Raw genomic sequence first — 57671 nt, forward strand, 5'->3', positions numbered from 1 at the left:
AATTGTTTACAACACCCGGGAGCTTGTAAGACCTAATCGGAAAAACATTCGAAAACATCGGCAAAAGAAACCTTATTCTATGAATTACAAAAGGTTATGACAGATTATTAACTAAACGACATTGATAAATAAATACTTAAATTTTGAAATTGTTGTTCTCATAATTTTAATTTTGAATGTTTAAATAAATTTTTTACAAAAATATTTCATATTTAGTCGTTCATATATATTTTTACATGAAAGGGCATTAATAATTGATAAAATGCAGTATTTTAATGATTAAGCACCAAGTTAAAGCGTTGTGCATCAATAACTAAACATGCCGAACAACATAAAACTTTTATAACAATCAAGAACCAAAAGGCTTACAGAAAACTTATCTTAATTATATTTCAATGAAGTCAAATTGAAGTTTAATCTTAATATCAGAAAAATCTTGTTTTCTTTACAAAAAATTAGTTTAACGATGAAAGAATTTGACATTGTAATAATCGGAAGCGGACCTGCCGGTTTCTCGGCAGCAATGAGAGCACTTGATTATAAAAAAAATATTTGTATAATTGAAGCAAAAGAAATAGGAGGAGCAGGAATAATGAACGGAGCATTAGTTTCTAAAACCATGTGGGAATTATCAGCAGACTATGCAATTGCCGGAAAAACAAACAGAGGTTACAGAGCATCCGGTTTAAATGTTGATTTCTCCGAAGTAAGAAAAACAGTTATTCAAGCCGCCAAAGAACGTCAATATCAAATACTTTCACAAATTGAAACATTTTCTTCCGAAAAATCAGAAACAGGGTCAATAACCTTAATAAACGGATATGCAAAATTCTGCGACAGATATACAGTTGATGTAACACATCAAAATAAAACAGAAAAAATAAAAGGAAAATATTTTATTATCGCAACAGGTTCAAAACCGAGAGAATATCCGGATTTGCCTGTTGACGGAAAACATATATTTGATTCTGACACTATCTTAAAACTGCAGGAATTCCCTGAAAGAATGGTAATAATAGGCTCAGGTATAATAGGTTGTGAGTTTGCAACAATCTTCTCAAATTACAAACAAACAGAAGTTCATTTGCTCGACAGAACAAACCGGGTTATTCCTTATGAAGATGATGATTTAAGTGATTTTGTATCGAAACATCTTGAAGAAAACGGAGTAAATATCCATTATCAAGCTCATTTAAGAACAATTCGTAAAAAAAACAATTATTTAGAAGTTGTTTTAGATTATGACGACGGACACAGCAAAGTTATTGAAGTTGATATTGCATTAGTTGCAATCGGAAGAATTCCGAACACGGAAAATCTCGGACTTGAAAATATAGGTTTTGAAAAAAATAAAAAAGGAACTTTAAAAACTGATGAATTTTGTGAAATAATCGAAATAGGGAAATGTAATATTTTTGCAGCAGGCGATATAACGGGGCACGGACAACTTTATAATATTGCACAAGTTCAGGGAAGATACATTATCGATTCAATTTTCGGAAAACAATCTGATGCAGTATCATATAAAAATATGTCAACATTAATGTTTTTTAAACCCGAAGTTGCCGCAGTAGGGTTAAATGAAAAACAACTGCAACAAAAAGGAATTCCGTATAAAGTTGCATCATATTCTAATGCACTTGTAAGCAGAACAATAGCAATGCGAAACACCGAGGGTTTTGTGAAAATAATCGTAAGCAACGACGGAGAAAATAAAATACTCGGAATGAGAGCGGCAAGTCCGCAAGCATCTGCATTTATTGTTTCGGTTGCACATTTAATTGATGAAAAAAACGGCTTAAACGAAGTTAATAAAACTGTTCATCCGCACCCCGGAGTTACGGAAGGAATTGAAGAATGTTTAAGATTGTTTAATAATTCATCAATTTTCAAACCCGAAGCATTTCCCGAGCATATTAAATACAAAGAATGGTATCCCTAAAATTAAGTTTCGGAAATATCCGGGGTAAATTTCTTTAGATTTCGTTTTTCAACACGTTTTGATATTCCGATACCTATTTCATACAATATTATTAAAGGTAAAGTTACCAATATTTGAGAAAAAATATCAGGAGGTGTAATAATTGCAGATAAAGCTAAAATCACAATTATAGAATGTTTTCTGTATTTTTTTAGGAATTTAGGCGTAACTAAGCCTATTTTGCTTAAAAAGAATATTAAAACAGGTAACTCAAACACAACTGCCGATGCTAAAACAACCGAAGTAAAAGTTTGAATATAAGAACTTAAATTTATCTTATTTGCAACATCGCCTACTTCATAATTTCCTAAAAAGTTTAAAGAAAGAGGAACAATTAAATAATATCCGAATAAAGCACCGATAGAAAACAACATTGATGCCGAAAAAACTGCACCTCTGCTGTGTTTTATTTCTTTTTTATTTAATGCCGGTTTTAAAAAACGCCAAAATTCATTAAATACAATCGGAAATGCAACAACTAACCCTACAATTAATGAAACCATTATATGAGTCATAAATTGTCCTGTCATTTTAATGTTGATGATATCAAAAGGTTTTTGATTTATGCAAATTGAATCTGTATTAAAATATCTTCCGATTTTACACATTAAATCATTTGTGAAAAACTCAGGTGTTTTAGGGGCAAATAATACTTGATTAAATATAAAATCTTTAAAAAAGAAAGCCGTAATTGCAAAAACAACAACTGCCAAAATTGCTCTTATCAAATGTTTTCTCAGAGCTTCTACATGTTCTAAAAAAGACATATTATCTGCTTTTTTTTTCTTTCCCATTCTTTTTCGTTTTAACTCTTTCTATACAAATCCTTCTTTTAACATATCATGAATATGTATCAGACCTAAATACCTATTGCCCTCACTTACTATTAATGAAGTAATATTATTTTTTCTCATAATTTCAAATGCGTTAATTGCAAATGTATCCGGATTTATTGTTTTCGGATTAACAGACATAATATCTTTTGCTTTTATTCCGGTTAAGGAATTTGTCTTAATAAGCATTCGTCTTAAGTCTCCGTCTGTAATAATACCTGCTATTTTATCTGCTTTATCAATAACTGCAGTTGCTCCCAGTCTTTTTTCCGAAATTTCAATAATAACATCTTTCAGTTCTGCATTAATATCAACTTTCGGAGCTTCATTATTTTTATATAAATCTTCAACCCTTAAGTAAAGTATCTTTCCTAATATTCCTCCGGGATGGTATTTTGCAAAATCATCATTCGAAAAATTTCGTGCATTTAACAGGCTGACTGCAAGTGCATCTCCCATAACTAACTGAGCAGTTGTGCTTGAAGTAGGAGCTAAATTATTTGGGCAAGCTTCTTTTTCTACAGTTGTTCGAATAACCAAATCTGCTTGTTTTGCTAAAAATGAACCGGAATTTGATACAAATGCAATTAATTTATTCCCGAATTTTTTTATAAACGGTACAAGAACTTTTATTTCAGGCGTATTTCCGCTTTTTGATAAACAAATTACCACGTCATTTTTTCGTATTATTCCTAAATCACCGTGAATAGCATCTGCCGCATGCATAAAAATTGAAGGTGTTCCTGTTGAATTTAAAGTTGCAACTATTTTTTGGGCAATAATTGCACTTTTTCCTATTCCGGTAATTATAACCCTTCCTTTTGATTTCTGAATTAAAAAAACAGCATCAGCAAAATTATCATCTATGAAATTAATTAAATTTTTAACTGAATTTGCTTCATTAACAATAACTTCTTTCGCAATTTTTATAATATCTTCGGATTTTTTCACAGTTTTTTTATATTTATTTTCCTTTTTTCCCTTTTACAATAAATTTATTATTAATTTAGCTACAAATATATTTATATATTGTAAAAACAAAGATATTTTAGTTGAAAACAATAAACAATGGATTTAAAAAAAATAAACCTGCTTGATGAGTTACATAAGAATTTCGGGTTTGACACATATAAAGGAGAACAAAAAAAGATTATTCAAAACGTATTAGACGGTAATGACACTTTTGTATTAATGCCTACCGGAGGCGGAAAATCTTTGACATATCAACTTACATCATTATTATTAGAAGGCACAGCAATAGTAATTTCGCCTTTAATTGCATTAATGAAAAACCAAGTTGATGCAATGAGAGGGTATAACGAAGATGATTCAATTGCCCATTTTATGAATTCATCACTTAACAAAACTCAACTGAAACAAGTAAGAGAAGATGTAAAAAACGGTAAAACAAAACTTTTATATGTAGCTCCCGAATCATTAACAAAAGAAGAAAATGCAGAATTCTTGAAATCAGTTAAAATATCTTTTTATGCAATTGATGAAGCACATTGTATTTCTGAATGGGGGCATGACTTTAGACCCGAATACAGAAAAATAAGACCCATAATAGAAGAAATAGGAAGGGCTCCGATAATTGCACTTACAGCAACAGCAACTCCTAAAGTACAACATGATATTCTTAAAAATCTTGATATTCTTGATGCCGACATTTTTAAGGCATCTTTCTATCGTTCAAATCTTTATTACGAGATAAGACAAAAAGTTAAACCGGAAAAACAAATAATAAGATTTATTAAAGAAAATAAAGGAAAATCCGGTATAATATATTGTTTAAGCAGAAAAAAAGTTGAAGAATTAGCAGAAGTTTTGCAAATTAATGATATTAAAACACTTCCGTATCATGCAGGTATGGATTCAAAAACCCGTTCAAAACATCAAGATATGTTCTTGATGGAAGATGTAGATGTTATAGTTGCAACAATAGCATTCGGAATGGGAATTGATAAGCCCGATGTTCGCTTTGTAATTCATTACGATATTCCTAAAAGTCTTGAAGGATATTATCAAGAAACAGGAAGAGCCGGCAGAGACGGAGGCGAAGGAAAATGCTTGACATTTTACAGCTATAAAGATATACAAAAGCTGGAAAAATTTATGCAGGGAAAACCGGTTGCTGAACAAGAAATTGGCAAACAATTATTATTAGAAACTATTGCTTATGCAGAAACTTCTGTTTGCAGACCAAAAATTTTATTAAACTATTTCGGAGAGAAGTTAGAAGAAGATTGCAATAATTGTGATAATTGTTTAAACCCTAAAACAAAATTTGAAGGGAAAGAATACATGGTTAAAGCTCTTAAAGCAATAGTTACTTTAAAACAAAGATATAAAGGAGAGCACGTTGCAAATGTTTTGGCAGGTGTCGCTACATCAGCAATAAAATCATTTAAACACGATGAAAGTGATATTTTTGGTGCCGGGAATGAGAAAGACACTAAGTTTTGGGAATCTATTATAAGACAGGCTCTTATACATTATTTTTTGGATAAAGACATTGATAACTACGGTATTCTGAAAATAAGTAAAGACGGAGAAAATTTCATTAAAAATCCGTACCCTCTTGAAATAACAGAATCTCACAGATATGAAACAGATGATGATGACAGTGAAGTTAATTTAAAGCAAGGCTCGGGAAGCGGTGCAGGTGATGAGATTTTATTTAAAATGCTCAAAGGCTTAAGAAAAGATATTTCGAAAAAAATTGACGTACCGCCTTTCGTAATTTTTCAAGACCCGTCTTTAGAGGATATGGCGACAAGATACCCGATAAGTCTTGAAGAATTGCAAACTATACAAGGTGTCGGTTCAGGAAAGGCCAATAAATACGGAAAGGAATTTATTAAATTAATTGAAGAATATGTTAAAGAAAACGAAATTGACCGACCTCAGGACCTTGTCGTAAAATCCGTCGTAAAAAAATCAGGGGTAAAAGTATTTATTATCCAAAGTATTGACAGGAAAGTAAACTTAGCAGATATCGCAAGTTCAAAAGGACTTAGTATGAGTGAGCTGCTTAAAGAAATAGAAGCTATTATCAATTCAGGTACTAAATTGGATATTAACTACTATATCAACCAAACTATAGATGACGAAAATGTTGAAGAAATATATGACTATTTTTATGAATCAGAAACCGGCTCATTAGAAGAGGCAATTGAAGAACTTGAAGAAGATAATTTCTCTGAAGAAGAAGTCAGGTTGGTAAGGATTAAATTTATGTCTGAAATGGCAAATTAAAAACTATAAAATTAAATTGAAGGCTTTGCTTTTTGTAAATAATTGCAAAGTCTTTTTTTTAGAATGAAAAATATTATACTGAAATATTACTTAACTGTTTTAATTCTCTGCTTTTTTTCTTTGCTTACTTTTTCCCAAACAAAAATAAGAGGTGTAATTTTAAATGATGTAACTTCAAAACCTGTCCCTTTCTCAAGTGTTTCATTTGTCGGCTCTGCAATAGGTTGTATATCAGATGAAAACGGCGTTTTTTTTATCGAAGCAAATACCGACATTACCCAAATTGCTATCAATAATATCGGCTTTATTAATGATACTTTAGATGTTGTAAGTAACAAATATCAAGACTTTATTATATATTTAAAACCTGATAATTACAACATTAAAGAAGTTATTATTACACCGGGCGAAAATCCTGCCGATATAATTATCAAGAAAGTAATAAAAAATAAAAAATACAATAATATCAATCGTTTAGGTGCATACAGCTATGAACAATATACAAAAATGCAAGTTGATATTAACAACATAAATCCGAGCTCCGAAAATGACCCTATTCTGAAAGATTTCAAATCGGTATTTGCAGGTATAGATACATCAGCAGCAACAGGAAAAATTTATATGCCTTTAATTATTTCCGAAACATTATCCGATTTTTATTATAAAAAATTCCCGAAACACAGAAAAGAAATTATTAAAGCAGTAAACTTTGCAGGAATCGATAACCTTAGTGCAAGTAAATTTACCGGACAAATGTATTTGGAATTTAACTTTTATAAAAATTATATTAAAATTCTTGAAAAAGATTTTATAAGTCCTGTTGCTTTGTCTGGTTTATTAGTTTATGATTATAGTTTGCTCGACAGTACTTTTATAGATAATTCGTGGTGCTACCATTTAAGTTTTTTACCAAAACGAAAATACCAATTTACTTTTAAAGGTGATATGTGGATTACCGATACAACTTTTGCACTTAAAAAAATAAATGCAAATATGTCAAAAACTGCAAATCTCGGTTTTGTGTCTGATTTTTATGTTAAAAAAGAATATAAAAAAACTGGAAATAACTTTTTCTTTCCTGCCGAAGAAGAATTTTTTATAGATTTCAATATTTCAAAAGTAACAGCAGGCTTCTTCGGGAAAAAATATACATCACGAAAAAACATTAAACTTAATCCTGAATTTCCACCTTTATTTTTCTCGGCAACCGAATTCAGAGATATAGAAATTGAAGATAATGCTGCAGATTATGATTCTGTTTTTTGGAACAATAACAGACATACACAACTTTCTGCAAAAGAAAGAAACATATACAGAATGGTTGACTCCGTAACTAATCAACCTACGTTTAAGAAAGTTGAGAATTTTATATATCTATTAGCAACAGGCTATGTGAGAAGAAGTTACTTGGAATTCGGACCTTACTATAAAGTGTACAGTAAAAATGCAATCGAAGGACACCGGTTGAGGCTTGGTGTAAGAACAAGTAATGATTTCAGTAAGAAAATAGAGTTAAACAGCTATCTTGCATTCGGTTTAGATGACCAAAAAACAAAATACGGTTTCGGCACAAAATATAAGTTGGCAAGAGAACCTTGGACACTGGCACAAATTAATTACAGCAAAGATCTCATTCAACTCGGAGCAAACTTAGGCGAATTCGGTTCTGATAATATCTTTTCAATTTCAGGAAAAAATGATAAATTATTATGGATTGAAAATTTTGAAGCAAGTATTGAAAGAGACCTTATTAAAAGTATTACAGGAACTGTTTTTATCTCCCATAAAATAATAAACCCTACCGACAGTATACGTTTTTTTGACTCTTTCGGTAATGAACAAACAAATATAACAACAACAGAACTGACATTCAGTGCACATTTCGGTATAAACGAAGAGTATGTTGAAATAGTTTTTAACAGGCAATCTTTAGGTTCGCTTTACCCGATATTAGAGTTAGAATATACAATAGGAATTCCCGACTTTATGAATAGCAATTACAAATACTCTAAATTAAAGCTTGGTCTCAGGCATCATATTTCTTATGCATTTATAGGAAAAACAAATTATTATATCGAAGCAGGAAAAATTTGGGGTACGGTTCCTTTTCCGCTGTTAAAATTACATGAAGGAAGCACCGGAATTACTTATGATATGTATGCTTTTAATATGATGAATTATTATGAATTTGCAAGTGATAAATACATCAGTTTTTTTGCAGAGCATCATTTTAACGGTTTGTTTTTAAACAAAATTCCTGTTCTCAGAAAACTTAAATTTCGTGAAGTAATTTATGCAAAAGGTGTTTTGGGAAGTTTAAATGATGAAAACAGAAATTTACTTCAATTTCCTTCTGAACTTTCTGATGTTGAGAAACCGTATATCGAGCTCGGTGCCGGAATTGAAAATATAGTTAATATTTTAAGTGTTAATTATTTCAGAAGAATAAGTCACTTGCAAAAACCGGATGTCAGAAAAAACGGTATTATTATAGGTTTGCAGTTAAGTTTTTAAAAAAGACATTCCAAGTATTCAAGACTCGGAATGTCTGATTATTTACGAAATCTTCTTTTCAACCATATCAACAATTTCTTTTTCAAGAGCTGTTGCTTTTGAAAGAATTTCGTTTCCTGCTTTTAACTTTTCTTTGGCAAATTCTTTATCTTCCAAATCGCCCATATTAATTTTAACATTCATAAAAGCACCGTAAACAGCAGCTTTTGCGGCAAGTGCACCTACTCCGGCATCGCTTACCGATGCTTGCAGTCCGATTTCTGCCATAGTTTTCATAACTTCCATAGAGCCGTATGAGAGTTCCATAATTTTGAAAGGAACATTAATGGCATTTTTTGTTGCTTCTTGTATTGCATTATGCCTTGCAGCTTTTTCTTCGTCGGTTTTTTTCGGCAGGCGAGATGCTTCCATAATTTTGTTAAAAGCATTTGTGTCTTCGTCAACCATATTTACGAGTGCTTTGTAGTAGTATGCACCTTTTTCCGCCCAATCGGAAAATTCTTCCCAACGCTCGTCCCAACCTCTTTTATGTGCCGAAAGATTTGCAACCATTGTTCCGAGTGCGGCACCCAAAGCACCCATATATGCCGAAATTGAACCGCCGCCCGGTGCCGGAAATTCGGAACCCGTAAGGTCGGCAAAATCGTTGAGTTTCATATTAACAAGCGGTTTGGAATTTTTATCTTCCATAACGTATTCAATGATGCGTTCTTCCGGAATAAAGGGTTTAAGCTCGTCAAGTCCGAGAGATTTTACGGCAATTTTTATAATTTCGGAATCGGCAATTCCTGCGGAACGTTGTTGCATTTTTAGGTAAAATTTTCCGGCATCGAGCATAGCTTGTAAAGGAATTAAGCCGACAAGTTCCGAACCGCTTACGCGAACACCTCTTTTTTCGGCGTGTTTTTTAACTTCTTCATAAGCTTTGTGAACGGAAGTTACGGTAATGTCGGTTAAGTTCATTGAGATTTGTGCAATTCCGTATTCCTCTATATACCAGCCGATTGCTTTGACTTTTTTAAGGGTTCCGGGAATTCTTACCGTATTTCCGTTTTCGTCTTTTACGATTTTTCCGTTTACTTTTTTTGCTCTTCCGTTTTCTCGAACATCAAAAGCAACGGCATTAGCACGTCGGGTGGAAGTTGTATTTAAGTTTACGTTGTACGCAACGAGAAAATTTCTTGCACTTATTGCAGTTGCACCTGTTTTTTTAACATTTTCGTTAAATTCGGCAGGTCCGTAATCGGGTTTCATTTTCGGGTCGGTAAGTTTTTGCGGTAGACCTTCGTATTCTCCGGCACGGCAATATGCCAAATTTTTTCTTTTTTCTTCTTTTGCGGCAAATTCGTAGCAATAAACCGGAATTTCGAGTTCTTTTCCTACTCGTTCCGCCAATTTGTGAGCATATTTTACGGTTTCTTCCATAGAAATTCCCGAAATCGGCACAAGCGGGCATACGTCGGTAGCTCCGAAACGCGGATGTTCGCCGTGATGTTTGCTCATATCAATAAGTTCCGATGCTTTTTTTATTGCCAGAAAAGCTGCATCAATAACTTCATCTGGTGTGCCTACGAAAGTTACTACGGTTCTGTTAGTTGCCGCTCCGGGGTCAACATCGAGTAGTTTAACGCCTTCAACGGTTTCTATAACATCGGTAATTTGTTTTATTACGCTCATATCACGTCCTTCGCTGAAATTAGGAACGCATTCTATAAGTTGTTTCATATTTTGTTTAAATTAGATTTTTAAAAATGAAGTTTCAAAAATAATCTATTTGTTTTAAAGAAAAAATGATTTTTAGCTGATAATCTTCCCTCCCAAAATAACCGTATCAATTAAATTACTTCCGTAGGCGTAAGTAAAATATTCGAGAGTGGGCATTTCTTTTGTTATAAAAACATTTGCCTTTTTACCTTTTGCAATACTTCCGGTTAACTTGCTTATTCCCATCGCATAAGCAGTGTTGATGGTGCTTGCGTTAACAACTTCTTCTATGGTCATTTTATAATTTACGCTTGCAAAAGACATCATAAGTTTCATATTTCCCGAAGGCGATGAACCCGGATTAAAATCGGAAGCAAGGGCAAGCGGAAGCCCGGCATCAATCATTTTGCGAGCGGGAGAGTAGGGCATATTAAGAAAAAAAGCAGCACCGGGTAAAATCGTGGGCATAGTTTCGGAGTTTTTCAGGGCTTTTATTTCGTCATCGCCCACATATTCAAGATGGTCAACCGAAAGAGCATTGTGTTTTACGCCGATTTGCACTCCGCCGGAAAAATCTAATTCGTTGGCGTGAATTTTAGGACGCAAACCGTATTTTGCTCCGGCTTTTAAAATTTTGTCGGTATCTTCAACGGTAAAAAATCCTTTATCGCAAAAAACATCAATAAAATCGGCAAGTTTTTCTTCGGCAACGGCGGGAAGCATTTGATTTACAACCAAATTAACGTAATCTTTTTGTTTGCCTTTATATTCGGCGGGAACGGAATGTGCTCCGAGAAAAGTAGATTTAATTATCAGCGGTGTTGTTTCTTTCAGGCGTTTTATAACGCGAAGCATTTTCAGTTCGCCCCCGACCGTAAGACCGTATCCGCTTTTAATTTCAACGGCTCCGGTTCCTTGCGAAATTATTTCGTTTATTCTCGGAATTGCTTGTTCGTAAAGTTCTTCTTCGGACGTTTTATTCAGCAATTTTGCCGAATTGAGAATTCCGCCGCCGCGTTTTGCAATTTCTTCGTAAGAAAGCCCTTTAATTTTATCGTTGTATTCAATTTCGCGACTTCCGGCATATACCAAATGCGTGTGCGAATCGCAAAAAGACGGAAACACAAACTTTCCGCCGGCATCAATACTTTTGTAATTGCCTTCAATATCAGGCATATCCTTCATTTTGCCGAAATCTTCGATTTTATCGTTGTGCAGAATAAGATAAGCATTGTCGATATTTTTGAGCTTTGCCATATCCTTGCCGGAAACTTTTGTTTTGGGCTTTGTTTCGGTTTGAACGAGTTTTTTTATGTTTTTTATAAGTATTCGCATATATTTTTATTATCAAATAATTTAGCTTTTTTTGTAAGTTCAAAATTAAATAAATTCATACATTTTAAAACTATGCTCAAAAATAAAAAAATACCGCATACTTATGTCATTATTTTTTACATTGTTTTAATTGCCGCTGTTGCAACCTGGTTTGTTCCCGGAGGACAATACGTTAAGGAAACCGTGATTGTTGACGGCAAAGAAAAAGAACAAGTTGTTTATGAAACCGTAAAAATTAACGGTGAAGATGTTTTGCAACCTAAATTTGAATATGTTGATAATGAGTTTCAAACATGGCAAGTTTTTGCGGCAATGTTTAAAGGTTTTGAAAAACAAGCCGGAATAATTGTATTTATTTTAATGGTCGGCGGTGCTTTTTGGATTATGAATCAAAGTAAGGCAATTGATGTGGGGATTTTTGCATTTCTTAACTATACAAAAAAACTTGAAAAAGTTAAATTTTTAAGATTTCTCGGAGTAAACAATATTGTACTTACAATGATTATGATAATGTTCAGTATATTCGGTGCAGTATTCGGCATGAGCGAAGAAACCATTGCTTTTATTGTAATTTTAGTTCCTCTGGCAATTTCTATGGGTTATGATTCAATAACCGGCGTTGCAATTGTTTTTGTAGCTGCAGGTTTGGGTTTTGCAGGTGCAATTTTAAATCCGTTTACGATAGGTATTGCACAAGGCATTGCAGAACTTCCGCTTTTTTCAGGAATTGAATACAGAATTGTTACTTGGTTTATTATTAATTTTATAGGAATCACTTTTATTTTAAGGTATGCAAATAAAGTTAAAAAGAATCCGAAAAAATCATTGGTTTATGAAACAGATCAATATTGGCGTGATAAATCAGGCGATAAAACTGAACAAATTAAATATTATACTCCTAAACGTGCTTGGGTTGTCTATATTTTTATTTTGGTGTCTTTGATATTATTCTCAGTAGAATTTTATTCAACCGAGATGAAAATAGGAAATAGTGTTTTTGTTGCTCCTATGCTTCCTATAGCAACCGGATTGTTTGCATTAACCGGTATTCTTTCTTTAAGAAAATCGGTACATTTTTTTATTCTTAATTTGTTGGCTTTTACCATTGTTTTTTTAATAATAGGCGTAATGGGTTATGGTTGGTATATTATGAAAATAGCAACTTTGTTTCTTGCAATGGGGCTTCTGACAGGTGTTGCCATGAAATATAACCCGAATGAAATAACTAAACATTTTTTGGACGGAGCAAAAGATATTATGTCGGCAGCATTAGTTGTAGGACTTGCAGGAGGAATTGTTATCATTTTACAAGAAGGAAAAATCATTGATACAATTTTGCACAGTATGGCAGAAGGAATGAAAGGTTTCGGAAAAATTGTATCTGTCGGAATTATGTATGTAATTCAAACGTTTATTAATATTGTAATTCCGTCGGGTTCGGCAAAAGCAGCGATTACAATGCCTATTATGGCACCTTTTTCTGATTATATCGGAATTTCACGTCAGGCAACGGTTGTTGCGTTTCAATTCGGCGACGGATTTACGAATATGATAACTCCTACTTCGGGTGTGTTAATCGGAGTTTTGGGCGTTGCAAAAATACCCTATGATAAATGGGTAAAATGGATTACTCCTTTTATGATAATTTTAATTATTTTAGGTTTCTTATTGCTTATACCTACGGTAACCATGGATTTGAACGGATTTTAACTTTAATGAATTTCTTTCAGTAAAAACTTTTTTTCAAGATTATAAACAATTTTTTTAACTTCCTGTGCCCATTCAATATGAGTTTTTGAATCGTTAAATGTTGTATAAGGAATAGGCGTGCCGTAAACAATCGGTATCGTAGCATTTTTTTGCTTAAACACCTCTCCCGGCAATAAGAATAATTCTAAATTTGCTTTTATTCTGAAAAATTTTCTTATTTTAGCAAGACGATAGAACTTCTTTGAATTTTCTCCGCCTATAAAAATCGGGATTATATCTCTTTTGTGTTCTATCGCATTTCTTATAAAACTTCTGTGCCAAGGTCCGTCATCCATTTTTCCTTTAATTTTTCTGGCAACTTTGCCGGCAGGAAAGATTAATAAATGACCGTCATCTTTTGCTAAATGTTCTTCAATAGCATCTTTTTTGTGTTTTTCATTGCTTTTTAAAATGCTTACAGGCAAAAACAGTTCTTTTGTATTTTCAACAAATAAAAACATTTCATTAGCCAGAATTTTTATATCCTTGAACTTTTCATATATTTTATCAATCAAAACAGCAAAATCAACACCTCCGAGAGAATGATTTCCGGCAAAAATAAATTTCCCTTCAGAAGGAATTGCTTCCTCATTGTAAGTTTTTGTTTTTAAATTCAGGTGTTTTACCACTCCTCTTACGAAATCAATTCCGAAATTATGTTCATTTTTTCTCAGAACAACATTAATTTCTTTTTGATGAAATGACTTTTTTAAAAAATTAATAATAAAATTAGGTAATTTCCTTACAATCTTATTTTCTTGTCCTCTGATTATCTTTTTGATATCTAATTTTTGCATTGTTTTATTCAGCCTTTCTGTTATTTTGTAAAGCAACAAACATAATAATTTTTTAAAAGAGAAAAAATAATTGAAAAAAATCTTATTTTTACTTTTTAATTTGAATCACTTTTTTAATATCAACAGGTTTTCAATTTACCTGTAAAAATCGAAAAATTTATTAATTTAATGAAAATAATTAATATGAGATTTACGAGCATTTTTTTTGTTGTTATGTTTTTATTTGTCCTAAAAATATCTTCACAAACAGATAAAGAAGATTATAATAAGGCTGTCAATTTTTTTAATCAAGCAAATGAAGCAAAACAAAAATTCGACTTAACAAATTCCGAACAATTTTTTGAAAAAGCGGCTGAACTTTTTAAAAAATATGGGCATTATACAGGTAATTACATTCAATGTAAATATTCTGTTGCCGATATATTTATAATGAGAAATAAATTTAAAGATGCCGAGGAAATATTAGACGAAATCCAAAAATTATCTGTTGAAAAATATGGTCAGAACAACCAGTTTCTTGTTAATATTTTAAACGGTCAAGGAAAAGTTGAAGCATCAAAAGGAAAACATAAAGATGCCGTTTTATTATATCTAAAATCATTAGAGTTAAATGAGGAGCTTGAAAAACCCAATCTTTTTTTAAAGTCTAATTTATACGGGAATATAGGTAATTCATATTCAGAGCTTGGGAAGTTAGATTCTGCCTTATTAAACTATAAAAAAGATTTAACTATAAAAAAAGAACTTGTAGGAGACAATCATCCCATTTTGGAAGTTGCATACAGCAATATTGCAAATATATATAAGGCGAAAGGACAGTATGATTTAGCAATACAATTTTTTGATAAGGCATTAGAACTTATATTAAAAGCGTACGGAAAAAATGATGTTAGAATTGCAAAAATATACAGCGGAAAAGGAAATGTATATTTAGAAAAAGGACAAAATAACTTAGCACTTGACTTTTTTAATGAATCAATAAAAATTAATAAATCTAATTTCGGGCAGAAACATATTTCGGTTGCAAAAGATTTAATAGGTATGGGTAATGTTTATAACAAAAAACAAGAATATGAAAAGGCTTTAATTTATTTTAAAGATGCGTATGATATTCAAATTGATGTTCTCGGAGAAAACCATCCCGATATTGCGGGAGTTTGTAATAACATAGGTTTTATTCTTGAATTTCAGAATAAGCATGAATCATCTTTAAAATTTTATCAAAAAGCAGTAAAAATAAAAACTGCAAATTTCGGGAATAATCATCCTGAACTTGCGACATATTACAACAACATAGGTGTTAATTATTATAACAGAAAAGAGTATAATAAAGCATTAGAAAATTATTTGAAAGCAATTGCAATCTTAGAAAATAATTACGGAAATAAATTTGCGGGTCTTGTAAGGATGTATCTTAATGTTGCCGATTTATATCGAAAAAAAGAAAAATTTGACAAATCTCTTTTATTTTATCAAAAAAGTTTAACTGCAAATGTTCCCGGCTTTAACCCCAATCATGATAACTTGTTTGAAAATCCCCGAATTGATTATTATTTGGATATAAATAAACTGTTAAACTCATTAGAAGGAAAAGCCGGTGTTTTAGAAGCATTATATTTGAAAGATTCTTTAATAAGCGATTTAGAGTTTTCTAAAGAAACATATATACTGTGCGATTCGGTAATCTCTGTTGCAAGGAAACAAGCGTTTAAAGAATCAGATAAAATATTTTTAGGTAATCAAACAAGAAAAATATATGAAGATGTGATTGTTGTTTTTAAACAGTTGGCAGATGAGACTGAAAAAGAAAAAGATAAGCAGAAAATATATGAGAGTATGTTCAGTTTTGCTGAAAAAAATAAATCTATAATACTTTCACAAGCTATATCTTCTTCTGATGTGAAAAATTTTGCCGGAATTTCAAAAGATATAATTTCAAAAGAAAAGGAATTAAAGAGAGAAATTTCAACTGCTGAGAGAAGTTTGGCAGAATCTGCAGATGTTATAACAGCAGATAAATTCAGGGACATATTATTTGAGTTAAACAAAGATTTAAGAGAGCTAAACGCAAGAATAGAGCGAGATTATCCGAAGTACTTTCGAACTAAATATAAAAGTGTTGATATAAATGTAAAAGAAATTAAGTCAAACTTAAAGAAAGATCAAATTGTAAGATCATATTTTTTAGGCGAAGACTTTATATTAATTTTCACGATTACCGATGAGAAAATAAGTTTAAGTTCCGTTGACAAACCGGAAGACTTTGAACAAAAGGTTAAAGATTTTAACAAATATATAACATCAGGCTATCAAGCAGATTTTAGTAACTATCTGGAATCAGCAAATTATTTTTATAATCTGTTTTTTCCGGATAAATTTCCGGAAGATTTAACAAAAATAACTGTAATACCAGACGGTTTAATAAGTATGATTCCTTTTGAAGCACTCATTACGGAAGAGTACAAAGGAGATATTACAAACTACAAAGAATATCCGTTTTTAATCAAAAAATATCAAATAAACTATGCCTATTCAGCCGGCTTACTTATAAAGTCCCTTACAAATAAGAAAAAAAGAGGAAACAAAAAAGCTTGGATCGGAATTGCACCCGTGTTTGATAATGTATCAGCAATGAGTATTAACAATATAAAAGTTACACCTTTACCGGGAAGTAAAAACGAAATTACAGAAATTGCCGGAATATTTAAAAAAAATAAAAAACAAGCACTTTCTGTAATTGAAAAACAAGCAACAGAAACATTCTTAAAAAATGCAAACTTAAAAGATTACAAATATATTCATATAGCAACTCACGGAATTGTTAACACTTATGAACCCAAATTATCAGGATTGATTTTTTATCCGGAAGATGCTGATAATGACGGTGTCCTGTATTCCGGAGAAATTTATAATTTGGAGTTGGATGCTGATTTAACGGTGCTTTCAGCATGCGAAACCGGTTTGGGTAAAATCTCAAAAAGCGAAGGAATTATAGGTTTGTCAAGAGCCTTATTGTATGCAGGTTCAGACAATACAATTGTTTCGCTTTGGAAAGTTTCCGATAATTCAACAAGTACATTAATGATCGATTTTTACAAGAACTTGCTTGAAAATGAAGATGATAAAACCGGAGCTTTACATGCGGCAAAAATAGATATGATAAATAACGGAGGAGATTTTGCACATCCTTTTTTCTGGTCACCTTTTGTATTAATAGGAAAATAGTTTTTAATGACAATAAATTGTAAAGGAAAGTTAACAGATTTTTCAAAACCGAAAATTGCAGGAATATTAAATATTACCCCTGATTCATTTTATGACGGAGGGAAATACAATAAATCCGGCGAAATACACAGAAGAATAGATGAAATGATTTCGGAAGGTGCAGATTTTATTGATGTGGGAGCATATTCATCTCGGCCCGGAGCAAAACATATTTCAAAAGATGAAGAATTAAAAAGATTATTACCTGCATTAAACTATCTACAAAAAGAATATCCTGAGCAAATTGTATCTTTAGATACTTTCAGAGCCGAAATCGCAAAAATTGCAATAGAAGATTACGGCGTTGCAATGATTAATGACATTTCAGCCGGAAATTCAGACGAAAAAATGTTTTCCCTTATTGCCGAAAAAAATGTTCCGTACATTATTATGCACATGCAAGGAACTCCTCAAACTATGCAAAAAAACACTCAATATGATGATTTATTAAACGATATTATAAAATTCTTTGCCGAAAAAATATTTAAAGCAAACAAAATAGGTATAAACGATATTATTGTTGACCCCGGTTTCGGTTTCGGAAAAACTTTAAATCAAAACTATCAGATATTAAACGAACTTGATAAATTTAAAATTCTTGATTGTCCGGTTATGGCAGGAATTTCAAGAAAATCTATGATTTATAAATTATTAGAGTTAAGCCCGGAAGACGTTTTGCCCGGAACTATTGCGTTAAATATGACTGCATTGCTGAAAGGAGCAAATATTTTAAGAGTTCATGATGTAAAAGAAACAAAGCAACTTATTGAAGTATATTATAAATTACATTTAGGCGACTTTTAAACTGAGTTTTTAATAAATCGGATTAATTTAATAATTTAGCCGTAAATATAAATATTAAAACTGAACACTATCGAATTTCTTGATATTGGCATAACGGATATAATTGATATACTTTTAGTTGCATTTTTGCTCTATCAAATTTATTTCTTGATAAAAGGAACGGCAGCAATAAAAATATTTATAGGAATAGCCGTTTTATATCTTATTTGGCTTGTTGTACAAGCTTTAGATATGAAGTTAATAAGTACAATTCTCGGTCATGTAATGGGCGTAGGGGTTATTGCACTGCTAATTGTGTTCCAGCAAGAAGTCAGGAAGTTTTTTATGATGTTTACCAACAAATATTTCTCAAAACTTGAGTTTTCATTTAATAAATTATTGCCTTTTATTAAATATGATGAAATTGAAGTTAAAGTTTGGTCAATAGTAAAAGCCTGCTCTAATCTTTCTAAGCAAAAAACAGGAGCTTTAATTACAATAGCCGTACAATCTGAACTTTTATCAATTATTGAATCCGGAATAAAAATTAATGCAGATACAAGCTCGCAATTAATTGAAAATCTGTTTTTTAAAAACAGCCCGTTACATGACGGTTCAATTGTTATAAAAAAAGATAAAATAATTGCAGCCGGTTGTATTTTGCCGGTTTCCGAGCAAAATTTTAATATTAAAGATTTTGGTTTAAGGCACAGAGCCGCAATGGGAATTACAGAGCAAACAGATGCTGTAGTAATTGTTGTGTCGGAAGAAAACGGAAGTATTTCGCTTTTTCAAGATTCAAAATTTAAAAAAGACGTTTCTGTTACCGAACTTCGCAATTCGCTTGAAGAAATATTTTTAGAAAGAAAAAAAGATGCAAAAAAATAAGTTGAACAGAGCTGTTTGGGCAGAAAAAAATAAAGTATTTTTAATAGATCAAACAAAACTTCCGTTTAAAGAAGATGTTTTTATATCAGATTCATACAGAGCAACTTGCGTTGCAATTGTTAAGATGATTACCCGAGGTGCAGGGTCAATAGGAGCAACTGCCGGTTTTGCAATGATGCAGGCTGCTTACGAAGCTCCGAAAGAGAATTTTAATGAATTCTTATTAAAAGCAAAAAAAGAAATTGAAGAAACAAGACCCACGGCACAAGATTTATTTGCAGCAGTTAACAGGGTTTATAATAAAGCATTAATCTCAACAGAAGAAGCAGAAAATGAAGCACACTTAATTGCAGATGAAACCTCGGAAGCAGGATACCTGATAGGAATAAACGGAAACGAATTAATAAGTGACGGTTCAAGAATATTAACACATTGCAATGCCGGACCGCTGGCACTTGTTGAGTACGGTTCTGCATTAGCTCCTATTATTTTTGCTCATAAATCCGGAAAAAAAGTATTTGTTTATGTTGACGAAACACGTCCCAGAAATCAAGGAGCAAAATTAACCGCATGGGAACTTCAAAAAGCCGGAGTTCCGCATGTAATTATTGCAGATAATGCTGCGGCAATGTTAATGCAGAAAGGAAAAATTGATATTGTTATTACCGGTGCAGACAGAATTGCAAAAAACGGAGATACGGCAAATAAAATAGGAACTCTTGAAAAAGCAATTTTAGCAAAAGAATTTAATATTCCTTTTTATATAGCAGCACCGAATTCAACATTTGATAAAGAAATATTAACAGGAAATGAAATTCCTATTGAAGAACGAGACGAAGATGAGCTTTTGTACATTTCCGGAGAAGATGAAAACGGAAAAATTCATACCGTAAGAATTGCATCTCCGAATTCAAAAGCCTATAATCCTGCGTTTGATGTTACCCCGGTAAAATATATTACGGCATTTATTACTTCCGGAGGAATAAAGTACAACAGATTAAAAAAAGACGACAGCAAATAATTGTTGTCGTCTTTAATGTCTTGTAAATTAGTGTGCTATTCCATTCCGAATGCATAATATGCAATTTCACCGTTAGGGTAAATACCTTGAATGTAAACTCCTCCGTGAATATTTTTTAAAATATCTTCTATTTCTTTAGGCGAATCAACCGGGTCTCTGTTAATATGTGTAATAATAAAACCTTCTTTTACACCTGCTCTCATTAATTTTCCTGCTTGAAGGTCTGTAACAACCACACCCGATTCAATATTTAAATCTTTTTTTTGTGAGTCAGAAATTTCTGTAAAACTGGCACCCAAAACATCAATAATGTTTTTATTTACAACATCTGTTGTTCCTAAACTGTTTTTAAGTTCAACTAAGAATTTTTTCAACTTATTATTTCTTAACACCCAAACATCAATTTTATCTCCGGGGCTGAACCTGCTTATTTGTTCTTGTAATTCAGAAACTTTCTCAACTTTTGTTTCATTTATTTTAATAATAACATCTTTAATTTTGATACCTGCATCTTCGGCGGCACTTCCGGTATTAACATTTACAACATAAATACCCTCTGGTTTTTCTAAATCTAATTCTTCTGCAATTTTTGAATCAACATCTTTAATATTTATTCCGAGCAAAGCTCTTTGAACGGTTCCGTATTCCATTAAATCAGAAACTACTTTTTTGACTATAGTTACCGGAACAGCAAAAGAGTAGCCTGTGTATGAGCCTGTTTGTGAGGCTATTGCAGTGTTAATGCCTACAAGTTCTCCGTTTGTGTTAACTAATGCACCGCCGCTGTTACCGGGATTAACAGCAGCATCAGTCTGAATAAATGATTCAATTGCATATTGCTGTTTTTGCCTCAGTAAATTAATATTTCTTTCTTTTGCACTTACAATACCTGCCGTAACCGTTGAGGTTAAATTAAAAGGATTTCCTACCGCCAAAACCCATTCCCCCACTTTTAAAGCATCTGAATTTCCGTAAGGAATTGTCGGTAAATTTTCAGCTTCAATTTTTACTAATGCAATATCAGTTGCGGGGTCTCTTCCTATAAGTTTTGCACTGAATGTTCTGTTGTCATTTAAAACAATTTCAATATTATTTGCATTTTCAATAACATGATTATTTGTAACGATATAACCGTCTGCCGACATAATTACACCTGAACCTGATGCCATTTGCGGCATTCTGTGTCCGTATGGGCTTCCTCCGAAAGGATCTCCGAAAAAGAAATCTGATATTGAAGGCTGTCTGTTATTTTGGGCGTATGTAGTTTTAACATGAACAACAGCATTAACTGTTTTTTCCGCTGCAACGGTAAAATCGGGCAGGGTAGTAACAATACTGCTTTGAATATTATTTACGGGAACGACATTACTGACTTCTGCCTGCCGAATAAATTGTTTTTCGCTGAAAAACCAACTTATACCGTATGCCGTAAATCCTCCGATTAAAGCAACTAAAAAAACACTTAAAACTTTTTTTGCTTTCATTTTCTTGAATTTTAATGATTAATAACCTTTTTAAAACGAAAAAATATAAATAATAATATATGTTTTATTTGTAAAATGTCAGTTTTAAATTGTTGTTTGTTTGCGGAATTTAAAATATCAAAATATTTACCGGAATAAATATAGCTGACAATATTTCATGTTTTTAAAAAAATAAAACGAAAAAGAAGCCGAAAAGTTACATTTTATTCTTTAATTTTACTTTTGTAATTTATTTTTTTAAGATGTTTAAGTTTTATAAGTATCACGGTGCAGGAAATGATTTTGTGTTAATTGATAATTTCAATGATACGATTTTCAACTTTACAAAAAGTGACATTCAAAAAATATGTGACAGAAATTTCGGGATAGGTGCTGACGGATTAATGATATTAAAAAAACATCATGAATACGATTTTGAAATGGATTATTATAATTCTGACGGAAGCGGAGGCACAATGTGCGGAAACGGAGGAAGGTGTATTGTTGCATTTGCCGAAAAACTTGGGCTAATTAATAATTATGCGAAATTTTTGGCTTCTGACGGCGTTCATGAGGCATATATTTATGACGGAAATTCGGTTAAGTTAAAAATGACAGATGTTGAAAATATCAGTAAAGCAGGAGAAGATTATATATGCTACACCGGTTCACCCCATTACATAAAGTTTGAAAATGATATTGCTAAAAAGGATGTGTTTAGGGAAGGCAGAGAAATAAGATATTCAGACACATATAAAAAGGAAGGAATTAATGTTAATTTTATAAAAGTTAATAATGATAACACGCTAAATATCAGGACTTACGAGCGAGGTGTAGAAGCTGAAACTTTTGCTTGCGGAACCGGTGCGGTTGCATCGGCACTTTCTTTTGCAAATTTAAACGGTAATACTTCCGGAGAATATTTACTGCATGCAAAAGGCGGCAAATTAAAAGTAAGTTTTAATAAAAAAGATAACAAATATGTTGATATTTGGTTAACCGGACCTGTTCAATTTGTATTTGAAGGCAGGTTTACTTTAGATATTCTGAAATAATCTTTCTGAATGATTTTCCGCTTACGGGTTTTGTAATATATTCATCAAAGACGTGACTGTACATGTCAATTTCTTCTTTTATTGCATTTGCGGTAATTGCAATAATGGGGGTTTTATCAAATTTATTATTTTGTCTTATTATTTTTGCTGTTTCATAGCCGTTTAATCCCGGTAATTGAATATCCATAAGAATTATATCGGGAATAAATGTTTCAAGTTTTTCAAGAGCTTCGTTTCCGGTTGAGGCTTCAATTATTTTTATATTGTCGTCTTCAATAAACAATGAAATAAGTTCTTTGTTAAAGTCAATGTCTTCTACATGAAGAATTGAAGATTGTTTTAAAGGTTTATTTCGTAAATTATTGCGTTCAGTTTTTTTTGGATTATTTTCAATAATTTCAATATTTTTTAACTCTAAGGTAAAAACAGAACCTATGCCGACAGAACTTTTTACGGTGAGATTTCCGTTCATCAATTCGGCAAATCTTTTTGAAATTGCAAGTCCTAATCCTGTTCCTCCGTATTTTCTTGTGCTTTGACCTTCAACTTGCCTGAAACTTTCAAAAATAGCAGATATTTGATCTGCCGGTATTCCTATTCCTGTGTCTCTTACTTCAATAATCAGATTAAATTTGTTTTTTTTGTTTAAATCAGAACTTTGTTTGCCTTTTAGTATTATTGATACTGAGCCCTTTTCCGTAAATTTAAGAGCATTATTTACCAAGTTAATAAGAATTTGTTCTAAACGCAGAGCATCAAGTTTTATTATTCGGGGTATGTTATCAGCAATATCTATATTTATCGGTATTTTCTTCTTTTCAGCAAGTTCGGAGAAAATTACGGGTATTTTATTTATAATGTCTTCGATGTTACAAGCTGCATTTTCAATTTTTAATTGGTCTGCCTCTATTTTAGATAAATCAAGGATGTCATTAATAAGTTTTAATAAATTGTTCCCGCTTAAAGCAATATTTTCAGTAAATGAGATATGTTTTTTATCTGTAAGTTTATTAATTAGTATTTCAGAAAACCCGATTATTGCATTCAAGGGTGTTCTTATTTCATGACTCATATTTGCTAAAAACTCACTTTTTAAACGATTTGATTCTTCTGCTTGTTGTTTTGCAATTTTAAGGGCTTGTTCTGCTTTTTTTCTTTCGGTTATGTCTGTAAATGTAATTTGAATTGCTTTTTCGCCTTCATACATAATCATTTTTCCGTAAACATCAACGTCTATAATTTCTCCGTCAATTCTTATGAATTTTTGTTCGGAATGGTGATCTGTATTTTTTTGCATAATACTGTTTAATGCATTCTTTGCATGTTCTGAGTAATCGGGATGAACAAATTGCAGAACATTTGTATTTTTAATAATTTTAGCATCTTTAATTTTGAATGTCTTAAGTGTTTTTGAATTAACATATTTAATGTTTCCGTTAAAATCATGAATAACAACTGACATAATTGCATTTTCAGCTAATGTTTTGTATTTTTTTTCGCTGTCTGTTAATGCTTTTTCGTTTTTTTTACGATTTGTGACATTTCTTACAATTCCCATTATAAGCTGTTTTTCTCCTACATTTATTGTGTCGCCTGTTATTTCTGCAGTATAGCTTGAGCCGTTCTTGCGTTTTAGTTCTATTTCAAATGAGTATCCGCTTTCGCCTATTTTTTCAGCGAAATTTGAGTTTTCTTTATTTTTTTTCATATCAAAAACAGACATGCTCAAAAGCTCTTTTTCAGAATATCCTGTTATTTTACAAAATGTAGAATTAACGAAGACATAATTCCCTTTTGTATCTGCAATAGTAATTCCTTCTGATGATTGCTCGGTTATTGCTCTGAATTTTTCTTCACTGTCAATTAATGCTTGTTTAACTTTTTTCTGCTCGGTAATATCTTCTTTTATTGCTATGTAATTTGTAATTTCATTCGCATCGTTAATTATAGGTGATATAATTGCTTTCTCAATAAAATGAGTTCCGTCTTTTTTCTTATTTATTAGTTCTCCTTTCCATATTTTTCCTTTTGTAATAGCTTGCCATAAGTCTGTATAAGTTTCTTTTTTTGTTTTGTCTGTTTTTAATATTCTGGGATTTTTCCCTAATACTTCTTCTTTGCCGTAACCTGTAAGTTTTGTGAAGTTCGGATTTACGTATTCAAGGTTTCCTGCTGTATCAGTAATTGCAATTGTTAACGGATTTTGTTCTATTGCGGTTGATAATTTTAAAATTTCTTGTTCTGTTTTTTTTCGTTCTGTAATATCTTTTACAATTCCTATGGCATTCCATAAGTCTTTTATTTTAATTGCTGATAAAGATAATTCTATAGGAAAAGTTTCGCCGGATTTTCGTACTGCTTGAAGTTCTATTGTTTTATTTATTACATTGCCTTCTCCTGTATGTCTGAATTTCTCAAATGCTTTATTTGCAACTTCTTTGTATTTGGAAAGAGGTAAAATGCTGTGTAAGTGTTTGTTAATTATTTCTTTTTCGGTATAACCGAATATTTTTTGTGCTGCTTTATTCCAAAATTCAACTTTACCTTCGTTATTTATTAAAATTATGGCATCATTTGCCGAGTTTGTAATAGCTTTGAATTTTTCCTCACTTTCTTTTAATTCAATTTCTGCTTTTTTTCTGTCAGTAATGTCGTGATATACTGACATCTTAGAATCATTGTCTAACAGAATATTATTTATTGTTCTGAATTTATCTCTTAAATTGTCTTTTAAGTCATAAGTAATTATTTTTTCTTTTTTTAATTTTTCAAAAATACACCACTCACACTTTTCGTTTAAATGATATATCGCTTTGTAACATTTTTCATCTTTTTTATCTCCGTTTGTTAAACGTTTCATTGCTTCATTTTGGTAACTTATCTTATAATCGGAAGATGTAATATAAATAGGATCAATAAATGAATCGATTAACTTTTTAAATTTCTCCTCACTTTCAAAAAGCTCTTTGGTTCTTTTTTTTATATCAAATTCTAATTTATTATTAAATTCTTCTAACAGTTTATTTTTCTTTTCAATATCTTTATAAGATTGTTTTAACTTTGTTTTTAAAATAATTTTTTCTAACTCTTGTGATGCTCGTATTGCTGTTATTCTCAGAACTGATTCAATAGTTTTTTTATTTTCTATTTTTCCTTTAAACAGTATCGAAATTAATCCGATAGTATTATTTTCAGAACTTTGTAACGAAATTCCGATGTAGCTGTTTATTTGCATTTTTAATAATAAAAGGTCATCAGGAAATAGTTTTGTGACATTTGAGTCAAAACAGTAAAATTGCCCTTCTAAAACTTTTTTGCAAGGCGTTCCTTCTAATTTGTAATTTATATTTTCTGTTATTCCTGAGGAATTACAAAAAGAAACCGTTTCCGTTATTTCCGGTTCTTTTGATGAGTATTTACCGATTAAAACATAATCAGCATCAAATAACTTAGATAAGAATATTGACAGTGCATTAAGGAAAGCATTTTTTTCGGCACTTATTTTTTGTTCTGAAATAAATTTTAAAGTTCTTTCTATTTTTTGTATTTGATCTTTTTCACAATCCATATTATAGCTGTATATTTTTAATAAACATGTTGTTTAACACCATTATTGCAAAACAACTAATATTTTTTGGATTTCAAACTTTAAACAGAAAAATTTATTATTTCTCTGTGTTATTTGTTTTCGACCGGCATTGCATATTAAGAATATGATGCTAAACTGCACTTTTTCATAATTGTAGATTTTATCTGCATAAATGCAAACATGTAAGAAAATTAAGTAAGCCTATTTTTGAAATTAATTATACAGAAGAATACAAAAAGATTATAAAACAAGAGTTGATTGATAATTATCCGGATAGTGGAAAACTAATTGAAAAACAAGGAAAAGGCACACCACAAGGCGGAGTAATCAGTCCTTTACTTGCCAATTTGTTTCTCCACTATGTTTTGGATAAATGGCTGTCAATAAAGTATCTGCAAATAAGATTTGTGTGTTATGCCGATGATGCGATTATACATTGCAGAACAAAATCCGAAGCCGATGCAGTCTTAAAAGCAATAAATGAAAGAGTTTCAGAATGCAAATTACAATTGCATGAAAAGAAAACAAAGATAGCCTATTGCAAGGATTACAGACGCAAAGAGAAGTTCGAGAATGTAAAGTTTGATTTTCTTGGATTCAGTTTCAAACCGCAAAGACAGAAGATATAGCAGAACTGTTAAATCCGAAAATCAGAGGTTGGATAAATTACTACGGCAAATACAGGAAATGGGAATTAAATCGTACTTTACGCAGACTTCACAGACGTTTAGCGAAATGGTTATTAAATAAATACAAACGTTTAAAGTGGAGTTTCCGAAGAGCATTTAAATTGTTGCATAAGATAAAACTATCTAAACCAACACTATTTGCACATTGGAAAGCCGGATATAATTTATGATTGAATAAGAAGAGCCGTGTGAGGGGAGACTTTCAAGCACGGTTCTGTGAGAGGCTTGCGGTAAAATTCCGCTTGCCTACTTGAGCAAAACAATAAATAGACAAAGCCGTTCGGAATAGCGTCTTCGCTGCTTCGGCAATAAACAGTAGCTTGCAGTTGCTTAAATGCGACAGCATTTATCATGTTCAATTAAGGCTGTACTCGGTTCGGCAAACGGTTTGCATCCGTTGTTATATTGTAAAGTTATTTTTATAATATTTACAAATTTTTCATTATTTTTATCAAAGCAAAACAAACTGCGGTAAAATGCAAAACAAAACATAACACAATACTGCTTCGGAAGTTACAAAAAACAATCGAGGTTGAAACCTCGAAACTTGAAAATACACAATTGAAGGCTCAACTTCTAATTACCTATGCTGTAAAAAAAGAAAAAACTTAACCGATATACAAACTAACAATCGTAAAAACAGCAAAAATAACACTTGCAATTCCGTTCACCGTAAAAAATGATAAGTTTACTTTACTTAAATCATTAGTTTTTACAATAATATGTTGATAAAATAACGAAGAACCGAAAAAGAATGCTCCCGCCCAATACCAAATTCCCAAAAAATCGGCACCTATTATTCCTGCCCAAATAATAAATCCGGCAGTAATGAGATGCAGCAAAATTGAAAGATTTAAAGCATTCTTTTTTCCTATAAAAGCAGGAATTGATTTCAATTTTTCTTTTTTGTCAAATTCCTCGTCTTGAAGGGAATAAATAATGTCAAAACCTGCCGTCCAAAATAATACTGTTAATGAAAATAAAACAGGAAGTAATGAAAATTCACCGGTAACGGCTAAATATGAACCTACCGGAGCCAATGAAAGCCCCAGCCCTAAAACAAAGTGACTTAATGCCGTAAATCTTTTTGTATAACTGTAGCCGAGAACCACAATTAATGCAACCGGAGCAAGCATAAAAACGAACATATTAATAAAAAATGTTGCAATTAAAAACAAAACTGAATTGATAATTACAAACCATAAAGCATATTCGGCTTTTATTTTACCGGAAGGAATTTCTCGAATAACAGTTCTGGGGTTTTTTGCGTCAATTTTTCTGTCTAACCATCGGTTAAAACCCATAGCAGCATTTCTTGCAAAAACCATATCTAATAACACTAAAATTAAAATCTTAATACCTTCATTTGAAAAAAGGTTTGTTTCGGTTGTTTTAACAGCAAGAAAAAAACCGATAATTGCAAAAGGCATTGCAAAAATAGTATGACTGAATTTTACAAGAGATAAGTAATTCTTTATCATCAAAATTTGAGCTTATATCAATTAGTTCACAAAATTAACTTATTTGTTCAATTTTAACTAAAATTTCTTAAATTTGTATTTCTTTTTCAAAACATAAAATATTTGGGTAAGCTAACTGAAATATCTGATAATAACTTAGTTTCTTTATACAAAGAAAACGGCAATAAAGAAATTATCGGCGAGTTATATAAACGCTACACTCAATTTGTGTTTTTGGTTTCCATGAAATATCTAAAAAACGAAGCTGAAAGCAAAGACAGTGTTATGCAAATTTTTGAAAAACTATTTAAAGACTTGCAAAATCATAAAGTAGATAACTTTAAATCATGGCTGTATATGGTTACTCGCAATCATTGTTTAATGTTTTTACGAAAGCAACAAACTATTTTAAAAAACCGACAAGAACTTAAAAAAGATTCAGAGAATTTTATGGAAAATGATATGAATTCTCATCTTATGGGAAATGATATCGAAGAAAAGAAAATTGAAACTATTCAAGATGCTGTTTCTCAATTAAATAAAGAACAGCAAGAATGTGTTAAATTGTTCTATATTGAAGGAAAATCATATTCGGAAATTGAAAAAATTACAAATTACTCGTTAAAAAAAGTAAAGAGTTATATACAAAACGGAAAAAGAAACCTAAAAAACATATTAACAAAAGCAGGAATATCAGCCATAATACTAATTTTTATCTTACTCGCTCAATGAATCCCAATTTCAATAAAATATTCGCCCGAAGTACATGTCTTACTAAAAATGAGATGATTGAGTACGTGTCAGGTAGTTTGTTCATTGAAGACAACCGAAAGGTTGAGATTCATTTAGCTGACTGTGAGGTGTGTAATGATGAAATTGAGGGATTATCAAATATGAAAAATATTGAGAAATTAACTCTTATTATTTCTTCCCTAAATGATAAAATTGATACCCGAATTAACCAAGAAAAATTTAAGATACCTGCAAATTCATCAAATAAATTTAACGTAAAAAGAATATTTTCAATTGCTGCCTCTGTTGCATTGTTGATAACAATAGGTTATGTAATTAATAATTTTGCAGATAAAAGTTCTGACAATCTTGCACAATCAGAATTAATAAACGAGGCTTTGCCGGGAGAAGCTGAATTAACAACAGAATCGGAAGCTATTGACGAACTTAAAGAAACAGAAAGCTCAATTTCAGAAGATGTCAATACCGTTTCAGCGGAAAAGAATGAAGAAACAGTTGATATAACAGCAAGTGAAGATACTTATATCGAACAAACCAACCTGGCAATAACAGATAAAGGGGGAATTGTTGAAGATGCCGAAACTGAATATGTTTATACAGAAGAAACAGTCGGTGAAAATATAAATACAGAAACTGACGAAGTTGTTATTGCTTCATATACTGACAGAAAAAGAAAAGAACAACCGAATGATACTGACGAAAAAGCTGATATAGAAGAAGACAGGTCAAAAAAAGAAAGTGCAAAATCAATGTTCGGTTTCACGAAAAGAGGTATTACATCGGGCAGTAATGAAACAAAACCGGCAGCAGGAATTAATTATCTGAGCATGAGAAACAGCGGTTTATTGTCTTATGATGTTAAAAGCTATGAAGAAGCAATTGAAGAATTTAACAAATACTTAACTTATAAACCGGAAGATTACGAAATTGTTTATAAATCAGGAATGTCTTATTATTACTTGAAAAAATATAATACTGCAGTCACAAGATTTAATAAGATAATTAACGGCGACATAAATAAATATGTTGAAGATGCACAATGGTATAAATCAATAATTCTTATTAATCAAGGAAAAGAAAATGAAGCTTTATCACTTTTAAATCAAATTGTATTTAAAAACGGAAAATACCAAAAACGTGCTTTGGAGGCAATTAACCAAATTGAAAATAAATAACAGGCATATCCTAAGGCGAACAACTGTTTAATCATTTATTTAACTTCAAAAGAAATCAGGTGTTCATGATAATATTCTTTTTCACTTTCTCCTGCTTCGTAGTAGGTGCCTATTTCCCATGTAACTTCTAACAGTTGCCCCTTATATTTTCCATCAATAGGGTCGTTATGATATAATGTTACTGTATCGCCCGCTTCTGTTTCAAAAACACTATATGCATAATCATAATTATCGTCAAATTCGATAAACTTCAGCACATTTGTGTACTTTTCTCCCGGTTTGAGAAGGGTATTATCAGGTGCTATTTTAGAAGAAAATCCATCTTCATCAACTTGTGCCGCACAAAAACTTGCTGATAATAAGGTGATTATGTTTATTAATACAAGTTTTTTCATTGTTCAAGATTTAAGAATTATATTACCAAGTTCTTATTTTTTTTTGAATAATCCAAAAAGTGGCCTCGGAAAATGCAAATAAAGAAATGAAAACCGGCAAAAAAATAATCAATAATTTCTTGCACCGAAAATTGTACTTCCGATTCTTACTATTGTTGAACCTGCTTCAATTGCAATTTCATAATCTCCCGACATCCCCGTTGAAATCTCTGTAAAACTCTCTTTATCAGAAAAATATTTTGCTTTAATATTCTTAAATAAATTCTTTAAAAACTTAAATTCTTTTTTTATTTGCGATTTGTCTTTTGTATAAGTTGCCATTCCCATTAAACCGGAAATTTTTACATTTTGCAATTTGTCAAATTCCGGGTTTTCTAATATTTGCTCAACTTCATCTTTGTTTAAACCGAATTTAGTATCTTCTTCCGCAATGTGTATTTGCAGCAAACAATTTATTGTTCTGTTATTTTTTTTTGCTTCCTCATTAATCTTCTTCAATAACCTTAAACTGTCAACAGCATGGATTAAAGAAACAAACGGAGCTATAAATTTCACTTTATTTCTTTGCAAATGACCTATAAAATGCCATTCGATATCTTTCGGCAATCTTTCATATTTTTCCGTTAAATCTTGAACCTTGTTTTCACCGAAAATTTTATGCCCGATGTTGTATGCCTGCATTATATCTTCATTCGGTTTTGTTTTTGAAACCGCAACAAGTTTCACATTATCAGGTATTTGCGATTTTATTTTTTTAATGTTTGATTGTATGCTCATTATTAACTTGTTTGAACACACAAAACTATAAATAATAAAGTATCATTAAAACTTAATACTTCTAAATTTGAGAATCCTGCAATTTATTTTAATTTTGAGAAAAAAAACATGTCTGAGTTTATTAATAATATTGCTGTAAGAAGAGAAGAATTAATTGCTTTTTCAGTAGGAATAATTAACGGCGGAAAACGAAAAGATTACATAAAACGCTATCAAACAGCAATTGATAATTTAACAGCCGAAGATGTTATTTTTGTTACCGATAAGTTAATTGAAAAATACAATGTTGAAATTGTAAAGGAAAACATCGGTAAAATTTTGAATATTTTTTATGAACCCCTTAAAAAATTGAAAAGAACTGAAATTGAAGGAAACAGCTTTTTATATTTTCTTGAAAAGGAAAACAGAGAAGCCGAAAAGATTTTAAAAAATATTAAAGAACTTCTGAAAAAGATAAATAAAAGCCCGAATGCTTTATCTGAAACAAAAGAACAACTAAAATCATATTTTGTTAAATTTCAGGAATTTGAGAAGCATTACTCTAAAAAAGAAAATATATTTTTCTCGTATTTTGAAAAAAAATACGAAAACCATACTTGTCTAAAAGTAATGTGGGCTTTCCATGATGAAATTCGTGACAGCATAAATAAAAATATTGAAATATTAGAAGGCAAAAAACCTGATTTGAAATTGCTAAACAAAGAAACCGGAAGATTTTTCTTTGCGGTTATTCCTGTTATTTTCAGAGAAGAACATATTTTGCATCCCTTTGCTCTTGAACTTTTCAGCAAAAAAGAATTTAACGAAATGCTGTTGCAAAGTTTTGAAATTGGTTTTGCATTTATAAAAACTCCCGAAAAACCTGATATTATAGTTAAAGAAGAAATACAAACAACTGATTATTCAAAATTAGGAAATCTTTTTGCCGATTTAGAGACAGGAATATTAAGTCATGAGCAAATAAAAATGATGATTAATCATTTGCCGGTTGATATTACTTTTGTTGATGAGGATGATACTGTTCGTTTTTTTTCAAATCCGAAACATCGTTTTTTTACACGTTCAAAAGCAATAATCGGCAGAACGGTTCAAAATTGTCATCCGCACGAAAGTGTTCATATTGTTGATGAAATTGTTGATTCTTTTAAAACCGGAAAAAAAGATAAAGCAAGATTTTGGATTCAAATGAAAGGACGATTTATTTTAATCGAATATTATGCACTAAGAAATAATAAAGGAGAATACAAAGGTACAATTGAAGTAAGTCAGGATATTACCGAATTAAGACAGCTGAAAGGAGAACAACGTTTATTAGATTGGAAGAAATAGTTTGTGAAAAAGACCTCAAAACATATTATAAAAATTCTGGTAATAACTTTTTTGCTGTTTCCAAAAGCAAGTTTTTCTCAAAATACTTTTTTTAACGATTCTCATATCCGAATTAATTATTTGCATGGTTTCTTATTGCCTGAATACGGCTTTGTTTCTTATTTAACAAATAACAATATAACTGCCTTTGAATTTGATGTTTACAAAGAACTTTACGGTAATAAACTTTGGCAAAGAGTTTATAAATATCCTTCAATAGGAATATCTTTTATACACACAAGTTTGGGAAATGATGATGTTTTCGGAAATGCAACTGCCGTAAATCCTTACATCAGATTTAATCTGTTAAATAAGCAAAAAATTAAAATTGAATATAATTTAGGCGTAGGATTAACTTATGTAAGTAAAAAGTTTGATTTTGATTCAAATTATAAAAATATTGCAGTCGGTTCGCATTTTAATATTTGGCTTAATACCGAACTTACTGCTTCATACTTAATTTATAAAAATATTTCATTGACGGCGGGAACGGTTTTTAATCATCTTTCAAATGCAAATTTGGAAGAACCCAATATTGGTCTTAATTTGTGGGATTTTATGCTGGGAATTGATGCTCAGATAGGAAAATCAACTGAGAAAAATGTTGAGCCGGTGCCTGTTTTTAAAGATAAAAACCAATTTGCATTTATTCTTGCCGGAGCAAATAAACATACACGCCGTTTTGCAGAAAAAACATATTTTGCCGCTTCCTTATCTTTCGAATATAAACGAATTTTAGGGCATAAAGTAAGTTTAGGAAGCGGTGCAGATTTATTCTATGATTCTTCCGTACCCGATGAAATGTTTAAAGAAGAAATTACGAATATTAAAGATTTATATAAATACAAAACCGGAATCCATTTTTCGCAAGAATTATTAATCGGGAAACTATCATTAGGAATTCAAGAAGGTTTCTATATTTTGCTGACCGATAAATTAAATCATCACAAAATGTATAACAGAGGAATTATCAGATATAAAATTTCAGATCATTTCTTTGTTAATATGGCAATGAAATCAAATATCGTAGTTTTGGATGTTATGGAAATAGGACTGGGTTATTATTGGAATTAAAATGAAATGTTTTTTGTACATATTGCTCATAATCAGCTTGTTATTTTCTTGCAGGAAAGCAGATGATTGCTTAAGCAATGCAGGAAAAGAAATTGTTGTTGAAAGTTCTCTTAATGAGTTTGATACATTATTCGTAAATGACATTTTTACAATTTATTTAATACAAGATACATTTAATCAAATTCGAATTGAAGGCTATGAAAATTTTGTAAACTCAACAACTTTTGAAGTTAAAGATAATTCGTTGTTTTTGCAAAATGAACATAAATGTAAATTCTCAAAACCGAATAAGAAAGATATTTTTGTTTTTATTACGATTAACGAAATAAGCAGAATTCGTTTAAATGAGGCATCAAAAGTTATATCTGAAACAGAACTTAATAACGACAGTGAAATCGGGCTGATAATAAATTCAAAATATAACGAAGCTGATTTGAATTTAAATTGCAAAACATTTTATTATTGGAATACACATTTAAACGGAGGAAAAATAAATTTAAAAGGCAAGGTTGAGAACTTAAGATTATGGAACACAAGTTTAGGAAGTGTAGATGCAAGCAATCTTTCGGCAAAAAATGTTCTGGTTGATACTGATTCAAAAGCAGATTGTAAAGTTGTCGCAAACAGTAAATTAGATTGTACAATCAAAGGACAAGGAAATGTTTATTATTCCGGAAATCCCGATATAATTATTTTGAATGATACTGTTTCAACAGGTAAGTTAATTTATTCCGAAAAAAAGGATTAATACATCAAATGTTTTTTCGATGAACTTCTCCAACCGGCATCACTTTTATAATCGCTGAACCAAATTTTTATATCTGCATCACTCTTATAATCAACAAAATATACCTTTTTGTCAGCATCACTTTTGTATTTTACGAAAAACCATTTTCCGTCATTGCCCGAAGCATCACTTTTATAACTGCATTTATAAACAACTAAATCAGCATCACTTTTGTAGTCGGTTACATAAACTTTTACGTCAGCATCGCTTTTATAATCACAAGAAAATACTTTTTGTGCATTAATATTTACACCCGAAAAAACAGAAATAAAAATAACGATAATTAAAATTTTAGTTGCTTTCATAATTTTAAAATTTGGTTAATTTATTCCAAAGATAATATTAAAATCCTTCGGTGTGAATAATTTCAACATTAATATTAAAATTTTCTTTTAAAAATAAAGCAGTTTTCTCAGCAAAATAAACAGAACGATGTTGCCCTCCGGTACATCCGAAATTAATTGCTAAATTTTTGAAACTTCTTGATTGGTAGTTTTTTACCGAAGCAGAAACAATTTGCTTTACAGCTTTAAAGAAGTTATGAGTTTCCTGCAAATTTTCTAAAAAGTCAACAAGCTTTTTATCTTTTCCGCAAAGTTTTTTGTATTTTTCAATTCTGCCAGGATTATCAATAAACCTGCAGTCAAAAACATGTCCGCCGCCGTTGCCGGTATTATCATAAGGGATTCCTCTTTTGTATGAAAAACTTTTTACAGTTACTTTTAGTTTGTCATTTTGTTTTATGTTGTTTAATTTTTCAGAAACGGTCAATTCTGTTAAAACTCGTTTTAATTCAGGTAAATTATTAAGTATTTCAACAGTTTTAATAATTTTTTTTAAACTTTTTAATCTCGGAGGAATGCTGTCAATATAATGTTGTTTTTTTTCAAATAAACCTCTGTAACCGTAAGTTCCCATTGCTTGCAATATTCTTATCAAAATATATGCTCGGTATAGTTCTTTGAATTTTTTTCGGTCAATTTTAATTAATTTTTCAACACAATCAATATAATAGTTCAACAATTCAGTTTTGACACCTTTCGGAATATCAGCTTTTGCTTCATACAACATCGAAGCAATATCATATTGCAAAGCACCCTTTCTACCTCCCTGATAATCAATAAAATAAACGTCATTGTCCTTAATCATTATATTTAATGACTTAAAATCACGGTATAGAAAAAAACTTGTGTCGCCGGTCAATAAATACTCTGTTAATTTATTAAAATCATCTTCCAATAATTGCTCGTCAAATTTAACATCCGAAAATTTGAGGAAATTATATTTAAAATAGTTTAAATCCCACATTATTGATTGCTTATCAAAAGCAGCACGAGGATAGCAAATCGAAAAATCTAAATTCTTACTTCCGTTAATTTGAAGTTCGGTAAGTTGTTTTATCGATTTTTTGTACAGATTAATTACTTCTTCAGGAAAAATATCTCCTTTTCTTAACTTTTGTGAAAAATCAAATAAAGATACATCTCCCAAATCTTCTTGTAAATAGATGTGATTATTAAGTTCTTTTGCATATATCTTCGGAACATTAATGCCGTTTTTCAAAAATACTTCTGACATATTTATGAAGGCAATGTTCTCTTTTTTGTCGGTATTGTATGTTGCAATTACCGAACGTTCTTTACTTTTTATTCTGTAGTACAATCTTGAAGAACCTGAAATCGGTAATTTTTTGACAGATGTCGGCAGCTCATTAAATGTATTATTAAATAAATCTTTAATATTTTGTATTGAGTTCTTCTGCATATTTATTTTTTAGAATTCAAAAATACAAAAAAGTATTGCATAAGTTTAAGTAACCGGTGTATATTTTAACACAAGTTTATTTTTTATATATTTGCCTGACTAAAGTTAATTAATATGAATAAACTATTTACTTTTTTATTTGCGGTTTTAGTTTCCGCAAATATTATCGCACAAACAAATGTAAGCGGAAATCAATCGGGAACATGGACAGCAGCAAATTCACCTTACAATGTTACGGGAGAAATAACAGTACTTGCAGGTGAAGTTTTAACAATTGAACCCGGTGTTGAAGTTAATTTTCAAGGATATTATAAGTTTAATATATTCGGGAACTTGCAAGCAATAGGAACCGAAACAGACAGTATATTTTTTACGACGGATAATCAAGCAACAGGCTGGGGAGGAATTAGAGTTGATGTTGCAGATATTAATGACGTTATAAATTTAACTTATTGCAGAATTGAATACGGTAAAAGTGCTGCAACAGATTATCCTGATATTCACGGCGGCGGTTTAGCTTTGTTTAGCTCAGATGCAGTAATTTCTCATTGTGTTTTTGCCGATAATGATGCAACAGGCAATGATAACGGAATGGGAGGTGCAATATATGCGATTAATACCGGAAATCTCAGCGGAGTTTCTGCTACTTCAATCAGCGATACAAAATTTATAAGAAACCATTGCTACGGAGAAGGCGGAGCAATTAAATTTACTTCTGACGGAAATACCGAAATAACAAATTGCGAATTTATCGGAAATGATTGTCTTTACGGCGGCGGAGCAATTTCATTTTATTCTGTTGTAGGCACAAAAATGATTAGATGTCTTTTTGCCGACAACTATACAATGTATTCAAACGGCGGAGCAGTTCATATGCTTGGTTTTAGCAACACTTTATTTTTTAAAAATTGTACAATTACCGGAAATCAGGCTGTAACCGGTGACGGCGGCGGTGTTTATATCGTTAACGGAGTTATTGATTTTGTAAATTGTATTGCATACAATAATTCTGCGATGTACGGAGGAACACAAGGAGATAATATATATGTAACTCCTGACGGTTCAACAGCAACAATAAATTACTGTAACTTAATAATGCCGGAATACGGAAGCTCCGGAGCAAATAATATTAATGTTAATCCTTTATTTGTTGATGCAAATAACGGAAACTTTCATCTTCAAGAAATTTCTGAATGTATTGATGCCGGTACTGATATTGGTTTTTCGTATGAAGGAGATGCTCCGGATATGGGTTGTTTTGAATACGGTGTTCCGAATAATGTAAATAAAAACGATATCTATGATTTTATTGTTTATCCAAACCCGGCAAAAGACTATTTTACAATTCAAAATATAAAAAATGCAGAATACCTATTGCTTTTTGATATTTCCGGTAAAGTTATTTTAAGCCGAGGATTGTTTAAAATGAATAAAGTAAGAATTAACACTTCCGATTTTAAAAGAGGTATTTATTTTATAAATATATTTTTAGAAAACAATAAAATAGAAAGCAATAAAATAGTTTTATCAAAATAGCCTAAATTATATTATTGTGAATTTTTTTAAAATAATTAAAAAATAATTTTGCAGATTAAATAAAAAAGCTCTGAAATTTCAGAGCTTTTTTATTTGACTATGTATTATTTATATTTGTGGACCTGCTGCAACTAACTTTTTTGCGTCTTCACTATCTGTAAAGAATTCAAAATTATCAATAAATCGTTGTCCCAAATCCATTGCTGCTGCATCCCAGTCTTTTGCATCTCTCCATAAATTTCTGGGGTTAAGCAATTTGTTGTCAACATTATTTATTGCTTTCGGAATTGCCAAATTGAATATAGGCAGATTTTCAAATTCTGCATTATCTAATGAGCCGTCAAGAATCGCATTAATAATTGCACGAGTTGACGGAAGGTCAATTCGTTTTCCTGTTCCGTATGCACCGCCTATCCATCCGGTATTTACGAGGTAACCGGTTGCTCCGTTCATTTCCATTTTTCTGATTAATTCTTCTGCATATTTTGTAGGGTCAAGCAATAAGAAAGCAGCACCAAAACAAGCAGAAAATGAAGGAACAGGTTCTGTAATACCTCTTTCAGTACCGGCAACTTTAGCAGTATATCCGCTTATAAAATGATATTTAACTTGGTCAGGTGTTAATTTAGATACAGGAGGTAATACACCGAATGCATCTGCAGTTAAGAAAATAACTTTTTTTGCATGTCCTGCTTTTGAAACAGGTTTAACAATATTATCAATATGATATATCGGGTATGAAACACGTGTATTTTTAGTTTTTGAAGTATCTGCAAAATCAATTACACCGTTTTTATCAAAACCTACATTTTCTAATAAAGCATCTCGTTTAATGGCTTTATAGATATCAGGTTCTTTTTCCGGATCTAAATCAATAGTTTTTGCATAGCAACCGCCTTCAAAGTTAAAAATTCCGTCATCATCCCAACCGTGCTCGTCATCACCGATTAAAGCTCTGTCTGGGTCTGCCGATAAAGTTGTTTTACCTGTTCCGGAAAGCCCGAAGAAAATAGCAGTATTTCCGTCTTTCCCGACATTTGCAGAGCAGTGCATTGCTGCAATTCCTTTAAGAGGAAGATAATAATTCATAACAGAAAAAATTCCTTTTTTCATTTCACCGCCGTACCAGCTTCCGCCGATTACAGCCATTTTTTCTTTTAAGTTAAAAGCTGCATATACATCACTGTTAAGACCTTGTGCTTTCCAGTTAGGATTTGAGGTTTTTGATGAGTTAAAGACAACAAAGTCAGGTTCAAAATTTTCAAGTTCCGATTCTGTAGGGCGTATAAACATATTTTTTACAAAATGTGCTTGCCATGCAACTTCAACAATGAATCTTACTTTTAATCTTGTGTTTTCGTTAGCTCCGGCATATCCGTCTTGAACATATAATTTTTTTCCTGATAATTGTTTGATGCTGGTAGCTTTTAAATCTTCCCAAATTTCAGAAGAAATAGGTTTATTGTCGGAAGCAGGTCTGTGTTCATTTTTCCACCAAATATTACCTTCATTTTCTTCTTCTTTTACAATATATTTATCTTTTGGAGAACGACCCGTAAAAATCCCGGTATCAACCGTAACAGCATCTAGGTTAGTTAGATAACCTTTTTCAAATCCTTCCAACTTATCATCTGTTTCATGTTTAAATAACTCTTCATACGAAATATTGTGGAAAATTTCTTTTACATCATTGATTCCGTATATACTCAAATCTAATTTTGCCATTTTTAATAAGTTTAGTTTATATTTTATTAAATGCAAATTAAAAGAATATCATTTTAATAAATTGAAATATTGACCTATTATAAAACATTTTTGAAGTTGTTATATAATATAGTATAAAAAAAACTCTTTTGTGTCGTGCCGGAATTTTAATAATTTTGTGAAAGAATTGACGTTTATTTTATTAAAATGTAATGGGTTTCATTATGTATTTTAATATGTTTGTTCGAGGTTTTAAATTTTATTATAAATGAAACAATATATCATAATACTGATATTTTTATTATTCGGAATAAATTCTTTTTCACAATACGAACGAAAATATATTCGCTCGGGAAATAAAAATTATAAAAAGGAAGAGTATAATAATTCCGAAGTTGAATATCAGAAAGCATTACTTGAAGACTCATCCTCTTTAGCTGCAAATTTTAATTTAGGCAATGCCTATTATAAGCAGAATAAATTTGATTTAGCTGTGCAAAAGCTTACCGAATCACTTAACTTGTGTGATAATAAAAATGAGAAGGCATCAATTTTCTATAATTTAGGAAACACTAAGTTAAAGCAAGCTCAAAATTTATTAAAACAAGGTAATGCAAAAGAAGTTATGAAAAAAGTTTCAGAAAGTATTGAGGCTTATAAAAATGCTTTACGAAATAATCCTGCCGATAATGATGCAAAGTTTAATATGCAAATTGCAAAAGAAGTTTTAAAACAATTAAAAGAACAACAAAAACAGCAAGAAAACAATCAAGACAGTCAAAATAAGCAACAAAAAGACGAAAAAGAAAACAAAAATCAAGGTAACCAACAAAATAAAGACAGAGACCAAGGTAAAAACAAAGATTCGGATAACGACGGAATTCCCGACAGCAAAGAAAAGAATGAAGATAATTCCGGAAAAAAACAAAATCCCGATACTGATAAAGACGGGAAAAAAGATTTTGAAGACACTGATTCGGACAATGACGGAATACCTGATTCATACGAGGCAGGAGATAATCCTGAAAACCCTAAAGATACAGATAAAGACGGTATTCCGGATTACAGAGATACTGATTCTGATAATGACGGTATTCCGGACAGTAAAGACCCTGATGCAATACCGAAAGCAATGAAAATTTCGGACGAAGATGCCAAACGTTTATTGCAGTATATGCAAGAAAAAGAAAAAGAAACATTAAAAAAAGCTAATTTAAAGAAAGCGAAAGGGACAAAAGTAAAAACTGAAAAAGATTGGTAATTTGTATAAGTGACAATTCGTCAGTATAAAAAAACTTTTTAAATTATTTCGTTTTATGCAATAATTTTAATGATTAAGAAGTTCTGCGGATAAAAAGCAAATTCCCACATTCATTTTTATTTACAGTAGTCATAAATTTAATTTATTGCATACATTTTGTTATTTTACTTTGGCAAAAGTTGTTTAACTTGTAAATTTGTAAAATATGAAGAATTTAATTTTAGTATTGTTTGTAAGTGCAAGTTTTTCTTTAAATGCACAAGTAGAATTTAAAGCAAGTATTTCAAAAGATGCAGTAATAACAGGTGAACCTTTTAAATTAGAGTATAAGATTAATCAAAACTTTGACAACTTTACTTTACCTGACTTTGAAGGCATAGAACTTATTTCAGGTCCGAATACGTCAATGCAGCAAAGTATCAATTTCACAAACGGAGAAATGCAAAAAACAACTTCGGTTACTTATACTTATTTTTTAAAAGCAACAGAACCCGGCATACAAACTATTCAACCGGCAGAAGTTAAAATCAATGGCGAATATTTTTATTCAAATTCTGTTGATGTGATTGTTGTTGAAGGCAATTACCATAATCCGAAAGAAGACAAAGGTAAAAATATTAAAGGAACATCAAGGTTATAGTTAGTGATATATTAGTTATGAAGAGAATATTGTTATATGTTTTTTTATTTGTCTTTATTGCATCTTGCGAATACGAAGTAAGCATTGAAAGCAATTCTTCCGGAGAAAATATTTCGAAACCCGATACTGATAAGCAAGAAATAAAAACTGATATAAAATTTACGGCAGAAGCAGAAAAGATAGTTGAAGGCGGTGAGGTTTTTCAAGTGACATATTCAGTAAATGCAAATGTAAGTAACTTCTCTCCGCCAAATTTTAAGAATTTTGATGTATTAGCCGGTCCTTTTACTTCATCGTCTTCCTCTACGCAAATAATAAACGGAAAGAGAAGCAGTAAGGTTTCAAATTCATATATTTATAATATCTCGGCACAAACCCCGGGAACATATACAATTTCGGCTGCTGAAGTTAGGGTAGGAGGAAATACCTATAAGTCAAATACACTTGAAATTAAGGTAATAGGTGAAGCAAAGCAGAATAAAACAAATAACTCAAATAATAATAAAAGGCAAATATCAAATAAAGATATTTTTTTAAGTACTGAATACAGCAGCACTAATGTTTACAAAGGAGAATATATAATAGCAACAACAAAAATTTACACAATAAAAGATTTTCAAAATGTATCCGAAATAAAATTCCCTGATTATAACGGGTTTTGGTCAGAAGTACTGAAAGCACCGCGACAATTAAATTTTAAAAATGAATTGATTAACGGAAAAAAATATAAATCGGCATTGTTGAAACAAACATTATTGTTTGCCCAAAAACCGGGTAATTATACTGTTTCTCCTTATGAAATTGAATTGCAAATTAAGAAAAAAGACGGAAAAACAAGAGATTTCTTCGGAAAAATTGTTGACAACTATAAGCTGATTAATAAAAAGTTAAGTACAGGAAAACAAACTATTACTGTAAAACCTTTGCCGCAACCAGTACCTGATAATTTTTCGGGAATTACCGGAAAAAATATCAAAATAGAAGTTAATATCGACAATAACAACATAAAAACCGATGAAAGTGCAAATTTACAAATATCTGTTTCAGGAAACGGAAATTTATATTTACTGAATGAACTGAAATTAGAACTACCCGAAGGAATTAAACATTTTAAACCGCAGGTTGAGAAAACAGAAAAATATACCGAAAAAGGAGCATATTCCGAAAAACAATTTAATTATATTATTGTCGGTAATAAAACAGGAACTTATTCATTGCCGGCATTTAATTTTGTATATTTCGATACGAAATCGGAAACTTATAAAACAGTTTCAGGAAAAGAAATTAAATTAAATGTTGAAAAAGGTTCAGGATACATTTCTCCGGAAGATTTAGATAAGAACAAATTAAGTAAAGATATAAGACATATTAAAACTGAGAATCCTAATTTTCTTAAAATTAATTCAACATTCGGCGGTTCGTTTTTGTATTACTTATTGTTTGTGATTTTATTATCTGTATTTTTTATCTTTTTACTTATACGAAAAAAATATATTGCTGCAAACAGCGATATTATTAAAGTAAAAAAGAAAAAAGCCGGTAAAGTTTCTCAAAAACGACTTAAAACAGCTTATAAATTTATGAATGAAAATAACGAACAAGCGTTCTATAAAGAAATTTTAACAGGTATTTGGGGATATTTAAGTGATAAAATGTCTGTAAATGCTGATTCATTAACTAATGAAAGCATTCAAAAACTTTTGAAAAAAAGAAATGTTTCTGATGAAACAATAAGCAAAATGATGAATGTTATAGAAATTTGCGGATATGCACAATACGGACCGTCAGGAGACGAAGGAAAACCTGAAAAAATATATGAAGATACAGCAAAAATTATTAACGATTTAGAAGCATCTTTATAAACTTTTAATACATGAAAAAAATCCTAAACATAATTGTTGTTATTGTTTCTTTTTCTACTGTCTCATTGTCAGGCAATTATGAGCAAAAATTTAAAGAGGCAAATAATTTATATTCACAAAATAAATTTGAAGAAGCATTAAGTTTATATAATGAAATTATTTCCGGAGGCTTTGAATCTGCAGATTTATATTACAATGCGGCAAATACATCATACCGTTTAAACAGAGTAGGAGAGAGTATCTATTTTTACGAAAAAGCATTGCAATTAAATCCGAATAATGAAGATTATAGATACAACCTCGAATTAGCCGAATTAAGAGTAAAGAATATTCCGAATGTTTTACCGAAAACGGCAATAATTACCTTTTTTGATGAATTGGTTTATTCTGCATCTGTAAAATTCTGGGCTAAGCTCAGTATCGGATTGTTTGTTTTGTTTTTGCTGCTGTTTTTTTTATACATCAAATCGCAGCATTCTCGACAAAAGAAAATAATGTTTTTAGGCTCTGTTATCATTTTATTCTTTTCTTTGCTTGCTGTATTTTTTACACAATATCAAAGTTCCGCTTTAAAATCAGATTCAACGGCAATTGTTATTATAAAAGAGTTTCAAGCAAAAAGTTCCCCCGATAATTCGGCAACAGAGTTATTTCCGATTTTTGAAGGTTATAAAGTTGAAATTGAGGATAGTTCTGATGATTGGCTTGAAATTAAATTGACCGACGGCAAAAAAGCATGGATAAAAGAAGAAAACATTAAACGATTATAATAACTGAAATATAATGAACAAAACAAAACTTGCCAGAATCTTTATGTTGATATTCGGAGTTATATTCCTTACAGCAGGCATTATTACTTTTCTTGCCAAAATAGATATGACTAATAATTTCGGCTTTTTTCTTACCGGAGGATTATTGGTATTTCTCGGTTTAACTTGGAAGAAAAATAAAGAGTAAATATATGACTCTGCAACACAAAATTACCGATTTCCTTCCTACAACAAAAAAAGAACTTAAAGCTTTTGATTGGGACGAACTTGACGTAATCATTTTCTCCGGAGATGCTTATGTCGATCATCCGGCATTCGGAGCAGCTGTTATCGGCAGAGTAATTCAAAATGCAGGTTTGCGTGTTGCAATTGTTTCGCAACCGAACTGGAGAGATGATTTGCGAGATTTTAAGAAGCTTGGAGCTCCGCGTCTGTTTTTCGGTGTAACAGCCGGAAATATGGACAGCATGATTAATCATTACACCGCAAACAAACGCCTGCGTTCAAATGATGCTTACACGGTTGACGGTAAAGCCGGACAAAGACCCGATTATGCCGTAACGGTTTATACAAAAATACTTAAAGAATTATATCCTGATACACCTGTTGTTATCGGCGGCATTGAAGCATCTTTAAGGCGATTAACACATTACGATTATTGGTCTGACAAACTTAAACCTTCGGTTCTTATTGAAAGCGGTGCCGATTTATTGGTTTACGGAAACGGTGAAAAATCAATTGCCGAAATTGCCCGCTTGGCTGCAAAAGGAGTTCCTGTTTCAAATATGAAAAATATCCCTCAAACAACTTATTTGACAGGTTATGAATTAAATACAAAAAAGAAAGAAACCAAACATCCTGCTTTATTCTTGCACAGTCACGAAGATTGTTTGAAAGATAAAAAAAAGTTTGCCGAAAATTTTAAACAAATTGAAATTCAGTCAAATCAAATTCACGCAAAAATCTTAAAACAAAAAACAGGAAAATTTTATGTGAATGTCAATCCGCCGCATCCGCTTACAAGCGAAAAAGAATTAGACGGTTTTTACGGTTTGCCTTATACCCGACTTCCGCATCCGAAATATAAAAATAAAGGAAATATTCCGGCTTATGAAATGATTAAATTTTCGATAAATATGCATCGGGGTTGTTTCGGAGCTTGCAGTTTTTGTACTATTTCGGCACATCAGGGAAAGTTTGTTTCAAGTCGTTCCGAAAAATCAATTTTGAAAGAAGTTGATGAAATAACTAAAATGCCCGATTTCAGAGGTACGATAAGTGATTTGGGCGGACCTTCGGCAAATATGTATAAAATGCAGGGCAAAGATTTGAAGATTTGCGAAAAATGTAAACGTCCTTCCTGCATTTTTCCCGATATTTGCTTTAACCTTAATACCGACCATTCGGCTTTAACCGAAATTTACAAAAAAACTCGTAAGCATCCGAAAATAAAACATGCTTTTATAGGAAGCGGCATTCGTTACGATATGCTTTTTAATAAACAAGGTAAAATAGTAGGCGATAAAGCGGAATATACAAAAGAATTGATAAAATATCATGTTTCCGGAAGGTTAAAAGTAGCTCCGGAACATACCGAAGATAAGGTGCTGAAAATAATGAGAAAACCATCTTTTGATTTGTTTTATAAGTTCAAAAAATATTTTGAGGAAATTAATCGTGAGCAAAAAATGAATCAGCAAATAATTCCGTATTTTATTTCAAGCCATCCCGGAAGCAAAGATTCGGATATGGCGGAACTTGCCGGTAAAACAAAAAAACTTGATTTTAAATTGGAACAGGTACAAGATTTAACTCCTACCCCTATGACGGTTGCCGCAGTAATTTATTATTCAGGTTATCATCCTTACACGCTTGAAAAGGTTTACACCGCACGCAGTAAAGAGCAAAAACTTACCCAGAGGATGTTCTTCTTTTGGTATAAAAAAGAATATCGACAAAAAATAAAAGATAAACTTCTGAAAATGAAGCGGAAAGATTTAGTTAAGAAGTTGTTTTCGTGAAGTTAACTACTTTATGCTGTCACAATCAAACCCAACATCACTTACTTTATATTTTGTTCCGCAATCATGTGAAAAATGCCACCATTCAGAATTTATACCGATAAAATGATGTTTTTGCATAATTGTTCTTAATAACATTCTGTTTTGAAAAATTGTATCATTAAATCCTCTGTAGAAAGTACGTCCTTTCATGCTTAAATCATCATGATCGGTTCCCATATCAATGTCATTCCCCTCTAAATCCGTTAAACTCAAATCTATTGCACTGCCTCTGTTATGTCGAGAGCCTGTTGCCGGATTTGCGACCAAGCCCACAATCGGAATTTTTTCCCACATAATTTTTTGAACTGATAACGGTCTGTAGCAATCAAATAATTTTATTTTATAACCTAATGATTTGAATTCGGATTGCACCCGCAATAAATCTTTCAAAACTTCATATCTCAACAAACATTTTGCACAAGGGTATAAAATTGTATCAAGAAAATTGTCGGCTGTTGCATATCTTATGTCGAGAATAAACTCATCCGTAAATAAAGTAACATCAACTAAATCAATATCTTCAAAAGGTGCAGTTAATGTGTCTAAAAAAACGGGTTCCGGCTCGGGAACATCAAACTTAACGAAAGTATCTTTGTTTAAAACTTTTTGTGCGAGCAGTTTATTATCTTGTTCCGTTTGTGTATTATTGCATGCCGAAAAAAGTATTACAAATGTTGAAAATAAAAGGAGGATGTAATATTTTATATTCATAATACGAAGAGTAAACAAAATATAAAAGTAAGAAATAAATATGAAATGAAGATACCTTATTATATATACCTTATATTAATTATGTTTTTAATCAGCTGTTCTCCCGATAAAAAGGAAGCAACGCAAAACAATTCACTAAACATAATTAATAATAAATATGCCGAATTATTCAAAATTCAGGAAGAGGAAGGCATTAAGTTTTTAACAATTTTTGACAAATCAGGAAATAAAAAAGAAGAGTATGTCTTGATTCCGAAAGCACAAAAAATACCGGATTCTTTAAAACAAAACAATATAATAAGAACTCCGGTTGAAGTTGTAGTGTGCCTTTCAACAACGCATATTGCTTTTTTGGACATTTTGGAGCAAACAAATAAGATTAAAGCAGTATCAGGCAGTCAATATATTTATAATGGGAGTGTTAGAGAAGGAATAGAAAGCAATAAAATAAAAGATGTAGGTTATGAAAATTTGCTTGATTTTGAAACATTATTAAGTTTAAAACCTGATATGGTAACGGTTTATGATATTAACGGAAGCATTTCTCCTACGATTAATAAACTTAAGAAATTTAATATCCCGGTTGTTCAAATCAATGAATATTTAGAATCATCGTTATTAGGACAAGCTGAATGGATAAAGTTTTTTGCTGAATTTTTCAATAAAAGAGAACTTGCAAAAACACGATTTAATAAAATATCAAAATCATATAATCAAATGAAAAACTTAACAGATACAATAAAAAATACCCCGACTGTTTTAGTAAATATGCCTTGGAAAGGAACATGGTATATTCCCGGCGGCAAATCAAATATTGCACAACTTGTAAAAGATGCGGGCGGCAATTATTTATGGTCAGAAACAAAAGAAAAACATAACATACCTCTAAATATTGAAGATGTGTATCTGAAAGCAAATCGGGCAGATGTGTGGTTGAATACCGGGCAGGCAAATTCAATAAATAATGTAATTGAAACAGACAAAAGGTTGAATGAGTTTAAAGCAATTCAAACAAATTCAGTTTATAACAGAAACAAACGATTAAACAAATCGGGAGGAAATGATTATATGGAATCCGGCACCGTAAGACCCGATTTAATTTTAAAAGATTTAATTAAAATTTTACATCCGGAACTTTTGCCCGAGCATAACCTTTTTTACTATACAAAATTGCAATAAAAATAGTTAGATTTATTCTAATAATTTATATTTGTAAGCTAAATTAAAATTAAAAAAAACAATTCAAAAAAATATAGAACTATGGCAATGACAATAATCGAAAAAATCATCGCAAATCATTCAAAATATGATACCGTTAAACCCGGTGATATCGTTGATATTGAAATTGATGTAAGAGCTGCCAGAGATTTCGGCGGACCCAATGTAGTAAAGCATTTTCAAGAACATAATTTAACACTTGATGATGCAAGTAAAACATTCTTTACATTTGATACTAACCCTACGGGTTCAGACCAAAAATATGCCGTAAATCAGCATATTTGCAGAACTTTTGCCAGAAATACCGGTATTAAAGTTTTCGATATTAACAACGGTATCGGAACGCATGCTCTTATTGAAGAAGGCTTGGTTTATCCCGGTTCAACAATAGTAACAACCGATTCGCATGCCAATATTATGGGTGCGGTAGGTGCATTCGGACAAGGAATGGGCGATAAAGACATTGCCGTTGCATTTAATAAAGGCAGCGTTTGGTTTAAAGTTCCTCAATCAGTAAAAATTAATCTTGTCGGAAAACGTCCCGTAAATATTACCGCAAAAGATATAGTTCTGAATTTACTTGATAAATTCGGTGCAAATTCTTTACTGCAATATTCGGTTGAAATGTACGGCGAAGAAGCTGAAAAACTCACTCTTGACGAAAGAATTACCATAGCATCAATGGGAACAGAAATGGGAACAATTATTATTTTGTTTCCGCCGAGTAAAGAAATACTTGATTACAGTTCGGAACGTGCAGGCAAAAAGATAGAAGGAGTCTATGCTGATGAAGATGCTCATTATGAGGAAGTTCACGACATTGACATTTCAAAATTCGTTAATATGGTTTCACTTCCGGGTAAACCGCACGGAACCGTAAATATTATCGAAGCACATAAAACTAAAATTGATTCCGGCTTTATAGGGTCATGCACAAACGGTCGTATGGAAGATATGCGAGCAGTTGCCGAAGTTCTTAAAGGCAGAAAAGTTGCTCCGGGCGTTGTTCTTAAAATTGTTCCTTCAACCGATGCAATTTGGCAACAATGTTTAGATGAAGGTATAATTAAAATTTTTAAAGAAGCAGGTGCATTAGTTTCAAATGCCGGATGTGCCGGATGTGCCGCCGGACAAGTAGGTCAAAACGGACCGGGAGAAATTACTATCAGTACGGGAAACCGAAATTTTCCCGGCAAGCAAGGGAAAGGAGAGGTTTACTTATCATCCCCCGAAACAGTTGCAGCTTCGGCAATAGCCGGATATATTACAACAATTAATGCAATACCCGATGAACCTGCAATTTTTACACCGCAAGAAATTGATGCAAAGATTGAAAATGCAAAAAAAGAACAATCACAATCAGATGATAAACAGACTGTTGTAGAAGGCAGAGTTTGGTACATACAAGAAGATGATATTGACACAGACATGATTTTTCATAACCGATACCTTGCAATTACCGATATTAATGAAATGGGACAATATGCTTTCGATAACTTAAAAGGTTATGAAGATTTTGCAAAACAAGCAAAACCGGGAGATATTGTTGTTGTTAATAAAAATTTCGGTGCGGGGAGTTCACGTCAACAAGCTGTTGATTGCTTTAAAGCATTGGGCGTACAAGCAATTGTTGCCGAAAGTTACGGAGCAATTTACGAACGAAATGCAATCAATGCAGCATTCCCTATTGTAATATATAAAACTTTGGAAGGATTAGATTTGGAACATTTCGATACGGTCAAAATTAACTTTGAAACCGGAGAAATGACAAATATTTCAAAAAATAAAAGCATACAAGCAGAACCTTTTTCAGATGTTCAGTTAGAGATTTATCAGAATGGAGGATTATTTTAAACAGGAACACGGATTGTACGGAATTAAATGGTATGAGTTTCAATTATTAAATTATTTGAAAGCAACAGAAATAGAAGTCGGATTACTGCTCGGTTTTTGAAAAGAAGCAAAATTTAAACGGAAAATCTTTACAAATGACAGAAAATCAGGACATTTAAAATCCGTGTAAATCAGGTTTCTGCGTATTCAAAAAAACAGAAAATAAATTATTTAATTAAACATCAAATATTATCTTTGCACATCAAGAAAAAACTATAATTAAAAATTAAGAAATGAAGAAATATTTTTTAGGATTAGGAGTAACAGCATTAATGTTCGGAAGTTTATTGTTTACAAATTGTGATAAAGGAGAAAGTAACAATAACCAACCTGCAAATGATAATTTGTTTAAAATAGCTTATGTAATGACAGATACCTTGTCGGAAGCATACGAATATTTTAACGACTTACAATCATCTCTTCTTATTGAAAGACAAGAAAAAGAAGCAGAATTAAGCAACAGATACCAAGTATTGCAAAATAAGTTCTTGAAAATTCAAAGAGATGTTCAAAATCGTATGATGACCCCGACAACCGGACAAAAGAAGCAAGAGCAATTAGCTTTACAGCAACAAAAATTGCAACAAGACCAACAAATGTATGAAATGGAGATAATGGAAAAAAGCCAAAAAATGACTTTGCAAATACTTGACAGTATTCAAAACTATCTTTCAATCTACAATAAAGAACATAATTATAACATGATTATTACAAGTGATACTTTGGGGTCTCAAATTTTATATGCCGATAAAGAATTTGACATTACAAAAGATGTAATTGACGGTTTAAATAAAAGATACAGAGCATCACTGGGTAAAAGTGAAGTTGAAGAAGGAACGGAATAAAACTAATTATAAGTAATGAAAAAATCCGGCTTTATGTCGGATTTTTTTGTGTATATTACGAACCAAAAACCAATATTTTGGCATTTGCAAACACATATTTTAAAAGGTTTCAGGCAAAAGATGCTGTAATTAACGAACTTCCGCAAAAAGATTTGTTTTTATCAATTGTAATTCCTGTTTTTGATGAGCCGAATTTATGCAGGTCTTTGCAATCTTTAAAAGATTGTTTAATGCCTGAAAAAAGCATTGAAGTTATTGTTGTAATAAATTCTTCCGAAAATAGCCCTAAGCATATAATTGACTTAAACAGAAAGATATACAAAAAAGCAAAAGTATTTGCGGAACAAAACAGCAATCAAAAAATTAAATTTCATATTCTTAATTTTGAGAAACTTCCTAAAAAGTTTGCAGGTGTCGGATTAGCACGAAAAATAGGAATGGATGAGGCTTTGCACAGATTTAATAAATTGGAAAAATCGGATGGGTTAATTGCCGGTTTTGATGCAGATGCTTTAGTTGAAGAAAATTATTTTACGGAAATTGAGAATTACTTCAAGCAAAACCCTAAAATAAATGCTGCATCAATAGATTTTCAACATCCCGTTTCAGGAAATGATTTTTCGGAAGATATTTACAGAAACATTATACAATATGAACTTCATTTACGATATTTTATTGAAGCTTTAAGATTTGCAAACTTCCCTTTTGCCTATCACACAATAGGTTCGAGCTTTGCAGTTAGAGCCGATGTTTATGCAAAGCAGGGCGGAATGAACAGACGCAAAGCAGGCGAGGACTTTTATTTTCTGCAAAAAATTATTCAACTCGGTAATTACGGCGAAATAAATACGACAAAAGTAATTCCCTCTCCCCGAATTTCTGACAGGGTACCTTTCGGAACAGGTGCGGCTGTTAAAAAAATGATTGAAAATAACGAAACAACTTATTTGACATATTCTTTTGAGCTTTTTGAAATGATTAAACAATTTTTTATTGAAAAGAATTCTTTTTATCTTAAATATTCATTAAAAAAAGTTCCTGAAACTATCTCAGAGTTTTTAAAAATTAATAAATTTGAAGAAGATTTGAAAAAAATCAAAAAAGAAAGTCCGAATATAAATACATTTCAAAAAAAGTTTTTTGAATGGTTTAATGCTTTCAGGGTAATTAAGTTTTTAAATTTCGCACATGAAAAATATTATAAAAAGCAATGCGTAAAAAATGAAAGTATTAAATTATTAAAAATATATCATCCTGAAATAAAAGTTGATAACAACAATACAAAATTATTAAATATTTACAGAAAAATCCAAATCCATAAAAATGAAGAGTTATAAAGTTTTAATCACAAGTTTATTCTTGCTTTTTTCAATATTTATTCAAGCACAGGAGAATTCAACAACAGAAAAATCATTACTTTGGGAAATTTCCGGGAACGGTCTTGAAACTCCGTCATATATATTCGGAACAATACATCTTATCCCTGTTGAAGATTATTTTTTTACGGATGTTATGAAAGAAAAACTCCTGAGCTGCAAAACATTAGCATTAGAGATAGATATTAATATGTCTTTGGCGGATAAAATTGATATGGCAAAAAAAATAATGTTACCCGACGGAAAACGATTATCCGATTTTCTTACCGAAGAACAATATCAAGAATATTCTGCATATATTTTAGATTCATTAAAAATCAAAGAATCAAAATTTAAACAAATGAATATGCTGAAACCGATTTTTGCATCTTCAATAATTTTAGTAGAACTTCTCGGAAAAACAAAAACTTATGAGGAAGAACTTAATAAACTTGCAAAAAAGAAAGAACTAAATGTAATAGGTTTGGAAACAGCAGATTATCAGTTATGTATATTGAACGGAATTAGTTTAGAAAAGCAAATTGAAATGATATTTAAAGACGGTCTAAGCGGAAATCCGACAGAAGAGTTTCAAGAAATATTAGATGTTTATAAAGAACAAGATTTAGAAAAAATGAATGAACTTTTTAAAGCTGATGAAAGTTTGGCAGAATTCGGAGATGATTTATTGGTAAACAGAAATAAAAATTGGATTCCTGTTATGGAAAAACAAATGAAAAAAAACAGTATCTTTGTTGCTGTCGGTGCTGCTCATTTGCCGGGAGAAACCGGAGTTTTGAACTTATTAAGAAATAAAGGCTACACAATTACTGCAACTGACATTAAAAAATAGTAAAAAAAACTCTATGATTGAAATAAACTTGAAATTACTAAAACAGAAATTTCCTCAATTTGAAAAAAAAATGCTAAAGGAAATGCTCTCTTCCGGAATTGTAAAAGAAATTCCCGAAGCAGTAGAAGTTATCAGGCACGGTCAATATTTAAAGATGCTGCCGGTTGTGCTGGACGGTGTTGTTAAAGTTTACAGCCAATATGAAGATAAAGAATTTTTGCTTTATTATATCAAATCGCAAGAGAGTTGTATAATGTCAATGTCTGCCGTTTTGCATAACAGTCCGAGCCGTATATTTGCCGTAACCGGTACCGATACTGTTTTAATGATGTTCCCGGTTGATAAGGTAAAGAAGTGGGTAAAAACCAGTCCGGCATTTAATTCATTGTTTTATAATTTGTATGATGACAGATATTCAGACCTTATTAACACCTTAAACCAAGTTTTGTTTGAGAAACTTGATAAAAGATTATATGAATATCTACAGGAAAAATCAAAAGTTTCCGGCTTAAAAAAGATTAATATTACGCATAAAGTAATTGCAACAGAACTCGGAACTGCAAGAGAAGTTGTAAGCAGGATATTAAAAAAACTAGAAAATAACAAACAAATTATTCAAGGCAAAGGAAATATTGAACTTTTATACTAATTTATTTCAGCACTTACCCTGAATTGTAAAACACTGATTTAGAGTGTTGAACCCATCTCTGTCTTTTTTGTATTTTAGGATTCTGCCACATTTTTATACTATCCCAAAAATATTTTTAATTATTTTTCGTTTTTGTGACATTAGTTACAGAACATTGTTATAAAACATATTATATTTGTAAGTAATTAATGACAAATAATAATTAGTAGATTTGTTCATACTTCGTTCATTGCTGTTGACTCCCGAGTTTTTTAGAGTTCCTTGGGAGTCCGGCAATGACATTAAATCCTTATTTCATATTCCCGTTTTCTAATTTAAAATCAATTTAAAATGCTAAACAGTATAATCAATAAATATTTAAAAAATATTTTGTATATTGTTGCGTTATTAATTTTTACAAATAATAAAGTAACATCACAAGAACAACTGAAAACTGGCTCAAAAGCCCCTGAAATAAAAGCAATTGATCATGATAACAACACTTTTGTTCTGAGAGAAAAGTTAAAAGAAGGACCTGTTGTTCTTTTATTTTACAGAGGAGAGTGGTGTAAATATTGTAATTTGTATATGCACGATCTTGCAGATTCATTGTCTTTTGTCACAGATATGGGAGCTAATGTTGTTGCAATTACACCTGAAAGTAATGAATACATTGACATAACTATTGAAAAATCAAAAGCAACATTCAGCATTATTTATGATGAAGAGCACAAAATAATGGATGATTATAAAGTTACATGGCATGTCAGTAAATTTGCTAATTTTTTCTATAAATTAAGCGGAAAAAATTTAAATAAAGCAAATAATAATTCTGACAGAGCATTGCCGGTGCCTGCAACATACATTATAGATAAAGACGGAACAATAAAAGGTGGTTATTTTAATGAAAATTACACAAAACGAATGCCTGTAAGTGAAATAATAAAAGTGTTGAAAACTATATAACAAAATGTCGGTAAATTATAAAGAAACATTAGAAAAATTATTTGATATTATTATTAATTATATAGATGATAACTTTAAAAAAAATAATAAAGCAATAATTGAATACAGAACCCCTTCCGAATTAAAAAAAGAACTTTCTTTTAAAATTAAGAAAGCCGGTATTTCAGATAAAGAACTTTTAGATGAAGTTAATAACTATCTGAAATACAGTGTCAAAACGGGCGACAAACAATTTTTTAATCAACTTTATTCAGGCTTTAATATTCCCGGTTTTATAGGAGAAATAATTACAGCATTAACAAACACTTCAATGTACACTTTTGAAGTTGCTCCTGTTGCTACATTAATCGAAAAAGAACTTATCAATAAGATGTGCAATATTGTAGGGTTTAAAAACGGCTCCGGAATTTTTGTTACCGGAGGAAGCAACGCAAACCTTATTGCAATGTTTTCTGCCAGAAATAAAATATTTCAAGATGGAAAGACAAAAGGAATGTATAATGCAAAAATATTAACTGCATTTGTTTCGGATCAAGCACATTATTCTTTCGGAACAGCAGCAAATCTTCTCGGAATAGGTTCAAACAATCTTATTAAAATTAAATCTGACGAAAACGGAAAAATGATTCCGCAAGAGTTGGAAAAAGAGATTATTAAATCATTACAAAAGGGAGATTTACCGTTTTTTATTGCAGCAACAGCCGGCACTACCATGCTCGGAGCATTTGATGATTTCGGAAAAATAAATGAAATTTCAAAAAAATATAATTGCCGGTTTCATATTGACGGTTCATTCGGAGGTTCAATTCTTTTAAGTAAAAGCAAAAAACACTTATTTAAAAATGCCCAATTTGCTGATTCATTTGCCTGGGATCAGCATAAATTAATGAACGTACCTTTAGCTTCGTCAGTAATTCTTTTTAACGAAAATAATGTTCTCAAAAATAATTTAACAAAGCTCAAAACTGACTATATTTTTCATGAAAACGAAGAAGATAATTGTGATTTAGGCGAAAGTTCAATTCAATGCGGCAGAAGAAACGACAGTTTAAAACTTTGGCTTGCTTGGAAATATTTCGGAGATTCTGGTTATGAAAAACGAATTAATAACTTATTCAAATCGGTTGAATATCTGAAAATAAAAATAATTGAGCATAAAAATTTTGAATTATATGCAGAAGTGCAAACATTAACCGTATGTTTCAGGTATAATCCCGGTAAAGAGTATGATTTAAATGCCCTTAACTTAAAAATCAGAGAAGATCTTCGTAAAAGCGGAAAGTCTATGGTAAATTACGGTTATATTAATAATCAATTGATTATAAGGTTTGTTGCTGCAAATGCCGATATTGAAAATAATGATATTGATACTTTCTTTAACAATTTCTTAGAAATTGCTCAAACAGTTACAAAAAACATAAACAATAAAAATGCAGACAGATTCAGTAATAATAATGGCATGGCCCCAAACTCCCGCTAAAGCTATCGGTATGTGGTATGATGCCGTTACTGAATTGTTCGGCTTCTTAAAAAACGGATATTACAAAGCAGGACATGCAGCAGCAGTTTTAGTTAATCATTCAACAAAAGAACTTCATTACTTCGATTTCGGACGTTACCATATGCCCAAAGAATATGGCAGAGCAAGAAATAAAGAAACAGACCCTTTACTTAAAATTAAAACAGAACTTCTATTGTCTGATAAAAATGAAATTTTGAACATTGATAAAATTTTAACAGAATTAAATAATAATAATGCTTGTCACGGAGAAGGACCTTTATACGCTTCAATATTGGAAAATGTAGATTTTAATTCTGCTTTTAAGTATGCAAAATCAATTCAAAACAAAGACGCAGTCCCTTACGGACCGTATGAAAAAAAAGGTACAAACTGTTCTCGGTTTATTACGTCAATTGCAAAAAAATCAAACCCCGCAAGAAAAATTAGATTCAGATTATCAACTTCGTTATTGTTGACACCTCTTACAAAAGCAAATGTTTTTGCATCTTCCGATATTTATTATAAAGTTGTAAATAAAAATGTTGCAAAACACAAATTAACATATAAAGACCAGTTAAAAAATTTTATGCTTCCGTATATCATAAAAAGCATAGATGAAACAGAAAAACAGGATATTCAAAACATTCAACTTCCGGTAAATACTTCCAAAGCATTATATTGCTTAAACAGAAAAAAATGATTACTCCTCCGGATAATATACCTGCAAACAGCAAATTCCTTGAAGGAGTAGGAGAGAGTGCCTGGTTTAATATCAAAGCAACAAGCAAAAAAAATGAATTTATAATTAGTCGCTACACAACAGAAGGTACTTTAGAATGTTCAAACACCTTCATTATCCAAACTCCAGGGTTTGACATTTCAAAACAATATGAGTTTACTTATGTATCTCATTGTACAAAATGTACCTTGTTACAGAATAATAAACGGCATATCTTGTTAAAAATAAGGAAGATATAAAACAGCCTGCTTCTTTAAATCGGTAATAATCACATAATTAGTTTCTTATGAAAAGAAATTTAATGTTGATGCAACTTTTTTGCCGAAAAACATATCATATTATTAGTGATATTATAATTATTATTACTATTTTTACCTACTTTTTTCTTATTAAAATAATTGGATGTATGGGTAATTTAAACAAATTTTTACAACAGCTGTCATTAATTTTCTTATTATTAGGTGTATATAATATTGTATTTTCTCAAACAATAGTGTATCAAGATTTTGAAGGAGGTGCCGATAACTGGAATTATTCAGAATCTCCGGTTGCTTATAATGTGTCCGGAGATATTTGGGACATAGTATCATCATTAAACTCTGTTAATCCTTCAAGTAATAGTGCGATGTGGGGTATGCAAGATTTAGATA

The 57671-nt window shown here is 31.1% G+C and carries 47 protein-coding genes (1 of these 47 running past the window's edge); 33 read left to right on the plus strand and 14 right to left on the minus strand.

Going from position 1 to position 57671, the window contains the following annotated elements; genetic code table 11:
- Nucleotides 1-466: 466 nt before the first annotated feature.
- Nucleotides 467-1942, plus strand: coding sequence for an NAD(P)/FAD-dependent oxidoreductase (locus L3J35_06270; protein ID MCF6365793.1), 1476 nt, complete (start codon nucleotides 467-469; stop codon nucleotides 1940-1942).
- A 2-nt stretch (nucleotides 1943-1944) separates the two neighbouring features.
- Here the strand turns inward: L3J35_06270 and tatC are convergent, their stop codons facing one another.
- Together tatC and L3J35_06280 are read right to left on the minus strand one after the other, a co-directional pair.
- Nucleotides 1945-2775 carry a twin-arginine translocase subunit TatC gene (gene tatC, locus L3J35_06275; protein ID MCF6365794.1) on the minus strand — a complete coding sequence of 277 codons (831 nt, stop codon included), beginning with the start codon at nucleotides 2773-2775 and terminating at the stop codon, nucleotides 1945-1947.
- A gap of 21 nt (nucleotides 2776-2796) precedes the next feature.
- On the minus strand, nucleotides 2797-3765 hold the full coding sequence (locus tag L3J35_06280) for a KpsF/GutQ family sugar-phosphate isomerase (GenBank protein MCF6365795.1): 969 nt from the start codon (nucleotides 3763-3765) through the stop codon (nucleotides 2797-2799).
- Between the two features lie 117 nt (nucleotides 3766-3882).
- Here L3J35_06280 and recQ point away from each other — a divergent pair, with 117 nt between their 5' ends.
- Entirely contained in the window at nucleotides 3883-6072 is a 2190-nt protein-coding gene (recQ, locus tag L3J35_06285; protein MCF6365796.1) for a DNA helicase RecQ, read from the plus strand.
- A gap of 63 nt (nucleotides 6073-6135) precedes the next feature.
- Nucleotides 6136-8586, plus strand: a complete 2451-nt coding sequence (locus L3J35_06290; protein MCF6365797.1) for a DUF5686 and carboxypeptidase regulatory-like domain-containing protein — start codon at nucleotides 6136-6138, stop codon at nucleotides 8584-8586.
- A gap of 42 nt (nucleotides 8587-8628) precedes the next feature.
- On the opposite strand, the gene ftcD is transcribed toward L3J35_06290, so the two are convergent.
- Entirely contained in the window at nucleotides 8629-10311 is a 1683-nt protein-coding gene (gene ftcD / locus L3J35_06295; protein MCF6365798.1) for a glutamate formimidoyltransferase, read from the minus strand.
- A 72-nt stretch (nucleotides 10312-10383) separates the two neighbouring features.
- Nucleotides 10384-11625 carry an imidazolonepropionase gene (hutI, locus tag L3J35_06300; GenBank protein MCF6365799.1) on the minus strand — a complete coding sequence of 414 codons (1242 nt, stop codon included), beginning with the start codon at nucleotides 11623-11625 and terminating at the stop codon, nucleotides 10384-10386.
- A 72-nt stretch (nucleotides 11626-11697) separates the two neighbouring features.
- On the opposite strand from hutI, the gene L3J35_06305 reads away from it, so the two are divergent.
- Complete coding sequence (locus L3J35_06305; GenBank protein MCF6365800.1) at nucleotides 11698-13335, plus strand: AbgT family transporter; 1638 nt, start codon at nucleotides 11698-11700, stop codon at nucleotides 13333-13335.
- 2 nt (nucleotides 13336-13337) lie between these two features.
- Here L3J35_06305 and L3J35_06310 read toward each other — a convergent pair whose 3' ends face one another.
- On the minus strand, nucleotides 13338-14171 hold the full coding sequence (locus L3J35_06310; GenBank protein ID MCF6365801.1) for a 1-acyl-sn-glycerol-3-phosphate acyltransferase: 834 nt from the start codon (nucleotides 14169-14171) through the stop codon (nucleotides 13338-13340).
- A gap of 168 nt (nucleotides 14172-14339) precedes the next feature.
- On the opposite strand from L3J35_06310, the gene L3J35_06315 reads away from it, so the two are divergent.
- The 4 genes from L3J35_06315 (at nucleotide 14340) to mtnA (ending at nucleotide 20127) form a co-directional block, all read left to right on the plus strand.
- Nucleotides 14340-17396 (plus strand): CHAT domain-containing protein, encoded by a 3057-nt coding sequence (locus L3J35_06315; GenBank protein ID MCF6365802.1) that lies wholly within the window; start codon nucleotides 14340-14342, stop codon nucleotides 17394-17396.
- Nucleotides 17397-17402: 6 nt separating this feature from the next.
- Nucleotides 17403-18239 (plus strand): dihydropteroate synthase, encoded by an 837-nt coding sequence (folP, locus tag L3J35_06320; GenBank protein MCF6365803.1) that lies wholly within the window; start codon nucleotides 17403-17405, stop codon nucleotides 18237-18239.
- Nucleotides 18240-18365: 126 nt separating this feature from the next.
- Nucleotides 18366-19106 (plus strand): diadenylate cyclase CdaA, encoded by a 741-nt coding sequence (cdaA, locus tag L3J35_06325; protein MCF6365804.1) that lies wholly within the window; start codon nucleotides 18366-18368, stop codon nucleotides 19104-19106.
- Complete coding sequence (gene mtnA / locus L3J35_06330) at nucleotides 19093-20127, plus strand: S-methyl-5-thioribose-1-phosphate isomerase (GenBank protein ID MCF6365805.1); 1035 nt, start codon at nucleotides 19093-19095, stop codon at nucleotides 20125-20127. Before cdaA ends, mtnA begins: the two co-directional genes overlap by 14 nt.
- A 35-nt stretch (nucleotides 20128-20162) precedes the next feature.
- Here the strand turns inward: mtnA and L3J35_06335 are convergent, their stop codons facing one another.
- The gene (locus L3J35_06335; GenBank protein ID MCF6365806.1) at nucleotides 20163-21611 is read right to left on the minus strand and encodes a Do family serine endopeptidase; all 1449 of its coding nucleotides are present in this window, start codon (nucleotides 21609-21611) and stop codon (nucleotides 20163-20165) included.
- 242 nt (nucleotides 21612-21853) lie between these two features.
- On the opposite strand from L3J35_06335, the gene dapF reads away from it, so the two are divergent.
- Nucleotides 21854-22645 (plus strand): diaminopimelate epimerase, encoded by a 792-nt coding sequence (dapF, locus tag L3J35_06340; GenBank protein MCF6365807.1) that lies wholly within the window; start codon nucleotides 21854-21856, stop codon nucleotides 22643-22645.
- On the opposite strand, the gene L3J35_06345 is transcribed toward dapF, so the two are convergent.
- On the minus strand, nucleotides 22623-26213 hold the full coding sequence (locus L3J35_06345) for a PAS domain S-box protein (GenBank protein MCF6365808.1): 3591 nt from the start codon (nucleotides 26211-26213) through the stop codon (nucleotides 22623-22625). The genes dapF and L3J35_06345 overlap by 23 nt on opposite strands.
- Before the next feature lie 263 nt (nucleotides 26214-26476).
- Here L3J35_06345 and L3J35_06350 point away from each other — a divergent pair, with 263 nt between their 5' ends.
- Nucleotides 26477-26863 (plus strand): hypothetical protein, encoded by a 387-nt coding sequence (locus tag L3J35_06350; protein MCF6365809.1) that lies wholly within the window; start codon nucleotides 26477-26479, stop codon nucleotides 26861-26863.
- Between the two features lie 668 nt (nucleotides 26864-27531).
- Here L3J35_06350 and ubiA read toward each other — a convergent pair.
- Nucleotides 27532-28404, minus strand: a complete 873-nt coding sequence (ubiA, locus tag L3J35_06355) for a putative 4-hydroxybenzoate polyprenyltransferase (GenBank protein ID MCF6365810.1) — start codon at nucleotides 28402-28404, stop codon at nucleotides 27532-27534.
- Between the two features lie 102 nt (nucleotides 28405-28506).
- Here ubiA and L3J35_06360 point away from each other — a divergent pair, with 102 nt between their 5' ends.
- Together L3J35_06360 and L3J35_06365 are read left to right on the plus strand one after the other, a co-directional pair.
- Nucleotides 28507-29115 carry a sigma-70 family RNA polymerase sigma factor gene (locus tag L3J35_06360; protein ID MCF6365811.1) on the plus strand — a complete coding sequence of 203 codons (609 nt, stop codon included), beginning with the start codon at nucleotides 28507-28509 and terminating at the stop codon, nucleotides 29113-29115.
- Nucleotides 29116-29168: 53 nt separating this feature from the next.
- Entirely contained in the window at nucleotides 29169-30311 is a 1143-nt protein-coding gene (locus L3J35_06365) for a hypothetical protein (GenBank protein MCF6365812.1), read from the plus strand.
- A gap of 35 nt (nucleotides 30312-30346) precedes the next feature.
- Here L3J35_06365 and L3J35_06370 read toward each other — a convergent pair whose 3' ends face one another.
- Nucleotides 30347-30706 carry a hypothetical protein gene (locus L3J35_06370; protein ID MCF6365813.1) on the minus strand — a complete coding sequence of 120 codons (360 nt, stop codon included), beginning with the start codon at nucleotides 30704-30706 and terminating at the stop codon, nucleotides 30347-30349.
- 108 nt (nucleotides 30707-30814) lie between these two features.
- Nucleotides 30815-31483, minus strand: a complete 669-nt coding sequence (locus tag L3J35_06375) for a YggS family pyridoxal phosphate-dependent enzyme (GenBank protein MCF6365814.1) — start codon at nucleotides 31481-31483, stop codon at nucleotides 30815-30817.
- Between the two features lie 108 nt (nucleotides 31484-31591).
- On the opposite strand from L3J35_06375, the gene L3J35_06380 reads away from it, so the two are divergent.
- Genes L3J35_06380 through L3J35_06390 form a run of 3 tightly spaced genes read left to right on the plus strand, consistent with a single transcriptional unit; the run spans nucleotide 31592 to nucleotide 34673 of the window.
- Nucleotides 31592-32812 carry a PAS domain-containing protein gene (locus L3J35_06380; GenBank protein ID MCF6365815.1) on the plus strand — a complete coding sequence of 407 codons (1221 nt, stop codon included), beginning with the start codon at nucleotides 31592-31594 and terminating at the stop codon, nucleotides 32810-32812.
- Between the two features lie 3 nt (nucleotides 32813-32815).
- Nucleotides 32816-33925, plus strand: coding sequence for an acyloxyacyl hydrolase (locus L3J35_06385; protein ID MCF6365816.1), 1110 nt, complete (start codon nucleotides 32816-32818; stop codon nucleotides 33923-33925).
- Nucleotide 33926: 1 nt separating this feature from the next.
- Nucleotides 33927-34673 (plus strand): DUF2807 domain-containing protein, encoded by a 747-nt coding sequence (locus tag L3J35_06390; protein ID MCF6365817.1) that lies wholly within the window; start codon nucleotides 33927-33929, stop codon nucleotides 34671-34673.
- On the opposite strand, the gene L3J35_06395 is transcribed toward L3J35_06390, so the two are convergent.
- Together L3J35_06395 and L3J35_06400 are read right to left on the minus strand one after the other, a co-directional pair.
- Nucleotides 34670-35017: a DUF6150 family protein gene (locus L3J35_06395; protein MCF6365818.1), complete on the minus strand. Its 348-nt coding sequence runs from the start codon at nucleotides 35015-35017 to the stop codon at nucleotides 34670-34672. The genes L3J35_06390 and L3J35_06395 overlap by 4 nt on opposite strands.
- A gap of 37 nt (nucleotides 35018-35054) precedes the next feature.
- Nucleotides 35055-36476 (minus strand): phosphotransferase, encoded by a 1422-nt coding sequence (locus tag L3J35_06400; protein ID MCF6365819.1) that lies wholly within the window; start codon nucleotides 36474-36476, stop codon nucleotides 35055-35057.
- A 114-nt stretch (nucleotides 36477-36590) separates the two neighbouring features.
- Here L3J35_06400 and L3J35_06405 point away from each other — a divergent pair, with 114 nt between their 5' ends.
- A complete protein-coding gene (locus L3J35_06405) occupies nucleotides 36591-38012 on the plus strand; it encodes a T9SS type A sorting domain-containing protein (GenBank protein MCF6365820.1) in 1422 nt (473 codons plus the stop codon).
- Between the two features lie 108 nt (nucleotides 38013-38120).
- Here L3J35_06405 and pckA read toward each other — a convergent pair whose 3' ends face one another.
- Complete coding sequence (gene pckA, locus L3J35_06410; GenBank protein ID MCF6365821.1) at nucleotides 38121-39737, minus strand: phosphoenolpyruvate carboxykinase (ATP); 1617 nt, start codon at nucleotides 39735-39737, stop codon at nucleotides 38121-38123.
- Between the two features lie 247 nt (nucleotides 39738-39984).
- Between pckA and L3J35_06415 the strand changes: the two genes are divergently transcribed.
- The 6 genes from L3J35_06415 to L3J35_06440 all read left to right on the plus strand — a co-directional run bounded on the left by L3J35_06415 (nucleotide 39985) and on the right by L3J35_06440 (nucleotide 46270).
- The gene (locus L3J35_06415; protein MCF6365822.1) at nucleotides 39985-40977 is read left to right on the plus strand and encodes a hypothetical protein; all 993 of its coding nucleotides are present in this window, start codon (nucleotides 39985-39987) and stop codon (nucleotides 40975-40977) included.
- A gap of 205 nt (nucleotides 40978-41182) precedes the next feature.
- On the plus strand, nucleotides 41183-41617 hold the full coding sequence (locus tag L3J35_06420; GenBank protein ID MCF6365823.1) for a BatD family protein: 435 nt from the start codon (nucleotides 41183-41185) through the stop codon (nucleotides 41615-41617).
- Between the two features lie 17 nt (nucleotides 41618-41634).
- Nucleotides 41635-43479: a BatD family protein gene (locus L3J35_06425; GenBank protein ID MCF6365824.1), complete on the plus strand. Its 1845-nt coding sequence runs from the start codon at nucleotides 41635-41637 to the stop codon at nucleotides 43477-43479.
- An 11-nt stretch (nucleotides 43480-43490) separates the two neighbouring features.
- Nucleotides 43491-44249 carry a tetratricopeptide repeat protein gene (locus L3J35_06430; protein ID MCF6365825.1) on the plus strand — a complete coding sequence of 253 codons (759 nt, stop codon included), beginning with the start codon at nucleotides 43491-43493 and terminating at the stop codon, nucleotides 44247-44249.
- Between the two features lie 13 nt (nucleotides 44250-44262).
- Nucleotides 44263-44436 (plus strand): hypothetical protein, encoded by a 174-nt coding sequence (locus L3J35_06435; protein ID MCF6365826.1) that lies wholly within the window; start codon nucleotides 44263-44265, stop codon nucleotides 44434-44436.
- Between the two features lie 4 nt (nucleotides 44437-44440).
- Entirely contained in the window at nucleotides 44441-46270 is a 1830-nt protein-coding gene (locus L3J35_06440) for a YgiQ family radical SAM protein (GenBank protein MCF6365827.1), read from the plus strand.
- Between the two features lie 6 nt (nucleotides 46271-46276).
- Here the strand turns inward: L3J35_06440 and L3J35_06445 are convergent, their stop codons facing one another.
- The gene (locus tag L3J35_06445) at nucleotides 46277-47023 is read right to left on the minus strand and encodes a M15 family metallopeptidase (protein ID MCF6365828.1); all 747 of its coding nucleotides are present in this window, start codon (nucleotides 47021-47023) and stop codon (nucleotides 46277-46279) included.
- A gap of 81 nt (nucleotides 47024-47104) precedes the next feature.
- On the opposite strand from L3J35_06445, the gene L3J35_06450 reads away from it, so the two are divergent.
- The 11 genes from L3J35_06450 to L3J35_06500 all read left to right on the plus strand — a co-directional run.
- Nucleotides 47105-48202 carry an ABC transporter substrate-binding protein gene (locus L3J35_06450; protein MCF6365829.1) on the plus strand — a complete coding sequence of 366 codons (1098 nt, stop codon included), beginning with the start codon at nucleotides 47105-47107 and terminating at the stop codon, nucleotides 48200-48202.
- A gap of 81 nt (nucleotides 48203-48283) precedes the next feature.
- Nucleotides 48284-50095 (plus strand): 3-isopropylmalate dehydratase large subunit, encoded by a 1812-nt coding sequence (locus L3J35_06455; GenBank protein ID MCF6365830.1) that lies wholly within the window; start codon nucleotides 48284-48286, stop codon nucleotides 50093-50095.
- A 272-nt stretch (nucleotides 50096-50367) separates the two neighbouring features.
- Complete coding sequence (locus L3J35_06460; protein ID MCF6365831.1) at nucleotides 50368-50979, plus strand: OmpH family outer membrane protein; 612 nt, start codon at nucleotides 50368-50370, stop codon at nucleotides 50977-50979.
- A gap of 77 nt (nucleotides 50980-51056) precedes the next feature.
- Nucleotides 51057-52316 (plus strand): glycosyltransferase, encoded by a 1260-nt coding sequence (locus L3J35_06465; GenBank protein MCF6365832.1) that lies wholly within the window; start codon nucleotides 51057-51059, stop codon nucleotides 52314-52316.
- Nucleotides 52303-53187 (plus strand): TraB/GumN family protein, encoded by an 885-nt coding sequence (locus L3J35_06470; GenBank protein MCF6365833.1) that lies wholly within the window; start codon nucleotides 52303-52305, stop codon nucleotides 53185-53187. The genes L3J35_06465 and L3J35_06470 overlap by 14 nt, the downstream gene beginning before the upstream one ends.
- Before the next feature lie 13 nt (nucleotides 53188-53200).
- Nucleotides 53201-53836, plus strand: a complete 636-nt coding sequence (locus L3J35_06475) for a Crp/Fnr family transcriptional regulator (GenBank protein MCF6365834.1) — start codon at nucleotides 53201-53203, stop codon at nucleotides 53834-53836.
- 330 nt (nucleotides 53837-54166) lie between these two features.
- Nucleotides 54167-54781: an AhpC/TSA family protein gene (locus tag L3J35_06480; protein ID MCF6365835.1), complete on the plus strand. Its 615-nt coding sequence runs from the start codon at nucleotides 54167-54169 to the stop codon at nucleotides 54779-54781.
- 4 nt (nucleotides 54782-54785) lie between these two features.
- Nucleotides 54786-56261, plus strand: a complete 1476-nt coding sequence (locus L3J35_06485; protein MCF6365836.1) for a pyridoxal-dependent decarboxylase — start codon at nucleotides 54786-54788, stop codon at nucleotides 56259-56261.
- Nucleotides 56212-56982 carry a hypothetical protein gene (locus L3J35_06490; protein ID MCF6365837.1) on the plus strand — a complete coding sequence of 257 codons (771 nt, stop codon included), beginning with the start codon at nucleotides 56212-56214 and terminating at the stop codon, nucleotides 56980-56982. The genes L3J35_06485 and L3J35_06490 overlap by 50 nt, the downstream gene beginning before the upstream one ends.
- Nucleotides 56979-57260: a hypothetical protein gene (locus L3J35_06495; protein ID MCF6365838.1), complete on the plus strand. Its 282-nt coding sequence runs from the start codon at nucleotides 56979-56981 to the stop codon at nucleotides 57258-57260. Before L3J35_06490 ends, L3J35_06495 begins: the two co-directional genes overlap by 4 nt.
- Before the next feature lie 167 nt (nucleotides 57261-57427).
- Nucleotides 57428-57671, plus strand: partial view of an endonuclease gene (locus L3J35_06500; GenBank protein MCF6365839.1) — the 5' portion only. It continues 6449 nt past the right edge of the window; 244 of the gene's 6693 nt are visible here — the first part of the coding sequence; its start codon is at nucleotides 57428-57430; the stop codon falls past the right edge of the window.

The organism is Bacteroidales bacterium (assembly GCA_021648725.1).
In the GTDB taxonomy this organism is placed as follows: Bacteria; Bacteroidota; Bacteroidia; order Bacteroidales; family JAADGE01; genus JAADGE01.

Bases quoted from the DNA above. Each gene is read 5' to 3' on its own strand.
- L3J35_06270 (MCF6365793.1), top strand. From the start codon at position 467: ATGAAAGAATTTGACATTGTAATAATCGGAAGCGGACCTGCCGGTTTC.
- tatC (MCF6365794.1), bottom strand. From the start codon at position 2,775: ATGGGAAAGAAAAAAAAAGCAGATAATATGTCTTTTTTAGAACATGTA.
- recQ (MCF6365796.1), top strand. From the start codon at position 3,883: ATGGATTTAAAAAAAATAAACCTGCTTGATGAGTTACATAAGAATTTC.
- L3J35_06290 (MCF6365797.1), top strand. From the start codon at position 6,136: ATGAAAAATATTATACTGAAATATTACTTAACTGTTTTAATTCTCTGC.
- ftcD (MCF6365798.1), bottom strand. From the start codon at position 10,311: ATGAAACAACTTATAGAATGCGTTCCTAATTTCAGCGAAGGACGTGAT.
- hutI (MCF6365799.1), bottom strand. From the start codon at position 11,625: ATGCGAATACTTATAAAAAACATAAAAAAACTCGTTCAAACCGAAACA.
- L3J35_06305 (MCF6365800.1), top strand. From the start codon at position 11,698: ATGCTCAAAAATAAAAAAATACCGCATACTTATGTCATTATTTTTTAC.
- L3J35_06310 (MCF6365801.1), bottom strand. From the start codon at position 14,171: ATGCAAAAATTAGATATCAAAAAGATAATCAGAGGACAAGAAAATAAG.
- L3J35_06315 (MCF6365802.1), top strand. From the start codon at position 14,340: ATGAAAATAATTAATATGAGATTTACGAGCATTTTTTTTGTTGTTATG.
- folP (MCF6365803.1), top strand. From the start codon at position 17,403: ATGACAATAAATTGTAAAGGAAAGTTAACAGATTTTTCAAAACCGAAA.
- mtnA (MCF6365805.1), top strand. From the start codon at position 19,093: ATGCAAAAAAATAAGTTGAACAGAGCTGTTTGGGCAGAAAAAAATAAA.
- L3J35_06335 (MCF6365806.1), bottom strand. From the start codon at position 21,611: ATGAAAGCAAAAAAAGTTTTAAGTGTTTTTTTAGTTGCTTTAATCGGA.
- dapF (MCF6365807.1), top strand. From the start codon at position 21,854: ATGTTTAAGTTTTATAAGTATCACGGTGCAGGAAATGATTTTGTGTTA.
- L3J35_06345 (MCF6365808.1), bottom strand. From the start codon at position 26,213: ATGGATTGTGAAAAAGATCAAATACAAAAAATAGAAAGAACTTTAAAA.
- ubiA (MCF6365810.1), bottom strand. From the start codon at position 28,404: ATGATAAAGAATTACTTATCTCTTGTAAAATTCAGTCATACTATTTTT.
- L3J35_06365 (MCF6365812.1), top strand. From the start codon at position 29,169: ATGATTGAGTACGTGTCAGGTAGTTTGTTCATTGAAGACAACCGAAAG.
- L3J35_06370 (MCF6365813.1), bottom strand. From the start codon at position 30,706: ATGAAAAAACTTGTATTAATAAACATAATCACCTTATTATCAGCAAGT.
- L3J35_06375 (MCF6365814.1), bottom strand. From the start codon at position 31,483: ATGAGCATACAATCAAACATTAAAAAAATAAAATCGCAAATACCTGAT.
- L3J35_06380 (MCF6365815.1), top strand. From the start codon at position 31,592: ATGTCTGAGTTTATTAATAATATTGCTGTAAGAAGAGAAGAATTAATT.
- L3J35_06390 (MCF6365817.1), top strand. From the start codon at position 33,927: ATGAAATGTTTTTTGTACATATTGCTCATAATCAGCTTGTTATTTTCT.
- L3J35_06395 (MCF6365818.1), bottom strand. From the start codon at position 35,017: ATGAAAGCAACTAAAATTTTAATTATCGTTATTTTTATTTCTGTTTTT.
- L3J35_06400 (MCF6365819.1), bottom strand. From the start codon at position 36,476: ATGCAGAAGAACTCAATACAAAATATTAAAGATTTATTTAATAATACA.
- L3J35_06405 (MCF6365820.1), top strand. From the start codon at position 36,591: ATGAATAAACTATTTACTTTTTTATTTGCGGTTTTAGTTTCCGCAAAT.
- pckA (MCF6365821.1), bottom strand. From the start codon at position 39,737: ATGGCAAAATTAGATTTGAGTATATACGGAATCAATGATGTAAAAGAA.
- L3J35_06415 (MCF6365822.1), top strand. From the start codon at position 39,985: ATGAAACAATATATCATAATACTGATATTTTTATTATTCGGAATAAAT.
- L3J35_06420 (MCF6365823.1), top strand. From the start codon at position 41,183: ATGAAGAATTTAATTTTAGTATTGTTTGTAAGTGCAAGTTTTTCTTTA.
- L3J35_06425 (MCF6365824.1), top strand. From the start codon at position 41,635: ATGAAGAGAATATTGTTATATGTTTTTTTATTTGTCTTTATTGCATCT.
- L3J35_06430 (MCF6365825.1), top strand. From the start codon at position 43,491: ATGAAAAAAATCCTAAACATAATTGTTGTTATTGTTTCTTTTTCTACT.
- L3J35_06435 (MCF6365826.1), top strand. From the start codon at position 44,263: ATGAACAAAACAAAACTTGCCAGAATCTTTATGTTGATATTCGGAGTT.
- L3J35_06440 (MCF6365827.1), top strand. From the start codon at position 44,441: ATGACTCTGCAACACAAAATTACCGATTTCCTTCCTACAACAAAAAAA.
- L3J35_06445 (MCF6365828.1), bottom strand. From the start codon at position 47,023: ATGAATATAAAATATTACATCCTCCTTTTATTTTCAACATTTGTAATA.
- L3J35_06450 (MCF6365829.1), top strand. From the start codon at position 47,105: ATGTTTTTAATCAGCTGTTCTCCCGATAAAAAGGAAGCAACGCAAAAC.
- L3J35_06455 (MCF6365830.1), top strand. From the start codon at position 48,284: ATGGCAATGACAATAATCGAAAAAATCATCGCAAATCATTCAAAATAT.
- L3J35_06460 (MCF6365831.1), top strand. From the start codon at position 50,368: ATGAAGAAATATTTTTTAGGATTAGGAGTAACAGCATTAATGTTCGGA.
- L3J35_06470 (MCF6365833.1), top strand. From the start codon at position 52,303: ATGAAGAGTTATAAAGTTTTAATCACAAGTTTATTCTTGCTTTTTTCA.
- L3J35_06475 (MCF6365834.1), top strand. From the start codon at position 53,201: ATGATTGAAATAAACTTGAAATTACTAAAACAGAAATTTCCTCAATTT.
- L3J35_06480 (MCF6365835.1), top strand. From the start codon at position 54,167: ATGCTAAACAGTATAATCAATAAATATTTAAAAAATATTTTGTATATT.
- L3J35_06485 (MCF6365836.1), top strand. From the start codon at position 54,786: ATGTCGGTAAATTATAAAGAAACATTAGAAAAATTATTTGATATTATT.
- L3J35_06490 (MCF6365837.1), top strand. From the start codon at position 56,212: ATGCAGACAGATTCAGTAATAATAATGGCATGGCCCCAAACTCCCGCT.
- L3J35_06495 (MCF6365838.1), top strand. From the start codon at position 56,979: ATGATTACTCCTCCGGATAATATACCTGCAAACAGCAAATTCCTTGAA.